Origin of the sequence: Roseateles depolymerans (assembly GCF_003387155.1) — a bacterium.
In the GTDB taxonomy this organism is placed as follows: domain Bacteria; phylum Pseudomonadota; class Gammaproteobacteria; order Burkholderiales; family Burkholderiaceae_C; genus Roseateles; species Roseateles depolymerans.
Genome location: NZ_QUMT01000003.1, coordinates 708,233 through 765,686 on the forward strand (window position 1 = coordinate 708,233; position 57,454 = coordinate 765,686).

Genomic DNA, 57,454 nt, shown 5'->3' on the forward strand with positions numbered 1-57,454 from the left:
GATCGTGATGCCGCGGGCCTTTTCTTCGGGAGCCGCGTCGATCTGGTCGTAGGCCTTGGCTTCGCCGCCAAACTTCGAGGCCAGCACGGTTGCGATCGCAGCCGTCAGGGTGGTCTTGCCGTGGTCAACGTGACCAATGGTGCCCACGTTCACGTGCGGCTTGGTACGTTCAAACTTGCCTTTTGCCATCTTGCGCTCCTGGCGATCAGATCGAGGGAATCAGATTGAGAGGAAAGAGGTGGTGCCCATGACGCGGATCGAACGCGTGACCTCTCCCTTACCAAGGGAGTGCTCTACCACTGAGCCACATGGGCATCGACACAGGACTGGTGACTGATCGGTTCAATCAACAAACCTGTGCCGACATTGTCAACACAACACCTGTACTTCCAACTGTGGAGCGGGAAACGGGAATCGAACCCGTGTCATTAGCTTGGAAGGCTAAGGTTCTACCATTGAACTACTCCCGCCCGGGAGTTTTTCAAGTCTCTCACTATCGCTTCAATCACGAAGCAGATGCATCAAACTTTTGTTCTTTGCATCCACTTCGGGATCTCTGCATTAGTTTGCCTTTGGTGGAGGAGGCTGGATTCGAACCAGCGTAGGCGTAAGCCAACAGATTTACAGTCTGCCCCCTTTAGCCACTCGGGCACCCCTCCGAGGCAAGCCCACGACTATAGCACCACTATTTTTTGGCGCAAACAATTTTTGAGAGAAAGACTGCGGGAGTGCGCATCGCGCCCAGAGAGGAATTTACGCCCTCACGTCACCAGGCGGTCACCATGCTGTCACGCCCGTAGGCGAAAGGCGGATAGAGATAGGCAGATAGAACAAGGCGGATCGCCGTTGACGCCCATCCCCGTCTGCGGCCGTCATGCCCACTCACTCAGGCCACTCAACTCGCGACACGGCCACCTGGAACACATCGTGAGCAGTCTCCCCGACTGCCATTTCCAGGCCACCACCCTCGCTTCCACTAATACCAATTAGCGACCAACTGACCTCACAGAGTGGCGGTGTACAGCAGACCTGCTCCATCCCTGGACAAACCCTGAACAAGGCCCCCTGTGGCGGTCGCGGCTCCGCCACAGCAGGGAAAACACGGCCCTGAAACTGGTAGCAAAGTGGCACTACCGGTCGTTATAGTGGCATGGCATTGGTTGTATCGAAGGTGTATTCGGGGGCGCCAGCTGCATGCCACTCTGCGGATGGGTGTCGTGACTCGGGTGCCAGTGTTCATCCCGGCCGCGCGGATTCACGAAGACGGATCCCAGATCAAGGCCACTCGAGGAGCAGTTCATGAAGGTCATTCAGACCCCCATCGCTGCAGCAGTCACGCTCACTCTGCTGAGCGTGGCCTGTGCAGCCCAGGCCCAAACCACAGAACAGAAGGCCGACAAGAAAGCGGACGCAACGCAGCTGGAACAGGTCGTTGTGACCGGTATCCGGGCCTCCCGCGAGTCCTCGCTCAACACGAAGCGCAATGCCGACTCCCTGGTGGAAGTGGTGACGGCAGAAGACGTGGGCAAGATGCCGGACAAGAACGTCGCGGACGCCATCCAGCGCGTGCCCGGCGTGAACATCGCCTCCAGCGCCGGCGGTGAAGGCGGCTTCTCGGAAAACGACCGGGTCAGCATCCGCGGCACGAGCCCGAGCCTGACCCAGACCCTGATCAACGGCCATGCCGTGTCCACCGGCGACTGGTTCGTGCTGAACCTGTTCGGCACCACCGTCGGCCGTAGCGCCAGCTATTCGCTGCTGCCGTCTGAACTGGTGGGCAAGGTCACGATCAACAAGACCGCCCGCGCCGACCTGGTGGAAGGCGGTGTGGCCGGTGCGGTGGACGTGCAGACGCGTCGTCCGCTGGAGTTCAAGAAGAACCTGACGCTGGAAGCGTCGGTCGGTGCCATGCACAGCACCCTGGCCGACAAGACCGACCCCCAGCTGAGCGCGCTGGCCGCCTGGAAGAACAGCACCAACACCTTCGGCGTTCTGCTGCAGGTGTTTGACCAGAAGCAGCACCTGCGCCGCGATGGCAATGAAGTGCTGGGCTACTTCACCATCGACAAGACCAAGTTTGCACCGGGCACGACGGTCAATCTCAATGGCACCGTGCAATCGATCGACGTGCTGGACGGCGTCAAGGCGCCCAGCCTGATCGGCGCCAGCCTGTTCGAGCAGGAGCGTCATCGTCAGGGCGGCGCCATCGAAGCGCAGATCAAGCCGACGAATGATCTGACGCTGGGCATCAGCGCGTTCACCTCCAAGGTGAAGGCGTCCAACATGAACACCAACTTCATGGCGTCGCCGAAGTGGCTGTTCGATGCTGGCATCGCCCCGCTGACCGCCGCCACGAGCGCTGACGGCAAGACCCTGGTGGGTGCCAGCTTCCCGCAGACGGGCGCGGCCAATTCGATCATCGTGGACAGCGGCATCCGTCCGGGCGCCGAGCAAAAATCCAACTACATCAACCTGGACGGCAAGTGGGTCGCGACCGATCGGCTGACCTTCACAGGCCAGATCGGCCGCACCAAGGGCACGGGCGCGTCGCAGGAGTTCGCCTCCGAGGTGGGCAACGTGGGCAGTGCCGGCAACACGCCGCTGGCCCTGAGCTACATGATGAACGGCACGAGCCGCGGTCCGTCGGTGGGTTTCACCAGCTCCAACGGCGCCAACTTCCGCGACTACACCACCATGTACTGGAACTGGAACTACGGTGCGAAGGTGAAGGTGCCGGACGAGGAAAGCTACGGCACCCTGGATGCTGAGTGGCAGGTGGACGCGGGTCCGCTGGAGTCGGTCAAGGCGGGTGTGCGCTTCACCGATCACAGCCGCACCAACGGGAACTGGATTTCCAGCGGCCCGAACTGGGCCAATGCCAACATCGACAAAACCCTGCCCGCCTGGAGCGGCGACAAGTACCCGAGCAATTTCGGCTCGGCCTTCGGCGCGCCGATCAATGGCATGTGGCGTCTGAGCTACGCTGACATCGCGAAGTGGGCCACCATCTCGACGCAGGCCAAGCCCGATCCAAACGCGGTCTTCAACTACGACCCGGCCCAGCGCCACGAGTGGACGAACGACTTCGACGTGAACGAGAAGACGGACGCCGGCTACGTGATGGGCTTCTTTGCAGGGGACCGCTGGAAGGCCAATGCCGGCGTGCGGGTGGTGCGGACGAAGGGTCACTATTCGACGCTGCGGGCGCCGAATTCGCAGGACCCGGCTGCGGTGATCGACAACACGTCGCTGTTCGGACCGTTTGTGCGTGAGTACACCGACCGCAACTACACGGACGTGCTGCCGAGCGCCAATTTGTCTTACCGTCTGAATTCGGACCTGGTGCTGCGCGGCGCGCTGGCCAAGACCATGGCGCGTGCGGACTACACAGCCCTGAGCTCGACGACGTCGCTGAACGACCAGCTCAATACCGGCAGCAGCGGCAACCCCAATCTGAACCCGGTTCGGGCGGTCAATTACGACCTGTCGCTGGAGTGGTATTTCGCGCCGCGGTCGCTGGTGTCGGCGGGCGTGTTCTATCAGGACTTCAGCTCGTTCGTAGACTACCGTGTGACGCAGGGCCGCTTCTTCAGCGATCTGCACAAGCAGGTGGAAACCTACAACATCACCCAACCGGTGAATGTGGGCGCGAAGAACAAGGGCTTCGAGCTGGGCTACCAGCAACCCCTGTTCGGCAACTTCGGCATCAACGCCAACTACACCTACGCCAGCGGCAAGCTGGACGGGGGCGGCGAGATGTCGGGCAATTCGAAGAACACCTACAACCTGGAAGGCTACTTCGAGAACGACGTGCTGAGCGCACGCGTGGCCTACAGCTACCGTTCGAAGTTCTACGGCAGCTATGACCGCGGCGTGAAAATGCACATGGACGACGTGGGGACGCTGGTGGCGTCGATCAACTACAAGATCAACGACTACCTGTCGCTGAGCCTGGACGGCCTGAACCTGAACAACCCGACGCTCAAGTACTTCGGGGACAACAAGGACCAGCCGCGGGCGTTCTACAGCAACGGCCGTCAGTACTACGTGACGCTGCGCGCGCGCTACTGATCGGAGTTGGCTCAAACAAAAAGCCCCGCGGTGAAAGTCGCGGGGCTTTTTCATGGGTTGCGCGTTCGGGGTTTGGGAGGCAGCACTCATTGCGCAGCTGGGTGGCGCTCGGTGCTTGGCGCTTGGCGCTCGGTGCTTGGCGCTTGGCGCTCGAAACAGGGCGGCGGAGGCTTCTGCTTCATGTCCCCCGCACGCTTCGCGTGCTCCTCCTCTACTTCCGCAGAAGCCTCCGCCGCCCTGTTTCTGGACCGAGCCCCGCCACGAGGAGCGATGCCGCGTTGGCATCGATTCGTCGCACCGCGCTCAACAACGATCCCGGGCGAGCAGGAATTACGTGCTCTCGCGTAAGCACATGGCCAGAGGCCCATGAATCATTGAACCTGGAAACGCCTCGATTCAAAGCTTCAAGTAGATGCGGCGCCGATCCAGCATCAACATGACCAGCCACCACACGGCAACCACCGTCAAGGCAAATCCCAGCGACTGCACCTTCGGTCCCCATCCACCGAGCAAGGCACCAAAGACGTGGCCATACAGCCATGGCATCCATCCCGATGCCGCCAGCAAAATGCTGCCCAGCCACGCCCCCGCATAAGCAGCAATGGCGTTGACACCGAAACGCCGGCCCAGCGGCGGCGCGCCCTTCACATCCACAAGCCAGTGACTGGTCGCCAGCGCGATCGCCGCCAGCCCACCCGTCCACAGCACGAATGACGGCGTCCACAACGCCTTGTTGATCGGCATCGCTCCAACCGCGTCCAGGCCCCAGCCACACAGCGCCAACACGATGCCAGTCCCCAGCACGCGCTTCACCTGCCCGCGGCGAACCGCATCGCCCAGCACAAAGCCAAGCAACGTCGTGGCCAGCGCCCCCAAGGTCGACACCAGTCCCTCCGGGTCGCGTCCCAGGCCGGTCTGCGCATTCCATCGATAGCCATGCGGTCCGAACAACCACGCGTCTACACGACTGGCAATGTCCAGCTCGGGAACCAAGGTGCCTCCGGCCAGCAACAGCGCCGCATAGCCAACCATCAGGACGGACAGCACCGCGACCGCCCGTGACCTCATGACCGGCCACGTGACGATCAAACCCGTCAGCGCAATGCACAAGCCAATGCGCTGCAGCACGCCGGGCCAGCGCAGAGCCGGTCGGTCCAGCAGCCACCAGGCCAGTGCGTTCAGGGCCAGTCCCAGCAGCAACACGCGCATCCCCCGCAGGACCACGCTGCGGCGCATGGCCCGGTGATCCGCAAGGCCGTCCTCCAGGCGAGCACCCAGGCTCAAGGCCAGCGAAGTGCCCACGATGAAAAGGAAGAACGGAAAAATGAGATCGGTCACAGTCCAGCCATGCCAGTCCGCATGCCGCAGCGGCCCGAAGATGTGAGACCAGTCACCCGGGTTGTTGACCAGCAGCATCGCGGCCACCGTGCAGCCACGCAGCGCATCCACCGAGGCCAGACGGGCCGCGACGACAGGCGGCGGCCCTGCATGGACCTTGCCGCTGGCGCTTCCAGCCACGTCCTGGGATGAAGTCCCTTCACTGCGCGATGCCGCATCGACGGCCTCACTGGCGGGTACACGGTCGAGTCCATGAGGGACCTGCATCTCACGCTCCACGGTTGGCGGCGCCGGGGTGGTCGGCGCTAGAAGTCGCAGCGATTCTCCAGCGCGCGGATGGGGGGACTCACCTGGTCCACGTGTCCCACTCCGCGCCGGCGCCACTGCGCCACCTGCGCCTCGACCTGCTCAGGGCTGAGCACCACATTGCGCGCGTGCAGCACCCAGTCCACCGCCTGTTCATAGACCCGCGGCTCGCCGCCCTGCGGCAGCGGCCCGCCCGGCGAAAACCAGAGGTTGAAGTTGATGGACATCTGGACGACCGGATAGTTGCGCCCGCCGTGCTCGGCCACCAGCCGGCCATCGATGAACCAGCGCGTGCGCCCGTCAGCGACCTGCATCATCAGCGTGTGCCAGTCCTGGCCCGGCGCGCCTAGTTCGGCAAATTCCTCGTGCTGCTGGTTGTAGGCCAGCCAGGGATCCAGACGCACCGTCTGCCAGGTGATGCCGTACAGGCGCGTCTTGTCGCTGCCCCAGCCCCCATTGGGCAGGTATTCCCAGTCCAGTTCACTGAACTCAGGATCAAAGTCGAAGCGCAGCGGGCTGACCGCATAGAAGGTCTGGATCACCGGGTCGCCGTCCACCCCAGCCGTCGGCCGGTCGCTGAACCGCACGCGGGCCGCATAGGTGCCTTCCAGGTATTTGCGCTGGTGGCAGACCTGCACCTGCGTCGTGCCCGGCCCCGTGCCGTCAGTCGAGGCCCGCAAACGCAGCAGGCGCTGGCCAGGCTGCGCAGGATCATCGATCAGCCCGACACCCTCAGGCGCCCAGCGTGCGCCGGGAATGCCGGGGTGGCCGGCCGCGCTGCGCAATTGCCATCCCGCTTCCTGCAGGGCCGTCACATCCGCATAGTTGAAATCATCGAAGAACCAGGCGGTGGCGGCGGGCACGCGCGCAGCGTCCTCAGCAGTGCCGGCTGCCGCGGCTCGAGACTCTAAAGCTCGCCCCTGCACGGGCGCCGAAGTCTTTCCCGGCGCCTGCGCCCGGGCCGCGGGAGTCGGCGTCGCCGCCTGCGCCGTAGCACCCGCTGTTGCCAGCACCCCGCACGCCAGCAGGCCGCTCACCGACAGTCGCAGCATCGGGCGATTCATGTCGCCGGCTTCGCAGGCGTTGCGGACTCCAGGCCGGCCGCGCCATCGCCGCCGCCCGCGCCTGGCCCGTTCTCTGGCGTCACGCCAGCGCCAGAATCGGCCGAGGCAGAGGGATCGAGCGCAGACATGCGCACGAACGGCAGCAGCAGCAGCACCGGCAGCCCGCAGAACAGCGTCCACAGGAAGAAGTGCTCATAGCCGAGCGCCACCTGGATGTCCCCACTCATGCTGCGAGACAGGATGAAGCCCAGCTGCATGACGCCCGAGCCCAGCGCATAGTGCGCCGTCTGGAATCGCCCTGGTGCCACTGCCTGCATGATGTACAGAATCATGCCGACAAAGCCGAAGCCGTAGCCAAACATCTCCACCATCACCGCAGCGCCGATGTGCCACATGTCCTGCGGCAAGGTCGAAGCCAGGTAGTAGAAGGTGGCGTTGGGCACCGACATCGCCAGGATCAGCACCGGCATGGCCCGCCGCAGCGTCAGCCAGGCAGTGAAGTAGCCGCCCAGGACACTCCCCGTGAGGAAGGCCACCGTGCCGACCCATCCGTAGACGTCCGCCACCTGGCTGGTGGTCAGGCCCAGCCCGCCCTTGTCGCGGGCCTCGATCAGGAACAGCGGCCCGATGGTCTGCACCTGCCCCTCCGCAAAGCGGAACAGGACAATGAAAAGCACCGCCAAGGCAATGCCCGGCTTGGCCGCGAAATCCTTGACGATCCTGGCTGTCGTTTCTCCGATGGCCGACGCCCGCAGCGCCACGTGGTCAGTGCTGAGCTGTCCCGGCAGCATCAGCGCGTTGTAGCTGGCCAGGCCCGCCAGCAGCACCCCCAGGCCCAGGAACACGACGCTCCAGGCATTGAAGACCCCCATCGGTGCTTCCAGCAGGCCCGCCACCTTGAGCACCACCCCCACCATGAAGAAGCGCGCGCCGTTGAAGAAGGCGCCCTGCCAGCCCGCATACCGCGCCTGCCGCTTCGCATCCAGCGCGCCCATGTAGAGTCCGTCACAGGCGATGTCGTGCGTGGCGGAACCATAGGCGATCAGGAACAGCACGCAGATCGTCCCCGCAAACCACCAGGGGGTCTGCAGGATCAGCGCCATCAGCAGCAGCGCCACCGCGCCCACCGCCTGCATCGCTACCACGATCAGCTTCTTGCTGTGCACCAGCTCCAGGAACGGGCTCCACAGCGGCTTGATGGCCCAGGCCGTGCCCAGCAGGCTGGTCCAGCGGGCAATCTGCTCGTTGCCCACCCCCATGTTCTTGAGCATGAAGCTGGCCAGCGCCATCACCACGAAGAACTGCATGCCCTGCACGAAGTACAGGCTGGGCACCCAGCGCATCGGGGAAGGCCCGGTGTCGGCGGAAGGGAAAGACGGCTGGCGCATGCAGGCCTCCTGTCAGGTCATTCAGTCCAGCGTCACGGGCGACCGGCCCGAGGCGCTCAAGCGGCCACACATCCAGTCGCCCAGCGCGCCCAGTGCCCCGTCGGCATAGCCCCAGCTGATCACCGTGGGCGCCGCCACATCCAGCGCCTGGAACGGATTCCACAGCACCAGGTGCAGATCTGGCGACCATGTCCGCGCCCGCTCTCCATACCGCGCCCGATGGGTGGACGCCAGCACGGTGAAACGACCGTCGCGCGGCAGGGTCTGCCAGTCCAGCGAGGAGATGTCCTGCAGCGAAACGAACTCCACCGCCGTGTGGTCACGGAACAAGGCGCGGACCTGCTCGCCCGTCGGCCCGGCCTCCGAGACGCCATCCGTCGGCACTTCGTCCTGGACCAGCACGCGCAAGGGCAGGTCGCGCGACGGTGCCTGCGCCCCGCGCAAGGCACACAGGCCGCGGGCCCAGGCTTGGCGCATCAACGCGTCATCGGCCTCGCGCTGCGCACCGGCATAGTCGTCCAGCCGCACCGGATAGCGGTCCGCCATGCGGTCCAGACGCGCCTGGGCCTGCAAGGCGCGCTCGGGCGCGATGTCACCACGCGCCAGGCCCTGCCGCAGCGCGTCGATGGCCTGCGCCTGCTCGGCCAGCGAGCCCTGCGCCAGGATCATGTCCGCCCCCGCCTGGATGGCCAGCACCGCCGCACGGGCATAGCCGTAACGGTCGGCGATGGCCTTCATCATCAGCGCATCGGTGATGACCACGCCGTCATACCCCAGTTCCTCGCGCAGGATGCCGCCCAGAATCGTGCGGGACAGGGTCGCCGGGTAATCAGGATCGATGGCCGGGTAGACGATGTGGGCCGTCATCACCGAAGGCGCCGCCTCGCGCAGCGCGCGGAAGGGCCGCAGCTCGAGCGCATCCAGCTCCGCCCGCGACTTCGCCACCGTCGGCAGATCCAGGTGGGAGTCCACATGGGTGTCGCCATGCCCCGGGAAGTGCTTGATGCAGCAGGCCACGCCCTCCGACAGCGAGCCCTGCATCCACGCACCGGCCAGCCGCGTCACCGTCTCGGCGGACTCGCCGAAGCTGCGCTCGGCAATGACCGGGTTGGCCGGGTTGTTGTTGATGTCCACCACCGGCGCGAAGTTCCAGTTGATGCCGATGCCCCGCAGCCCCCGTGCCACCGCCGCGCCCACCTGCGTGGCCAGCGCTTCGTCGCCCGCCGCGCCCAGCGACATGGCGGACGGCGGCTGCGGCAGGAAGGTGGCGCGCACCACCGACCCGCCCTCCTGGTCCAGGCCGATCAAGGCCTGCGGCCCCATCACGGCCCGCAGGTCGCGGGTGAGCTGACGCACTTGGGCCTCGGTGCCCAGGTTCTTTCGGAAGAGGCAGACGGCGCGGATGCGCTGCTGGCGCAGGAAGTCCGCCGTCGCAGCATCCAGCGACGTCCCGGTGATGTCCACCATCACCAGACGGCCAGCGTCGAAGTCCGGGGGCAAGCGTGTACTCATGGCTCTCTCTTCGGCCGGCTCGGGGCCCGGCTCATCAGTCTGCCGACGCTTCAGTGCGTCGATGCGTCCCTGCATCCCTCACGGCGTCCTGCGGGCATCGCCTCAGTGCGCCGCCGTGTCCAGGCGGGTCTGTCCCTCAATGCGTCCTGGTGACCTTGGCCAGATGGCGCGGCTGGTCGGGATTCAGGCCCCGGGCGCTCGCCAGCGCCTCCACCATCGGATAGAAACTCTGCACGGCCGCGATCGGGTCCAGGTCCTCGCTGCCGGTGCAGCTCAGCGGCAGCTCGGCGCCCGGCGTGCCCGCAGGCGCGGCCAGCAGCACCCGGGCGCCACGCCCGCGCATGTCGTCCGCCAAGGCCAGCAGGCCCGCCTGCGCCGGCCCGCGAGGCGCAAACACCAGCAGCGGATACCCCTCCTCCACCAGCGCCATCGGCCCGTGCTTGACCTCGGCACCGGAGAACGCCTCCGCCTGGATGCCGCAGGTTTCCTTGAATTTCAGCGCAGCCTCCAGCGCGATCGGCAGCGACGTGCCGCGGCCAATCACAAACAGTTTGTCCGCGCCCTTGAGCACATCGACCGCCACATCCCAGCGCTGCCGCGCCGCCTGCTCCAGCGCTGCGGGGAGGTCCTGCAGGGCGGCGGCCAGATGCGGATCGTCCTGCCATGCCGCCACCAGGCGCGCGCCGGCCACCAGCTGCGCGATGTAGCTCTTGGTCGCCGCCACGCTCTGCTCGGCACCGGCATGCAGCGGGAACACATGCTCCGCCGCTTCGGCCAGCGGCGAGCCGTCGGCATTCACGAAGGCCACGGTGCGGGCGCCGTTGGCCCGCAGATATTGCGTCGGCGAGACCAGGTCCGGACTCTGGCCGGACTGCGAAAACGCCAGCGACACCAGCCCCCGGCTCTCCAGCCGGCTTTGGTAGAGCGTGATCACCGACATCGGCAGCGAGGTCACCAGCCGCCCCAGCCGCGCCATCACCAGATAGGCCAGGTAATGCGCCGCATGGTCCGAGCTGCCACGCGCCACGGTGAGCAGCGCACTGGGCGGCTGCTCCCGCAGCAGGCGCCCCAGCGCCAGGTAGGACTGCTGATCGGCGGCCAGCTGGCGCGCCACGGCCTGCGGCGCGCTCAGCGCCTCTTCAAGCATTCGCGAGGTCAATTGATTCCCCTTCCACGACCACGCGTTGCAACTGCAAGCCACGGTCCAACTCCACCACATCCGCCCAGGCGCCAGCCACCAGCCGACCCCGGTCCTCCAGGCCGAGAAAGTCCGCCGCATGGGTCGACACCCGTCGCGACGCTTCCTCCACCGCCAATCCCATCTTCAGCACCAGATTGCGCAGGGCCTGGTCCATCGTCAGCGTGGATCCGGCCAGCGTCCCATCGGGCAGGCGCACGCCGCCCAGGCATTTGGTCACCCGATGGCGACCGAGCCGGTACTCACCGTCGGGCATGCCGGCAGCGGCCGTCGAATCGGTGACGCAGAACAGGCCGGGGATGCAGCGCAGCGCGGCACGGATGGCACCGGGGTGCACATGCAGCAGGTCCGGAATGACCTCGGCATAGCGGCCATGGGCCAGCGCCGCCCCGACCATGCCGGGCTCGCGGTGATGCAGGCCGGACATGGCATTGAACAGATGGGTGAAGCCGCCGGCGCCGCGGGCCAGTGCCGCCACGCCGTCCTCATAGGTGCCCAGCGTGTGGCCGATCTGCACCTGGAAACCCGCCGCGCGGAGTTCAGCCACCAGATCCAGGTGGCCCGGCACTTCCGGCGCCAGCGTCACCAGCCGGATCGGCGCGATGGCATGCAGCGCCCGCACCTCGTCCAGAGCGGCGGACCGGGCGAAGTCCGGCTGTGCGCCTAGCTTGCCGGGGTTGATGTAGGGCCCTTCCAGATGCACGCCCAGCACGCGCGCCATGCCGGTGCCGCGATCGGCGCAGACGCCGCTCAGGGCCTGCATGGCGCTGCGGATCTCATCCATCGGCGCCGTCATGGTGGTGGCCAGCAGGGACGTCGTCCCGTGGCGGGCATGCAGCCGCGCCATCTCGGCCACGGCCGCGCCGCCTTCCATCGTGTCGTGCCCGCCGCCGCCGTGCACATGCAGGTCGACAAAGCCAGGCAGGATCAGCGGCAGCCCATCGGCGCCATGGCGCGCCGCGTCCTCGGACACCGGATCGCCGTCGATGCGACTGATCCGGCCCTTTTGATGCTCCAGCACACCGCGGATGAATCCGGCAGGCGTCAGAATGAATCCGTCGATATGCTGTGCGTCCGTCATCCGTCGCGCCTCATCTCCGCGACGAAGTCGTAGTAATCGCTGCGGCAGTACGAATGGGTCAGCTCCACCGCCTGACCCAGATCCAGATAACCCACACGCGTGATGAACAGCACCGCCTGACCCACTGGCACTTCCAGCAGGCCAGCCAGGCGTGAATCCGCATTGATGGCACGAATGTGCTGAAGCGCCCGCACCGGTGCCCGGCCCATGCGGGCCAGATGCTCGTACAGGGAGCTGTCGACCTTTTGCGGCTCCGGCAGCACGGCCTCCGGCAGCACGCTCAATTCATAGGCCATGACCACCTGGTCGGCAAGCCGCAGACGCTCCAGCCGGGCCACCCGCTGCCCGGTGGTCAGGCCCAGCGACAGCTGCTCGTCCGGCGCCGCCATGGCAAAACCGCGGGTGAGCCAGCGGCTGCTGGGCTTGAAGCCACGCTGATGCAGCTCCTCCGAGAAACTGGTCAGGCGCGACAGCGGCTGCTCCAGCTTCGGGGCGATGTAGTTGCCCGAGCCCCGCTTGCGCACGATCAGGCCCTGCTCCACCAGCCGGTCGATCGCCTTGCGGGCCGTCACGCGGGACAGGTCCAGCGACTCCGACAGCACCCGCTCCGACGGCAGGGCCTCATCGGCCTGGTACTGGCCCTCGCGGATGGCCTGCGCCAGCTTGTGGGCCAACTGCATGTACAGCGGCGAAGCGGCGGCGGGATCGGGCTTGAATTGGAAGGGCAGCTTGGTGCTCATCGGGCGGTTCTCAATCAACGTGAGTCAGAGAGCGCGCCGCGGACCAGCCGCAGCGCCCCGTCAGCCGAGTCACCCTGAGGTGACACGCAACGGGCCCGAATGTTGCCTGAGAAACGGCTGCCCAGCCGCTGCGCGATGCTGCCGGCCAGCGAGAGCGGCAGCGTCTGCGTGGGGTCCAGGGCCAGTGCGACGGATTCCAGCTCCGCCACGGCGGCATTGACCAGCGCCTGGGCCGCCGGATCGGCACCCGCCTGTTCGAACACCAGCGGCGCCAGTTGAGCGTAGGCATGCTGGCCGGCCTGGGCCACCCAGGCGGAGACCGCGTCGCGGTCCTGCGGATGCGCGGCGCCCGCGGCGGCCCAGACGGCCTGTGCCAGCGTGCCGGCGGGCAGGCGCCCGTCCATGGCCTTTTGCGCCAGCCGCATGGCCTGCACGCCCAGCCAGGCGCCGCTGCCTTCATCGCCGCCGATCCAGCCCCAGCCACTCACACGCACCAGCGACCCATCCGCACGCAGGGCCTCGCCCACTGTGCCGGTGCCGGCGGCGATCACCGCGCCGGGGTGGCCCGCATGCGCGCCGATGACCGTGGTGGTGCCGTCGTTGACCAGCACCAGATGCGCATATCCCGGCTGACGGGCCTTGAAGGCCTCGACCTGTGCGCCCACGCCAGCGCCGGACAGGCCCAGGCCGATGGCGGTTTCCGCCAACGGCAGCGTCGTCAGTCCGGACTGGAAGGTGGCGGCCTGGACGGCTTCCTGGATGTGACGCCAGGCCTGGTCCACGCCCTGCCCCAGGGCCGACGGTCCCGATTGGCCTTGTCCGAGCAGTCGCCCCTGCAGGTCGCTCAGGCGCACCCGCGTGCCCGTGCCGCCACCATCCACGCCGACCAGATAGCGGACGGTGGCATGGCGCGTGGGCAGAGGAGCCGACCAGACGTCGGCCAAAGCGGGAACTGTCATGATTAATACCAGTTTAGTACCAAAAATCGGAGACCGTCAATTGGTAGCGCACTGGACTTAACCCTGAGTCCGCAGGTCGGCGGGGCCTGCGCCCACCCGGGGGCGACAGAGGCCGCTGCATCACGATGGACACGAGGAGAAACAATGCGGACACCCAGGGACGGGTCGGGGCCGCGGCTGCGTGACCACAACCGTACCAGTTGAGCCAACGACTGCCATGAGGATCAGCCCGTACCGGGGCGATCCTTGAGCCATACAGTGAGCCTTGCAGTGAACCGAGCGGTCAGTGCTCGCTGTCGAGCGACCAATCCAGGTCAGCACCCTGGGTCTTGAGCCAGTCCCGCGCTGCGGAGAAATGGCCGCAGCCAATGAAGGGCGTGGGGCCCCGAGTGGCGGACAGCGGCGACGGATGGTTGGCTTGCAGCACCCGATGACGGGCGCCGCCGGCGGACTCGATCAGTGCCGCCTTGGCCTGGGCATGGGCGCCCCACAGCAGATAGACCTTGGGCGAGGCATCTCGTGCGGTGGCTTCGATCAGCGCATCGGTCAGCGATTCCCAGCCCTTGCGTGCATGGCTGCCGGCCTGCCCGTCCTCGACGGTCAGGCTGGTGTTGAGCAGCAGCACTCCGCGCCGCGCCCAGTCACCCAGATGGCCGCTCATCGCCGGCGCCTGGCCCAGGTCCCGCATCAGCTCCTTGAAGATGTTGCGCAGCGACGGCGGCAGTTTCTGGCCGGCGGGAACGGAGAAGGCCAGCCCCTCCGCCTGACCCGGCCCGTGATAGGGGTCCTGTCCGACGATGACCACCCGCACCGACGTCAGCGGCGTGAGCCGCAACGCCCGCAGCGGATCGGCCGGATAGATGCGGGCCCCTGCGGCCAGCCGCTCCTGCAACAGGGCCTGCACCCGTTGGCCGTCCGCAGTGCGTCGCCATGCGTCGATGCTGGCCTGCCAGCCTCCCTCGACCTGCCAGTCGAGGTCCGCGCTCATCAAGGCCATCAGTGGAACAGCGCTGCCAGCGCGGCGCCCGGATCGTCCGCCCGCATGAACGCCTCGCCCACGAGGAAGGCATTCACATGCGCGTCCCGCATGCGCTGCACATCGGCCGGACCGAGGATGCCGGACTCGGTGACCAGCAAGCGGTCCGCCGGCACCTGCGACAGCAGCCCCAGCGTCGTGTCCAGGGTCACCTCGAAGGTCTTGAGATTGCGGTTGTTGATGCCGACCAGCGGCGTCTTCAGCCGAAGCGCGCGCTCCAGTTCATGCCCGTCATGCACTTCCACCAGCACGTCCAGACCCAGGCCCTGTGCACAGTCTTCCAGTTCGGCCATCTGGCCGTCGTCCAGGCTGGCGGCGATCAGCAGGATGCAGTCCGCACCCATCGCCCGGGCTTCATAGACCTGGTAGGGATCAACCATGAAGTCCTTGCGCAGCACCGGCAGCGCACAAGCGGCGCGGGCTTCCTGAAGATAGGCCACGCCGCCCTGGAAAAACGGGCGATCAGTCAGCACGCTCAGGCAGGCGGCCCCATGCTGCTCGTAGCTGCGGGCGATGGCGGCGGGCTGGAAGTCCTCGCGCAGCACGCCCTTGCTGGGGCTGGCCTTCTTGATCTCGGCGATCACCGCACTGTGGCCGGCCTGCACCTTGCGGCGCAGCGCCTCAGCGAAGCCCCGCGTGGGTTCCTGGCGCGCCTGCGCCTCCTCACGCAGCACGGCCAGCGGCTTCAAGGCCTGGGCGGCGGCGACTTCCTCGCGCTTGACCGCATTGATCCGATCCAGGATGTCAGACACGGGCGGCCTCCTGCGTGGCGGCGACGAACTGGTCCAGCTTGGCGCGGGCCGCGCCGTTGCTGAGCACCTCGCGGGCCTTGGTGATGCCGTCCTCGATGCTGTCCACCACATTGCCGGCATACAGCGTGGCGCCGGCATTGAGCAGCACGATGTCGCGGGCCGGGCCCGGCTCGTCGGCCAGCACGTTCAGCAAAATCCGGCGGCTCTCTTCCGGCCCGCTCACCCGCAGGTTGCGGCTGGAGACCATCTGCAGGCCGAAGTCTTCCGGATGGACCTCGTATTCGCGGATCTCGCCATTGCGCAGTTCCCCCACCAGCGTGGAGGCGCCCAGCGAAATCTCGTCCATGCCGTCCTTCCCGTACACCACCACCGCATGCTCGGCCCCGAGCCGCTGCATGACACGCACCTGGATGCCCACCAAGTCTGGGTGGAACACGCCCATCAGGATGTTGGTGGCGCCGGCCGGGTTGGTCAGCGGGCCCAGGATGTTGAAGAGGGTGCGCACGCCCAGCTCCTTGCGGACCGGGGCGATGGTCTTCATGGCCGGATGATGGTTGGGCGCGAACATGAAACCGATGCCGGTCTTGTGCACGCACTCGGCCACCGCCTGCGGCGACAGCGACAGCGCCACCCCCAGCGCTTCCAGCACATCGGCGCTGCCGGTCTTGCTGGAGACGCTCCGATTGCCGTGCTTGGCGATCTGCGCGCCAGCGGCGGCCGCCACGAACATCGAGCAGGTGGAGATGTTGAAGGTGTGGGCGCCATCGCCTCCGGTGCCCACCACGTCCACCAGGTGCGGTCCGGGCTGCAGCGGCACCTTCACCGAGAACTCGCGCATCACCTGTGCGGCGGCGGTGATCTCGCCGATGGTTTCCTTTTTCACCCGCAGGCCAATGAGGATGGCGGCGGCTGTGACGGGCGACATCTCACCCCCCATGATGCGGCGCATCAGCGACAGCATCTCGTCGTGGAAGATCTCGCGGTGTTCAATGACCCGGGTGAGGGCTTCGTGGTCGGTGATCGGCATGGAATCAGGCTCCCGTGCGCAGGCAGTGCTCGCGGATGACGGCAATGGCGCGGTCCACGCCTGCGGCATCCACATCCAGATGGGTGACGAAGCGCAGGCGGTACAGGCCGGTGGCCAGCACGCCGTGCTGCTTCAGGTGGTCCAGCAGACCGGTGGCGACGGCAGGCGTCGCATCGACGAACACAATGTTCGTCTGCGGCGCCTCGACGGTCAGTCCCGGCAGGCCGGACAGTCCTTCGGCGAGGCGCCGGGCCAGCGCATGGTCGTCGGCCAGACGCCGCACATGATGGGTCAGCGCATGGTGAGCCGCTGCGGCCAGCACCCCGGCCTGCCGCATGCCGCCGCCGACCATCTTGCGCCAGCGGTGCGCCTGGGCAATGAAGGCACGCGAGCCGCACAGCACCGAGCCCACCGGCGCGCCCAGTCCCTTGGAGAAGCAGACCGAGACGCTGTCGAAATGGCTGCAGATGCGGCGCGCCGCGGCATAGGGGTCGCCCGCATCGATCGCGACGGCGGCATTGAAGAGCCGCGCGCCGTCCAGATGCCGCGCCAGACCGCGGCGCTGCGCCAGGGCGGTGGCCTCGGCCAGGTAGTCCATGGGCAGCACCTTGCCGCCGATGGTGTTTTCCAGCGTCAGCAGGCGGGTGCGCGCGAAGTGCGCATCGTCGGGCTTGATGTTGGCTTCGATGTCGGCCAGCGGCAGGGAACCATCGGCCGCATGATTGAGCGGCTGAGGCTGGATGGAGCCCAGCACCGCCGCGCCGCCGCCTTCCCAGCGATAGGTATGGGCCATCTGGCCGACGATGTATTCATCGCCGCGCTGGCAGTGGCTCATCAGCGCGCAGAGGTTGCTCTGCGTGCCGCTGGGCATGAACAGCGCCGCCTCGAATCCCAGCTGCTGCGCCAGCGCGTCCTGGAGGCCGTTGACCGTCGGGTCGTCGCCGAAGACGTCGTCGCCCACGTCTGCCACCCGCATCGCCTCGCGCATGGCGGGCGTCGGCCGGGTGACGGTGTCGCTGCGCAGATCGATCACCGAATGGGCGCGGGTCGGGTCAGAGCTCATGGGGCCAGTTCCAGGAAATTGCGCAGCATGGCATGGCCATGTTGCGACAGGATGGATTCAGGATGGAACTGCACACCTTCCAGCGGCGTGCCGGTGCCGGCCAGGCCGCGGTGGCGCACGCCCATGATTTCGCCGTCTTCGCTGCGGGCGGAGACTTCCAGGTCGTCCGGCAGCGTCGCCTGCTCGATGGCCAGCGAGTGGTAGCGGATGACGCTGAAGGCTTCCGGCAGGCCGGTGAACACGCCGCGGCGGTCGGTGGTGATGGTGCTGGCCTTGCCGTGCATCTGCACCTGCGCGCGGATGATGCGTCCGCCCAGCGCCGCCCCGATGCTCTGGTGACCCAGGCACACGCCCAGGATGGGCAGGCGGCCCTTGAAACGCTCGATGGCGGGCACGCAGACACCGGCTTCCTTCGGTGTGCACGGGCCGGGCGACAGCACCAGGTGGCTGGGCCGCAGGGCTTCGATCTCGTCCAGCGTGATCTGGTCGTTGCGGACCACCTTCACATCGGCGCCGAGTTCGGCGAAATACTGCACCAGGTTGAAGGTGAAGCTGTCGTAGTTGTCGATCATCAGCAGCATGGCTTCGCTCCTTCGTCCGCTCAGAAACCTTCTTCGACCAGTTCGGCAGCACGCAGCAGCGCGCGTGCCTTGGCCTCGGTCTCTTTCCACTCCAGCTCGGGCACCGAATCGGCCACGATGCCGGCAGCGGCCTGCACATACAGCGTCTGGTCCATGATGACGCCGGTGCGGATGGCAATGGCCAGGTCCATGTCGCCGCCAAAGCTCAGGTAGCCGCAGGCGCCGCCGTAGATGCCCCGCTTGACCGGCTCGAGCTGGTCGATGATTTCCATCGCCCGGATCTTGGGTGCGCCGGAGAGCGTGCCGGCGGGGAAGCTGGCGCGGAACACATCCATGTTGCCCACGCCGTCCTGCAGCAGGCCTTCGACGTTGCTGACGATGTGCATCACATGCGAATAACGCTCGACCGCGAAGGCGTCGGTGACCTTCACCGTGCCGGTGCGGGCGATGCGGCCGATGTCGTTGCGCGCCAGGTCGATCAGCATCAGGTGTTCGGCGCGTTCCTTGGGGTCGGCCTTGAGCTCCACTTCCAGGGCCTGGTCCAGCTCCGGCGTGCCGCCGCGCGGACGGGTGCCCGCCAGCGGCCGGATGGTGACCTTGCGTCCGTCGGGCGTCTGCTCCTGGCGAACCAGGATCTCGGGCGAGGCGCCGACGATCTGGAAGTCCCCCATGTCATAGAAGTACATGTAGGGGCTGGGGTTGAGCGAGCGCAGCGCGCGGTACAGGCTCAACGGCGACTCGGTGTAGCGCTTCTTCAGGCGCTGGCCGAAGACGATCTGCATGCAGTCGCCAGCGGCGATGAATTCCTTGGCACGGTCCACCGACCGGAGGAAGTCCGCCTTGGCAAACTCGCGCTCCACCGGATGGGCCTGTCCGCGCAGCACACGCGGTGCGGAGACCGAATAACTGAGCTTGTCGCGCAGTTCAGCCAGCCGTTTCTTGCCCCGGAAATAGGCTTCGGGCTGACCCGGGTCGGCGTAGACGATGAGATAGAGCTTGCCCGAGAGGTTGTCGATGACGGCCAGCTCTTCGCACTGGAGCAGCATGACGTCGGGCGTGGGCAGCCCGCCCTGGGGAGTGGTGTCGGCCAGGCGCGGTTCGATGTAGCGCACGGCGTCGTAGCCGAAGTAGCCGGCCAGTCCGCCGCAAAAGCGCGGCAGGCCGGGCCGCAGGGCGACCTTGAAGCGCTGCTGGTAGGCCTCGATGAAGGCCAGTGGGTCGCCCTCATGGGTTTCCACGACTTCGCCGTCCCTCAGGATGCGGGTGGTGCGACCTTCGCTGCGCAGCACCGTGCGGGCAGGCAGGCCGATGAAGGAGTAGCGGCCGAAACGCTCCCCGCCCACCACCGACTCCAGCAAGAAGCTGTTGCGGCCCTGGCCGTTGCCGGCAGCAAGCTTCAAGTAGAGCGACAAGGGCGTTTCCAGATCGGCGAAGGCTTCGCTGATCAGGGGAATGCGGTTGTAGCCTTCAGCGGCCAGGCTCTGGAATTCGAGTTCAGTGATCACGTCGTCAAACCTCATGTCAGACGCGTGGGGGGCCGCCTCAAGCGGCATCCGGCACACGCGTGCGTCGTCTCAGGTCGCCTGTTGGACCTGCCCCGAGCTTGTGCGGGTGCAGAAGGTGATGACGGTGGCCCGAGGTCCGGGATCGGAGGATCCACGCAGGAGGGACAGCGGGCGGCAAGCAGCAGGCGGCTTCAGGTGAAGTCGTGCGGGCGTCGCCAGGGCCAGGCTCCCCGGTCGTTCGACCCCTTGATGTGCTTGCGCGTGATGAACATAGTGGGAGCACTATAGCAGGATGACTCCCGATGTGTTCGGGCTTGCGCTTCCCGCATACTCTCTTGCAGAGCCGGTCCGCCATGGGTGATGTTGCGTGCGGAGCCGGCCGATCCTCGAGGAGGAAGGAGAGAGACATGACACTTACCAAGCTGGCCGCGTCTGTTCTGGCGGTCTTGTCCCTGCTGTCGATGTCGGCCCATGGCCAGGCGACGGCTGGATCTGGCGCTTCGGGGGCGGTGGCGCCGGCGGCGTCTGGCACGTTGGGGGCTGCGGCTGCGGCTGCGCCGGCACCCGCAGCCGTGCCCCATCCCATTGAAGTGGCCGGTGTGAAGTACGACGGGCAGGCGGAGGTGGCGGGGCAGAAGCTGGTGCTCAATGGCGCCGGCATTCGCTACAAGGCGATCTTCAAGGTCTACACCGCCGGGCTGTATCTGACCACGCGGTCCAATACGCCCGACGGGGTGCTGGCCAACGCAGGACCCAAGCGGCTCTACATCCAGATGCTGCGGGACATCGACGGGGAAGAGCTGGGCAAGCTCTTCACCAAAGGCATGGAGCAGAACGCCACTCCCGCGGAGTTCGCGAGCGCGATCAACGGGGTGCTGAGGATGTCGGAAATCTTCGTGCAGAAGAAGAAGCTCAACACCGGGGAATCGTTCGGGGTCGACTTCATCCCCGGTACTGGCACGGTGGTGTTCGTGAATGGCAAGCCGATGCCGGGTGAAGCGATCAAGGAGCCGGCGTTCTTCAATCTGCTGCTGAAGATCTGGCTGGGGAAGTCGCCAGCAGACAACGGGTTGAAGACGGCGCTGCTGGGCGGGAAGTGAGTTTTTGCCCGGTCTCTCCGGGTGGGACTCTGAGGGGAGCGTAGGAGGGGGTTTTGCTCACAAGCTGCCCCCCGCCGGTGGAGCGCAGGGAGAGGGCCTGGGTGGCCCCTTTCCTCCATGTCCTCCGGCCCCTCCGGGGCCTCCCCCTTTTACTTACGGAAAGGGGCCACCCAGGCCCTCTCCCCACATCACCGCGCGCTGCCACGAACCTCCTGCGAGGGTACGACTACGTGGCGTGAGGCTTCGCGTGCGAAGCGATCAAGGACGGCCTCCCCTCCCTTCGACCGGAGCTCTTCATGTCTACGAAAGAACATCGCGCCCTTGACCCGCTCATCCTGCGCTTGAAAGAAGCCAGCCTACGGAAGCTGATCGCCGCGGCCAATGATGCGTTCCGCAACGGAACGCTGCGCGAGGTCCGGCATGGAGTGGGCCTGCACCCGCAGCCCAACCAAAACTGTCAGGGTCAGACGGGAACCAGCCACTGATCCAGCCGGTCCAGGTAGACATCGGCGCGAACATCCCGGATAGGCTGGCCATGGTTGTAGCCGTAGCTGACCAGCGCCACCGGGCAGCCTGCCGCATTCGCGGCCTTGGCATCATTGCTGGAGTCGCCCACCATCCAGGTCGTCGCCGGGGACGTGCCCAGCGCCTCGCAGGTCTTGAGCAGCGGCAGCGGGTCCGGCTTCTTGCGTTCGAAGTCGTCTCCGCCAAACACGTGGTCGAAGTAGACGTCCAGCGCCTTGCGCCGGAGCAGGTCACGCGCAAATGCGGCCGGTTTGTTGGTCAGGCAGGCCATCGGCAGGCCCAGCGCGCGGATCTGCCGCAGCCCCGCTTCCACGCCAGGAAAGACGTCGGCATGCGTGCCGTTGAGCACCTCGTAGTGACGCTGGTAGAGCGTCCACGCCGGCTCGTACTGGTCCTGCGAGCCGCCGACTTCCCGCAGTACGCTGCGGATCAGGTGCTCGCTGCCCTGGCCGATGGTGTGCTCGACGAACTCGCGGGACACGCGCGGTAGCGCCAGGTCGTCCAGCACCTGCGACAGCACGGCAACGAAGTCGCCCAGCGTGTCCACCATCGTGCCGTCGAGGTCGATCATGAAGCCCGTCGGGGCAGGTTGAAGCATGCTCATGACGTTCACCGATTCAATCCGCCGCTCAGTGCTGCGTCACCACGATCGGGTCGCCCTGCGTGATGATCATCGTGTGCTCGTACTGCGCGGACAGGTTGCCCGGCACGCCCACCAGGGTCCAGCCGTCGTCGGTCTCGTTGACGATGCGGCTCTTGGTGGAGAGGAAAGGCTCGATGGTGATGACCATTCCTTCCGTCAGCAGCCGCTTGTCCTTCGGGTCGAAGTAGCCGGGAATGTGTTCCGGCGCCTCATGCAGCGCGCGGCCCACGCCGTGGCTGCCCAGGTTCTCGATGATCTTGAAGCCGTACGACTTGGCCACGCGCTCGATGGCCGCGCCGATGCCGCTGATGGGCTGGCCGGCACGGGCCTGCTTCATGGCCTGTTCCAGCGCCGTGCGGGTGGCATGGCACAGACGCGTCTTTTGCGGATTGGTCGGAGGGATGACTCGCGTGCCGCCGGTGTCGGCGAAATAACCGCCCAGCTCGGCCGACACGTCCACGTTCAGCACATCGCCAGCACGGATCACGCGGCCGCCAGGAATGCCGTGCGCCGCTTCTTCGTTGATGCTGATGCAGGTGTAGCCCGGGAAGTCGTAGGTCAGCTTCGGGGCGGAACGGGCGCCGTGCTGCTCCAGCAGCTGCCCGCCCAGGCGGTCCAGCTCCAGCGTGGTCATGCCCGGCTCGGCCGTCTCCAGCAGTTCTTGCAGCACCAGCGACACGATGCGACCAATGCGCTTCAGGCCAACGATGTCGTCTTCGGATTCAACGGTCATGGGATCTCCAGTCGGGGCTGTTCGAGCGGTGGAGACCACATCGGAACAAAAAGGGGCACTTGAAGCGTGCGAGTACTGCGTGCGCCCGCCGGAAAACCCGGCGGCCTCGCGCCGCAGGTTACCAAAACACCGGCGGGCCCGCTGTCACGGGGTCACAGAGCGCGGCCACAATCCGCCCCATGCAGCCGCTGCCCCCTTCCGCACCGACACCGACATCGACCTCACCCGCACCGCTTCAGTCCCCCGCCGGCCATTGGGCGGAGGTCCTGAAGGCGTTCCTCCTGCTCGGTCTGACGTCGTTCGGCGGGCCGGTCGCGCACCTGGGGTACTTCCGGGCGGCGTTCGTCGAGCGTCGCCGCTGGCTGACAGAGGCCGACTATGCCGATCTGGTCGCCCTGTGCCAGTGCCTGCCGGGCCCCACCAGCAGCCAGGTCGGCATCGGGCTGGGGCTGCATCGGGCCGGCAGCGCGGGCGCCCTGGCCGCCTGGGTGGGATTCACCGCCCCTTCGGCGGTCCTGATGATGCTGGTGGCGCTGGGGGTACAGCACGGCACGTCGCCACTGGCCGCTGGCGCCCTGCACGGCCTGAAGGTGCTGGCCGTGGCGGTGGTGGCGCAAGCGGTCTGGGCGATGGCACGCAGCCTGTGCCCGGACTGGCCGCGAGCGCTGCTGGCCGTCATGGCCGCCGTGCTGGTGCTGACACTGCCCCCCGCTGTCGGACAAGTCGGGGCGCTTGCGCTGGGTGCTGTCGTCGGCCTTGGGTGGCTCATGTCCGCGCCGGCACCGACGACGGGCAGCCCGGTCGTACCTTCGGATCCGAAGGCGCCGTCACGGCTGGATCCGCAGACGAGCCGGCCCTCGGCGTCCCCGGTGAGTCGCCGCATGGGGTTGATGGCCCTGCTGCTGTTCCTGGCGCTGATGGGCGCGTTGTTCCTGGCGGCTCACGGCACAGGCTCCCGCTTGTGGGGCGCCCTGTGGGTCTGTTACCGCGCCAGCTCGCTGGTGTTCGGCGGGGGCCATGTGGTGCTGCCGATGCTGGAGGCGGGCATGGTCCAGACGGGCTGGATGAGCGCAGAACAGTTCCTAGCCGGATACGGCGCCGCGCAAGCCGTGCCCGGCCCGCTGTTCACCTTTGCCGCGTATCTCGGCGCCACGCTCTCCATGCCCGGCGTGGCCAGTCCGTGGCTGGGCGCCCTGCTCCTGCTGACCGCCATCTTTGCCCCCGCCTGGCTCACCCTGTTCGCCGCCCTGCCGTACTGGCATGGGCTGCGGCAGCAGCCGCGGGTGCGCAACGCGCTGGCCGGGATCAATGCCGCGGTGGTCGGTGTGCTGGCGGCGGCCTTGATCACACCGGTGGGCAGCAGCGCCATTCAACATCCCTTGGATGGCGCGATGGCGGTGGCGGCGATGGTGCTGTTGATGCGACTGCGCTGGTCGCCAGTGATCCTCGTGCTGCTCATGTCAGCCGCTGGTGCCGGGCTTGTCGCGTTGGGCGCGGCCTAAAGTACCCCCACCAGCGACGCCAGCAGCGCCACGTTCGCCACACTCACCGCGCCAAAAATCGTCCACGCCATGCCACGCAGCCACGGCCCGCTGGCAAAGCGCCCCATCAGCGCCGCATCGCTGGTCATGCGAATGAGCGGCCACATGGCAAACGGCAGTTGCAGGCTCAGCACCACCTGACTCGCCACCAGCAGCCGCCCCACGCCCCCTTCTCCCAGCCACCAGACCCCCAGGAACGCAGGCACCAGCGCAATCGCACGTGTCACCAGCCGTCGCTGCCAGCACGGAATCTTGAGCTGCAGGAAACCTTCCATCAGCACCTGCCCGGCAATGGTGCCGGTGAAGGTGGAACTCTGGCCCGCCGCCAGCAGCGCGATACCAAACAGCAGCGATGCCAACGTGCTCCCCACCAGCGGGTCCAGCAGGTGATAGGCGTCCTGGATCTCCGTCACCTCGGTATGCCCCTTGGCATGGAAGGCGGTGGCGGCCAGGGTCAGAATCGCGGCGTTGATCAGTAGCGCCAGCGCCAGGGACACCAGCGTGTCCCAGGTGCACAGCCGCAGCCCGTCCTGCAGCTCCGCAGGATCCCGGCCAATGCGGCGCGTCTGGACGATGGACGAATGCAGGTAGAGGTTGTGCGGCATCACCGTCGCTCCCAGGATGCCGATGGCCAGCAGCAGTGCATGACGGTCATGCACTGCCAGACCGTTGGGCACAAAGCCCTGCGCCACGGCCCGCCAGTCCGGCCCCACCAGCACCAGTTGCACCGCAAAGCACACGCCAATGGTCATCACCAACCCGAGGATGATGGCCTCCACCTGGCGGAACCCGCGCCCTTTGAGGCCCAGCACGATCAGCGTGTCCAGCGCCGCCAGCGCCACCCCGCTCATCAGCGACATGCCGAACAGCAGATGCAGCGCCAGCGCAGTGCCCAGCACCTCCGCCACGTCGCAGGCAATGATGGCCAGCTCGGCCATGAACCACAGGCTCAGGTTGACGGGTCGGCGGTAGCGCGCCCGGCAGGCCTGGGCCAGATCCATCTGGGTGACGATGCCCAGTCGCAGCGACAAGGTCTGCAGCACCATGGCCGCCAGGCTGGAGGCCAGCACCACCCACAGCAGGGCATGGCCGAAACGCGAGCCGGCCTCGATGTCGGTGGCCCAGTTGCCGGGATCCATGTAGCCGACCGAGACCAGCAGACCGGGCCCGGCCACCTTCAGCAGGCGGCGCCACAGCGGCCCCTGTGTCGGCAAGGGAATGGAACCGTGGACCTCGGAGGGACAAAACGGCGCAGTAGCGGTGGTGGGCAGTCCAAACATGGACGTGCATTGTGCGGGGACGCCGGCCCGTCTGCTCCTCCCCAGTGGCAAACCCGTGCCCCCTGCGCCCGGCTGTGGCGACGGAACCGCAAAAAGACGAAGGGCGGACCTCCGCTAGAAGTCCGCCCTATCCCTTGCCCATCACCTCAAGTCGTCCGGCTTTCGCCTCTGCGGTTCAGCCACCATCTCTGTTCCGCATGGGTTGAAGATTACGCCGCTGCCGGCTCGGCAGACAGTCAAGGATGCCGACAGCCCCCCTCGGAGAATCCAGCAAAGCCGTGTCGGTCGATGACTGACAAGGATGACGGACGCGACGCAGCGCAGCCGGCCATGTAGCCAGCGCTGCAGCCGTGATCGCAGCGGTCCATGCAGGGTCTGCGCAGGGTCTGCGCAGAGTCAGCGCAGGGCCAGTGCAGGGTCAGTGCAGGGCCAGTGCATGGCCCGTGCAGGGCCAGCGCAGCGGTCAGAGCGGCAGTCACTGGTGCCATAAAGGCGACCATCAGCGCAGCATGCGATACAGAGTATTCCGCCCTATGCCCAAACGCCGGGCCGCCTCGGAGACATTCCCTGCGCATGCAGTCAACACCTGGCGCGCATGCGCCTGCGCGTGCTGGCGAAGCGCCTCGCCGGCCTCCGGACTGACGTCCAGGGAGGATTGCGTCGCAGGCTGGAGCTTGCGGGGCCGCGGCGCAAGACCGCTGCACGTCGCGGGGCCCTCCACCCCACGCGCACCACCCGCACCGTTCGCACCGTTCGCACCGTTCGCACCGTTCGCACCGTTTGCACCGCTCGCACCGTTCGTACGGCTCACGCCGTTTGCGCCGTTCGCACTTCTTGCACCACCCGCACCACCGGCACCGCCCGCCTCACCCGCTCCGCACACCCCGGCCGCCCCGTGTGCGTCCATCCCGATGCCGGTCAGGTTTTCCAACGCGCCTTGAAGGTCCTCCGGCAGATGTTCAATCCGGATCTCTTGCTCCCAGGGCTCCAACATCGCCATCGCCACCCGCAGCGCCTGCTCCAGCTGCCGAATGTTGCCGGGCCATTCATACCGCAGCAGCGCCGTCATGAGGCTGGGCTCCATCGTCACTGCACGGGGCGTCTGCACGGCCACACGAGGCAACAGCCGCTGCACGAGCGCGGCGAAGTCCGTACGCGCTCGCAGCGGAGGCACCGTCAAGGCCAGCCCATTGATGCGGTAATACAGATCCTCCCGGAAGCGCCCTTGCTCCACCATCTCCCGCAGCGGCCGGTGGCTGGCGCAGATCAGCTGCACATCCACATTCACCGCGGCGCCGCCGCCCAGCGGCTGGACCTGCCGGTCCTGCAACACGCGCAGGAGTCGAGCTTGCATGGGCAGCGGCATGTCGCCGATCTCATCCAGGAACAGGGTGCCACCGTGCGCCTGCCGCAGGCGCCCTGTGGCACCGTCACGCGAGGCCCCGGTGAACGCACCGCCGCGGTAGCCGAACAGTTCTGCTTCGATCAGCCCTTCCGGCAGCGCCGCACAGTTAACCGCCACATAGGGCCCCTTGCAGCGCGATCCGCTGTCGTGCACGGCGCGGGCCAGCACGTCCTTGCCGACACCGGATTCGCCTTGCAGCAGCAGCGCAATCGGCTTGTCCAGCACCTTGTGAAGGCGGCGCAGCAATTGGTGGACGGCCGGGTCGCCCAGATCCAGGGCGGCCAGGGCCGGCGGCAACTCAAGGTCCGGACGCCGGGTGGCGGCTGGGTCTCTTCCAGGCGACCCGGGATTCGGCGCCAGCAGGGAGGAAGCGTCGGCGGTGAGCTCGACAGACGTCTCGGCGCAGGTTCCGTGCTCGATAGACAAAGGGCCAATCGTGTTGACTTCGGCCACCGGGTCGCGCTGGTCGAGTGCAGCACGGGGGGTGTCGTTGACGTTGATCTGGTCGATCTTCACTGCGCTGGAAGTGGCGAGGTTGAGGTAAGGTTGATTGGAGGTGCCAGTGCCAGTGCCAGCGTCAGTGCCTGTGCCGGCTCCAGTGGCACTGCCAGCACCAGCACCAGCACTAGCGTCAGTACCGGTGTCCTTGGCGATGCGGGCGCCAGTGCCAGCACCGGTCGCAGCGTCCGCATCCCTCGCATGCGCCAGCGACGGCGACGGCAGACCCATGCCAACCATCCGCCGACGCCAGCCCACAGGCACGCTCGCCCGCATCCACAGCGCCGGTGCGTCGCCCTCCCGCCGCATCAGCTGCGGCGCCGCGTCGTCCATGCAGGCCCAGCGCAGCACTGCCAGCCAGTCCATCGGCAGCACCGCCTCCAGTCGAAGCGACCGAGCCGCCTCCTCGCCCAGCCAGCCCAGCGCCGTCTCATTGGCCCCAATGATCCACCCCTCTTCACTCACCGCCAGCAGCCCTTCGCCGGCCGTCCCCAGGCCCTCGCGCTCGGGATGCAATTGCAGCCGCAGCGCATCCGCATGGCGCGTCTGGAACAGCCGGTGCTCGACCGACCGGGCCGCCATCCTCACCAGCGCCAGCGTGTGGCGATGAAAACTCCGCTGCTCGCCGGAAATGTCCAGCACCCCCAGCACCCGCCCCTGCGGGTCGCGGATCGGCGCTGCGGTGCAGCTGAGGAAGCCGTTGCGCTCCAGGTAGTGCTCACCGCCCATCACCGCCACCGGCCGCCGCTCCACCAGCGCCGTCCCGATGGCATTGGTCCCGCGCCACCGCTCGTCCCAGATGGCCCCCGGCCTCAGCGCCACGCGCTGGGCACGGTCCACGAACCGGCCGTCTCCCAGCGCCTGCAGCAGCAGCCCCTGGCCGTCAGAGAGGATGACCAGCCCGTCGCTGTCCCGCGTCTGGGCAAACAGGTCCTGCATCACCGGCCGCGCATGGGCCACCAGTTCATGCTGCTGCTCAAGCGCCCGCATCAGCTGCGCCGACGATGCATGCGGCGCCCCGGGCGTGCGTCCCACTGGACTGAGCCCGGCCGCATGGCTGCGCAACCAGCTGCGGCACAGGCCCGCGTCCGGCAGGTTCAGGCGCAGTTCGCCGGTCTCCAGCAGTTCCCGCCGGGCGGCACGCAGCCGGCTCGGCGCCACGGCGGCGATCGAGGTCTTGGACATCGCTTGTCTCCTGGCGGCGGTTGATGCCTGGCGCCGCAGCGTCCAGGCTCCGCACTGTTCCATCGTGGAACACCTGTTCCTGCTGCGTGAAAGCGGAACAGGTGCACCCCGGCATCCTCACCCTTCCCGCGCCGGATGGGAAGAGGCTTTACGCAGCCCTGCCCCCGGCTTGACCCAGGTTCCGGCGGATTCGCGTTGGACCGAGGCCGTTTCCGCGCCAGGGCCGTCGCTGGCACGGTGTCTGCAATGTCCATCCCGCCCATCAACCAACAACGGAGACCGTCCATGATCTATGCCCAGCCTCATCAAGAAGGCGCCTTGGTGCAGTTCAAGCCGCGCTACGACAACTTCATCGGAGGCCGCTGGGTGGCGCCGGTGGAAGGCCAGTATTTCGATGTGATCACGCCGATCAGTGGCAAGGTCTACACCCAGGCGGCCCGCTCCGGCGCCGCGGACATCGAACTGGCGCTGGATGCCGCCCATGCCGCCGCCGCGAGCTGGGGCGCCACCCCGGCCGCCGAGCGGGCCAATGTGCTGCTGCGCATTGCCGACCGGATCGAGCAGAACCTGGAAAAGCTGGCCTACGCCGAGACGGTGGACAACGGCAAGCCGATGCGCGAGACGCTCAATGCCGACGTGCCGCTGGCGGTCGATCATTTCCGGTACTTCGCCGGCTGCCTGAGGGCGCAGGAGGGCGCGCTGAGCGAGATCGACGCCCACACCGTCGCCTATCACTTCCATGAACCGCTGGGCGTGGTCGGCCAGATCATTCCCTGGAACTTCCCGCTGCTGATGGCAGCGTGGAAGCTGGCACCGGCCCTGGGCGCGGGCAACTGCGTGGTGCTCAAGCCGGCCGAATCCACGCCCGTCAGCATCCTGCTGATGGCCGAGCTGATTGCGGACCTGCTGCCGCCCGGCGTGCTCAACATCGTCAATGGCTACGGCAAGGAAGCGGGCATGCCGCTGGCGCAGAGCAAGCGGATCGCCAAGGTGGCCTTCACCGGCTCCACCGCCACCGGGCGCGTCATCGCACAGGCGGCTGCCACCAACCTGATTCCGGCCACGCTGGAGCTCGGCGGCAAGAGCCCCAACATCTTCTTCCCCGACATCGCCGCCCAGGACGACGACCTGCTGGACAAGGCAATCGAGGGCCTGGTGCTGTTCGCCTTCAACCAGGGCGAGGTCTGCACCTGCCCGTCGCGGGCGCTGATTCATGAGTCCATCTACGACACCTTCATCGCCCGCGCCATTGATCGCGTCAAGGCGATCCGCCAGGGCAATCCGCTGGACACCGAGACGATGATGGGCGCCCAGGCCTCCTCCATGCAGCTGGACAAGATCCTGTCCTATCTCGAGATCGGCAAGCAGGAAGGGGCGCAGTGCCTGATCGGCGGGGGGCGTGCGCAACTCGGCGGCGACCTGGCCGGGGGCTATTACATCCAGCCGACCCTCTTCAAGGGCAACAACCAGATGCGCATCTTCCGGGAGGAGATCTTCGGCCCGGTGCTCGCCATCACCACCTTCAAGACCGAGGACGAAGCGCTGGCCATTGCCAACGACACGCCCTACGGGCTCGGGGCCGGCGTGTGGTCGCGGGACATCAACACCGCCTTCCGAATGGGTCGGGCCATCCAGGCGGGCCGGGTCTGGACCAACTGCTATCACGCCTACCCGGCCCATGCCACCTTCGGCGGCTACAAGGAATCCGGCATCGGTCGCGAGACCCACAAGATGATGCTGGACCACTATCAGCAGACCAAGAACCTGCTGGTGAGCTACTCGCCGAAGAAGCTGGGCTTCTTCTGATGGGCTTCGTCTGAGGCCAGGGCCTGCCCCGCCGCACCGCGTGGCCGGGCTCAGCTCAGGCGGAACACGGACACCGCCTGCACCAGCTGCGTGGCCTGCTTCTCCAGGCTGTCGCTGGCGCCGGCGGACTGCTGCACGAGCGCAGCGTTTTGCTGGGTGGTCTTGTCCAGGTCGCTGACGGCCGCGCTGACCTGGGCAATGCCGGACGCCTGCTCCCGGGTCGCATGCCCGATGGAGGAGATCAGCCCGCTCACCCGCTGGATCTGCTGCACGATGTCGTTCATGGCGCGGCTGGCCTCGTGCACCTGACGTCCGCCCGCCTCGACCCGCTCGACGCTGTCGCCGATGAGCGTCTTGATCTCCCGGGCGGCCTCGGCGCTGCGCTGCGCCAGACTGCGCACTTCGCCGGCCACCACCGCAAAACCCCGTCCCTGCTCGCCCGCCCGCGCCGCCTCGACGGCCGCATTGAGCGCCAGGATGTTGGTCTGGAAGGCAATACCGTCGATCACGCCGATGATGTCGCCGATCCGCTTGCTGGAGGCGGTGATGCCTTCCATGGTGGTGTTGACCTCCCGCACCACATCCCCGCCCTGCGCCGCGGCGGCCGTGGCCTGCACCGCGAGTTCCTCGGCCTGCTTGGCCGCGTCGGCATTGCTCTTGACCGTGGCACTCATCTGTTCCATGGAAGCGGCCGTCTGCTCCAGGCTGGCGGCAGCCTGCTCGGTGCGGGCACTGATCTCGTTGTTGCCGGTGACCAGATGACCGCTGGAGGACTTCACCGTGACCACCTGGTCCGCGATGTCGTCGATGACCCAGCGGAACATCAGCCCCAGCTGATTGACCGAGCGCAGGGCCATGCCGATTTCATCGACCCGGTCGAAATCCACTCCGTCGCGCGCATCGCCGCCCGCCACCCGGCGGGCATGCTCGGCCAGCGTCTGCACCGGGCCGATCACCTGCTGCTCCACGAAGGCCATGGCGGCCAGCCCGACCAGCACCAGCGCCGCCGTCCAGCCCAGGGAAGCCGTCAGGCTGGACGCGCTGGCGAGTTGGGCAGCGACGGCCAGCACGAGCAGCACCAGCATCGGCAGCCTCAGCCGCCAGCGCACGGGCAGGGTCTTGCGCCAGTTGCCCAGCCCGGCCAGTCCACTGCGCAGCACGACGCCTTCGTGAAAGCGCACGCCCTGGGCCTTGCCTTCCCGCATGTCCTTGTAGAGCGCCTCGGCGCCGGCCACCTCTTCGGCGGAGGGCTTGGTGCGCACCGACATGAAGGCAATCGGCCGGTCGTTGCGCAGGATGGGCGTGGCATTGGCCCGCACCCAGTAATGGTCGCCATTCTTGCGGCGGTTCTTCACCAGGCCGGTCCAGCTGCGCCCGGCCTGCAGCGTGGCCCACATGTCGCGGAAGGCCTCCGGCGGCATGTCAGGGTGGCGAATCATGTTGTGCGGCTGCCCAGCCAGTTCTTCCGAACTGTAGCCGCTGGCCTCGATGAAGGCGTCGTTGGCATAGCGGATGTAGCTCTGGGTGTCCGTGGTGGACATGAGCGTTGAATCGTCCGGGATGTCATAGGCCTGTTGGGTCACCGGCAGGTTTTGGCGCATCGGGTCCTCCTTCTTTGTGGATGCAGTGGGCCGTCCGGCTCCGGGTTGGCGTGTCGGGGCGTTGCCCGCGGCAGCACTCGAGACAGGGACGCCTACACAAATTTTGCGTCTTTTGTTTCAGCGTCTAACAAGGTTATGCCAACGCCGTGCGCAGCGGAACTCTGCGCGTCCACTGCTTTGAGAATCGACAAACTTGCGCAGTCAGCAATTCACGGTTTCCGGTTTTAAGGACATTTGTCTTTTTGTTCAAACAAATGTCTAGAATCGCCGCATGAACAGTTCCAAGGACCAGTTGCTCGCCCTGGTCGAAGCCAATCCCTTCATCACCCAGCAGGCCCTGGGCGAGGCACTCGGTCTTTCCCGCTCGGCGGTGGCCGGCCATCTGGCGCAGCTGGTGAAGGACGGCCGCATCCTCGGGCGCGCCTATGTCCTGCCCAGCCGGCAGCCGGTGGTCTGCATCGGCGGGACCAATCTGGACCGCAAGCTGCGCTCGCTGGAGGCGCCACGCCTGGGCAGCTCCAACCCCGCCCGGCAGTTCGAATCACCCGGGGGCGTGGCCCGTAACATCGCGGAGAACCTGGCGCGGGTGGGGCTGCCGGTCCACCTGCTCACCGCCGTCGGACGGGATGCCGCCGGGCAGGCCCTGCTGGCGGAGCTGCAGACGCTGGGGGTGGACTGCTCCGGCTGCCTGCAGGCGGCCGACGCGCCCACCGGCAGCTACACCGCCGTCCTGGACGAGCAGGGCGACCTGATGCTGGCCATGGCCGACATGGCCCTGACCGACCGGCTGGACACCGACTTCATCCGGCGCTGCGCGCCCCATCGCGCCGCCGCCCGCTGGCTGGTGGCCGACCTGAACCTGCCAGCGCCCTCGCTCGCGCTGCTGCAGGAAGAAGCGAAGGCCCGCCAGCAGCACCTGGTGGTGGTGGCCGTGTCGGCGCCCAAGATGCAGCGCCTGGGCCCCACGCTGGAAGGCATCGACCTGCTGGTGCTCAATCGCACGGAGCTCTCCGCGCTGCTGGGCCAGCCGCTGGAGACCGACGCCGCGCTGCGGGACGCGTGGTTGACACTGCGCTCGCGCGGCCTTCGGCGACTGGTGATGAGCGACGGCGCCAACGGCGTTCGCTTCAGCGAAGGGGAGGCCCTGGCCTCGCTGGCGGCGCCCAAGGTGCCGCGCAGTCGGATGCGCGAGGTGACCGGCGCCGGAGATGCCCTGTCCGCCGGCATCGTGGCGGCACTGCATGGCCAGCCGGAGGACCTGCGCGCCGCCTGCAGGCTGGGTCTCACGATGGCCGCCCTGACGCTGCAGACGGACGCCACGGTCAGCCGCGAGCTCAGTCCGGCCTTGCTGGCCTGACGCCACTGACGCCACTGACGCCACCCTTCTCTGCCCCCCGACCCTTTGTCGATTGAACGAAAGCCCCTCATGACTGCCTCCACGCCCCTGACCCGCCCCGACGCCCAGTCCCTGGTCGCCTTCTCTCCCGAGGTGGCCGCCGCGCGGGAGGCCGGCCGTCCGATCGTGGCGCTGGAGTCCACCATCATTTCGCATGGCATGCCCTATCCCCAGAACGTGCAGACGGCGCGCGAGGTGGAAGCCATCATCCGCGACCATGGCGCCGTGCCCGCCACCATCGCCGTGCTGGACGGACGCATCCGCATTGGCCTGGACGACGCCCAGCTGGAACTGCTGGGTCGCTCGCCCGAGGCGATGAAGCTCAGCCGCCGGGACCTGCCCTACGCCCTGAGCGCCGGACGCATCGGCGCCACCACCGTGGCCGCCACCATGATCTGTGCCCACCTGGCCGGCATCGAAGTGTTCGTCACCGGCGGCATCGGTGGCGTGCATCGCGGCGCCGAGACGTCCTTCGACATCTCTGCCGACCTGCAGGAACTGGCCCGCACCCCGGTGGCGGTCGTGTGCGCCGGGGCCAAGAGCATCCTGGATCTGCCGCTGACGCTGGAATACCTGGAAACGCATGGCGTGCCGGTGGTGTCGGTCGGGCAGGACAACTTCGCCGCCTTCTACACGCGGGACAGCGGGCTGAAGGCGGACTTCCGCATCGATGCTGCTGTGCAGCAGGCGGCTTTCCTGCGCACCAAGTGGGCCCTGGGTCTGAGCGGTGGCGTGGTGATCAGTAACCCCGTGCCGCACTCGGACGAGATGCCGGCCGTGCGCATCCAGGGTTTCATCGAACAGGCCCTGGCCGAAGCGCAGGCCGGTGGCATCAGTGGCAAGGCGGTGACGCCCTACCTGCTGGCCCGCATCAAGGACCTGAGCGGCGGCGCGAGCCTGGCCACCAACATCGCGCTGGTCAAGCACAACGCCAAGGTCGGCGCGGCACTCGCGGTGGCGCTGGCGCAGCAGCGCTGATCGCCGGCGCGCTCCGCGTCATTCGCCCTCCCCTCGCTGGTCTGCGCATCACTGGCCTGAACATCACGGGCCTGCACGTCGCGGGCCTGCGCGTCACTCGCGCTTCATGACACCTCCGTGACAGGGAGGCGCGCCGCCTGCCCTGGACGGAAAGACCTTCAAGCCCCTTCGGACAAGCCGCAGCATCATGACGTCCGGCACCCCCGCGCCTGCGAAAACTTCCCGCTGGCGGACAGTGCCTCGCTCCAATCGCACAGGTTCGCCGGGACAATCCGGTCATTAACGGACCCGAAACAATGGTCAGCAAACGCTGCCCTAAGCTTTCGCGCCCTGCCAGCCGTCGTTGGAGAAAGTCTAAGCATGCGCCGCAAGCCTGTTGTCCTGTCGCTGATCATCGTTCTGCTGCTCGCCGGCGGCGCGTGGTGGTGGAAATCCCGCGGCTCGCAGACAGCGCAGGCGCAAGCCGGTCAGGGGTCGGCAGCGGCGCCCGGCGCTCGGGCCTCGGGCGCTGGCGGTGTGCAGACGGTGGGCGTGGTGACGGCCCGCCAGCAGGATGTGCCGGTGGTGGTGGAAGCCAGCGGCACGGTGGCCGCGCTGAACCAGGTCGACATCCGGCCCCAGACCACCAGCACCGTGCAGGACGTGCTGGTGAAGGACGGCCAGTCGGTGACCAAGGGCCAGTTGCTGTTCCGCTTTGACGGCCGGGCCGACCGCGCCAATCTGGACAAGGCCCGCGCGCAGCTGGCGCGCGACAAGGCCGCCCTGGCGGACCTGCAGCGCCAATACAACCGCGCCAAGGAATTGGTGGACCAGAAGTTTGTCTCGCAGAGTGCGCTGGACACCGCCCTGGCCAACCTGGAAGGCGGCCGCAGCCTGGTCACCGCCGATGAAGCGGCCGTGCAGTCGGCCCAGGTCGCCCTGAGCTACAACGAGATCCGCGCTCCCTTCAGCGGCCGCGCTGGTGCCGTCAATGTCTGGCCGGGCAGCCTGGTGCAGGCCAGCGCCACCGGCACGCCGCTGGTGAACATCGTGCAGATCGACCCGGTCGGCATCACCTTCAACCTGCCGGAGACCGAGCTTGCCCCGGTGCTGGAAGCCATGCGCCCTGGCGCTGATGGCGCCCGTCCCACACCGCCGGAAGTGCTGGTCATGCAGGCCGGCATCGACGCCGGCAAGACCACTGCCAAGACGGAACCGGTGGCCCGCGGCAAGCTGATCTTCGTGGACAACCTGGTGGACGCCAGCACCGGCACCATCAAGCTCAAGGCGGAGTTCGAGAACAAGCAGCAAAAGCTCTGGCCCGGCCAGTACCTGCGGGTGCGCATGCTGCTGCGCACCATCAAGAACGCGGTGGTGATTCCGCAGGCGGCGGTGATCCTGCGCGGCACCGATCGCCAGGTGTATGTGGTGGGTCCGGACAAGACGGCCCAGCTCAAGACGGTGCGCCTGCGTTATGTCTTCGGCGAGATGGCGGTGGTGGACGGCGTGGAGCCGGGCGCGACCGTGGTGCTGGACGGCAAGCAGAACCTGCGCCCTGGCGTGCAGGTGCGCACCCAGCCGGCGGCGGTCGACCCGGCCGCCGCCGCTCGCCAGCAGGCGCAAGCCTCCGAAGCTGCCGCCACCCGAGTGGCCGCAGCCTCCGGCGCCGGCAAGACCGACGCCAGCGGCGAATGAAAGGTCCGGCATGAACCTCACCGAATTGTTCATCCGGCGGCCCGTCATGACGGTGCTGCTGAACATCGCGCTGGTCATCGGCGGCCTGGCCGCCTGGAGCCGCATTCCGGTGGCCGCGCTGCCCAGCTTCAACACGCCCATCATCAACGTGCAGGCCACACTGGCCGGGGCCAGCCCGGACACGATGGCCTCGTCGGTGGCGCTGCCGCTGGAGAAGCAGTTCTCCACCATCGCCGGCATCACCACCATCTCCTCGACCAACACCCTGGGCAACAGCTCGCTGACGCTGGAGTTCGATCCCTCCCGGGACATCGACGCAGCGGCGGTGGACGTGCAGGCCGCGCTGTTCCGCGCGCTGCGCTCGCTGCCCACCGAGATGACGACACCGCCGTCCTACCGTAAGGTGAATCCCGCGGATGCGCCGGTGCTGCTGGTGGCGCTGACCTCGCCGTCGATCAACCTCTCCGAGCTCAATGACTATGCGGAGAACCTGATCACGCCCAGCCTGTCCACCATCGACGGCGTGGCGCAGGTGTCGATCTACGGCCAGAAGCGTTATGCAGTGCGCATCAAGGCCCGCAACGAGCTGCTGCAGCAGCGCAACATCACCCTGGACGAGCTGCAGGCCGCCATTCGCGGGGCCAATGCCAACACGCCGGTCGGCACGCTGGACGGCTCGCGCCAGACCCTGACCATCCAGGCCAACAAGCAGCTGCGCGACGCGCAGGCCTTCGGCGGCATCGTGGTGGCCACGCGCAATGGCGCGCCGGTCTTCCTGCGGGACGTGGCCGACGTGCAGGACAGCTTCGAGACGGTCAAGTCCTTCTCCAACTTCAACGGCGAGCGCTCCATCGTCCTGGCGGTGCAGCGGCAGCCGGATGCCAACACGGTGAAGGTGGTGGACGCGGTCAAGGACATGCTGCCGCGCTTTGCCGCGCAGCTGCCGGCCTCGGTCAAGATGAGCACGCTCAACGACCGGTCGGTGTCGATCCGCGAGTCGCTGCATGATGTGTATTTCACGCTGGCGCTGACCGTGGTGCTGGTGGTGATGGTCATCTTCCTGTTCCTGCGGCGGATGGTGGCCACGCTCATCCCGACGCTGTCGCTGCCCATCTCGCTGATCGGGGCGCTGACGCTGCTCTACGCGCTGGGCTACAGCCTGGACAACATTTCGCTGCTGGGCATCACGCTGGCGGTGGGGCTGGTGGTGGACGATGCCATCGTGATGCTGGAGAACATCGTGCGGCATGTGGAGGACGGCATGGCGCCGTTCGACGCCGCCATCCGCGGGGCGCGGGAGATGTCCTTCACCATCCTGTCCATCTCGATTTCGCTGGTGGCGGTGTTGATTCCGATCTTCTTTATGCCGGGGGTGATCGGGCTGCTGTTCCATGAGTTCGCGGTGGTGGTGTCGCTGGCCATTCTGGTGTCGGCGGTGGTGTCGCTGACCCTGGTGCCGATGCTGTGCAGCCGCTTTCTGAAGCATCACCATGAGGCGAAGGAAAACGCGCTGGGCCGCGTGTTCGAAGCAGGCTTTACCCGTCTGGTGAACTTCTACACCCGCACGCTGGACTGGGCGCTGGCCCATCGGATAATGGTCGGGGGCGTGGCGGTGTTGAGCTTCATCGCCAGCGCCTGGCTCTACATCGCGATTCCCAAAGGCTTTTTCCCCGAGGAAGACATTGGGCAGATCCAGGCAAGCACCGAAGCGTCGGAAGACATTTCCTTCGCGGCCATGACGGTGATGCAGGAGCGGGTGGCGGAGATCGTCAAGAACAATCCGGCGGTGGCCAGTGTGTCCGCCGCGGTGGGTGGCGGGGGTGGGGGCGGTCAGGTCAACACCGGGCGTCTGTTCATCAACCTCAAGCCGCGCGGGGAACGGCCGGCGATGCCGCAGGTGCTGGAGTCGCTGCGCAAGGACCTGCGGGCCGTGCCCGGCATCGCCGTGTATCTGCGGCCGGTGCAGAACTTGCAGCTGGGGGGGCGGCAGTCCAAGAGCCGCTATCAGTTCACGCTGCAGTCGGTCAGCGCGGGGGAGCTCAACAGTTGGGCGGAGAAGCTGCAGGGCAAGCTCAAGGCGGATCCGATCTTTCGGGATGTGACGAGCGATTCGCAGTTGCGCGGGCTGCAGGCGAATCTGGTCATCGATCGGGAACGCGCGACGCTGCTGGGCGTGCAGATGCAGGATCTGCGCAATGCGCTCTACAGCGCTTTTGGCGAGCGTCAGGTGTCCAGCATTTATGCGGAGAGCAATACCTATCAGGTGATCATGGAAGCGACCGATGGGGATCGGTTGAGTGAAGACGCGTTCAGCAGGATTTATCTGCGCGGCAAGAACGACACGATGGTGCCATTGACGGCCTTCGCGAGCGTGAAGCGGGAGTTGGGGCCGACGGCGGTGAACCATCAGGGGCAGTTGCAGGCGGTGACGCTCAGCTTCAACCTGGCGCCGGACGTGCCGCTGGGGCAGGCGACCGGCAAGGTGGATGGCTATGCGCAGGAGATCGGTCTGCCGCCGACCATCATCACCAGTTATGGCGGGGATGCGGCTGTGTTCAAGGACTCGCAGGGCGGGCAGTTGATGCTGATCGTGCTGGCGGTGGCCGTCATTTATGTGCTGCTGGGCGTGCTGTATGAGAGCTACATCCATCCGATCACCATCCTGGCAGGCCTGCCGTCGGCCGCGGTGGGGGCGCTGATCACGCTGGAGTTGGCCGGCATGGAGCTGACGGTGATCGCCACCATCGGCATCCTGATGCTGGTGGGCATCGTGAAGAAGAACGCGATCATGATGATCGACTTCGCGCTGGATGCGCAGCGTAACGGCGGGATGTCGCCGGCCGAGGCGATCCGAGAGGCCTGCATTCTGCGCTTCCGGCCGATCATGATGACCACGTTGGCCGCGCTGATGGGTGCGTTGCCGATTGCGCTGGGGCTGGGGGCAGGGGCGGAATTGCGTCAGCCGCTGGGCCTGGCAGTGGTCGGCGGGCTGATCCTGTCGCAGGCGGTGACGCTCTACATCACGCCCGTCATCTATCTGGCACTGGACCGCTTCAGCGGGACCGGGCCGGATACGCGGGAAGTGGCGCCGACGCGGTTGACGGAACATCCGGTCGCGCCTGCGCATCCTTTGCCGGGGCAAGCGGACTGACGTTCGGCATCGAGGCCGCAAGGGGATCGAGGCGCGGTGGCTGTCAGCTCACTGCGCCGCTGGGGGGCGTAGGGATCGGGTGACTGTGCTGGAAGGGGCAAGGTTTTGGCTGACTGCGCTGGAAGGCGCAGGGGCAGGCACCTTTTGCTTCATGTCCTCCGCCCCTTTCGGGGCTCCCCCTTTTACTTCCGCAAAAGGCACCCGCCCCTGCCCCTTCCGGCATCCAGCGTGGCCACGAGGCACGGCGCTAATCGTCGCAACATGCCTCTTGAAAAGCCTGGTCGTCTGGGTGCGGCGCACGCCCTCTCGCGCGAGGCCGTCAGCGGCTGGACCTCACAACATCCGAGACGGCGGTGGGCTCTGCGGGACGCAGACGTGGGCCCCTGCTAGTCCGAAGTGAAGTGGCGCATCAGCGCCGCAGGCGCCGGCCAGGCCTGCGTCCGGGCCTCGATCAGGTCCAGTACACGCTCGAAACCCTCGGCCGTGCCAAAGTAAGGATCGGGCACTTCGTCTCGGCCCAGGCCCGTCATGCCCTGCAGAAACAGCGCTAGGTGGGCGGGCGAGCGGGCAGGACGAACCGACTCCAGGCCACGTAGCACCTCACGGTCCATGGCCAGCAGCAGGTCGAATTCGTCGAAGTCTTCGGGGCGCACGCGCCTTGATCTCCAGCGGCGGTCCAGTCCGTAGCTGCGGGCGTGCAGCGCCTGCAGCGCACGCTTGTCCGCCTCCTGTCGGCGCGACGAGGCCCAGACGCCAGCCGATGCCACCTGCGTCAGGCCCAGTCGCGTCGCATGGTCCCGCAGCACAGCCTCGGCCATGGGAGAGCGGCACAGATTGGCTGCGCAGACGATGAGGAGACGGGTCACGTGCGAGTGGCGGGCTGGTGTGCGGGTGGGCCTGGTCGTCGAGTCCGCTCAGCGTGCCAGCTCGGCGCGCATGGCGTCGATGACAGCCTTGTAGTCCGGCTTGCCGAAGATGGCGGAGCCCGCAACGAAGGTGTCCGCGCCCGCGTCAGCGATTTCGCGGATGTTGTCCACCTTCACGCCGCCGTCGATCTCCAGGCGGATGTCGCGGCCGCTGGCCAGAATCATGGCCTTGGCTTGCTGCAGCTTCTTCAGTGCGGAAGGGATGAAGCTTTGGCCGCCGAAGCCAGGGTTGACGCTCATGATCAGCACCAGATCGACCTTGTCGATCACCCACTCCAGCACGTCCAGTGGCGTGCCAGGGTTGAAGACCAGGCCCGCCTTGGCGCCCTCGCCCTTGATCAGTTGCAGGGTGCGGTCCACGTGCTGGCTGGCTTCCGGGTGGAAGCTCACCAGGTCCGCGCCGGCCCGGCAGAAGGCCTGGGCCAGGGCATCCACCGGCTGCACCATCAGGTGCACATCGATCGGGGCAGGCGTGCCGTCCGGCTTGACCGCATGCTTCTTCAGCGCTTCGCAGACCATCGGGCCGAAGGTCAGGTTGGGCACGTAATGGTTGTCCATCACGTCGAAATGAATCCAGTCCGCGCCAGCAGCCAGGACCTGCCGGACTTCCGCGCCCAGGTTGGCGAAATCGGCGGAAAGGATGCTGGGGGCGATGCGATGGGTGGGAGGCGTCATGACGAAGGAGCCGCAGGCGGCGTGGCACGGGAAAGTCCGTGATTGTAGAAAGGCCGGTCCCAGCCGGTGCAGTCCAGGGCCATGGCGCGCGCCCGCTAGCGGTAACGATCCACGATGCGGGCGAGTTCCCCGCTCGTTTGCAGGTGGCGCAACCTCTCGGCCAGTCGGTCCACCACCGCCTGAGGCAGGCGGCGGGACACCGCCACGAGCTGCGGTTGTTCGTCGAAAGCAAACGGGCCGAATTCGACCAAGCGCTCGTCGATGCCAGCAATGCGCAAGGCATGCCGCAAGGCCATGTCCTGTCCGTAGACGGCATCGGCGCGCTCCCGCAGCAGCAGGTTCACCGCGTCCACCTCCGACTTGGCAGCCTCCACATGATTCACATCCGCCTGCTGCAGCGACACCGCCAGCTGGCTGCCCTGCACCAGCAACACCGGCTTGCGCCGGGCAAAGGCTCGCAGCGCGGTCCAGGACATGGGAGCCGGCGTGCCCGCCCGCACCAGCAGCACGTGACGCACGCGGTAGAGCGGCGTGGGCAGGAAGCGCATCATTTCCCGGCGACGCTCCGAAGGCAGCATGCACAGGAAGATGTCCAGTTCGTTCGTGGCCAGCATGAGCTCGAGCCGCCGCAGCGGCACCAGCCGGTCCAGGCCCGAGAGATGCAGCTGCGGATCGGCCTGCTGCAGCGCCATGGCCACCTCGGCACATAAACCTGGATGTTGCGGGTCGCCAGGCGCAAACTTGAGGGGAGACCCGCTCTGGGCCGCCGTGCGCAGGGTCAGCGGCGGCAGGCTGGTCCCGAAGGCCGATGCAGAGGACATTGCTGCAGAGGACGTCGAAACAGGTGTCGCCGACGCAGGTGACGCGGGCTCGGCCGGGGCTGCGGCGAACGCCAGGCCGGCACCGCCCAGCCCAGGGACCCAGGCCAACCAGGACAGCAGCCCACGCCGCGACACACGGTGGGGGAACGTCACATCGGCCGAACCCTGAGGTGTCTCCATAAGATCTGCAGTCTTGTGGGGGCCAGCATAAACCAAGCCCACCCTAGAATCGATCCAATGGCACATCCGCACTTTCACTGCACCGTCGTCGTTGAACCGCTGGCCGAGCAGACCTTCCCTGATCGCGGCCAGTACGCCTTCAGCTACACCATCACCATCGAGAACCGCGGCGATGTCGCCGCCCAGCTGATCGGCCGGCACTGGACCATCACCGATGCCAACGGCCACGAGCAGGAAGTCCACGGCCTGGCAGTCGTCGGCCATCAGCCGCTGCTGCAGCCCGGCGAACGCTTTCAGTACAGCTCCTGGGCGCAGATCGCCACCAAGCAAGGCAGCATGAGCGGCCGCTATCTGTGCGTCACCGACACCGCGGACGTCTTCTATGCCGACGTGCCCGAATTCCTGCTGGCCGAGGCCGGCTCGCTGCACTGATGCTGAAACTGCGCGGTTGGGACCTCACGGCGCTGCTCAATGCAGCCCATCCACAGGCGCCGCTGGCTGAACGCAATCTCTGGCTGGTCCGGCTCGTGGACTGGCTGCGCCGCGCGCCGATCAAGGACGTGCGGGCCGGTGCTCAGCCCGCCGCCGCTTCGGACACCACGCCCCTGCCCGTGCGGCGCCTGCGGCATCTCCTCACCCTGCTGGAACGCCATCCGGACCATGCCCAGGCCTTCGCCGGGGTGATGGCCAGCGTCTGGGCCGAGACCGACGCCATCAGCCTCTTCGCCGAAGTGGGCTTCGCGCCGCGCATGGCGCTGTGGGGCGAGTTCCTGGGTCGCCTGCGCCGCCGCCTGCTGCCGATGACAGCCGACACGCGCGACCTGGCCGAGCTGTTTGAGCTGCTGTTCCATGACGAGCGCGATGCCGACTGGATCAACGCGATCGACGACGAGCTGCTCGAGCGGCTGAGCCTGCTGTTCGCCGGGGCCCCGGAGGGCGACTGGCGCGAGGAGATGCGCAGCGCCATCACCGTGCTGGTGAGCGCGGTGCGGTCGGCGGGCCTGTCGGGTGCGCTGCGAGTGCGCATGGATCCCAAGCGGCTCGTCAGCCGTCCGTTCCGGAACCTGGCCACGGCCTGGGAACGGGTGGAGCATTCACTGGAAGATGGAGACCCGACCCACCTGCCCGCCCAGTTGCAATATCTGCGGGCGCTGATGGATGAGTGCCGCGCGGCGGTCGCCTCGGTGCCGGACCATCTGGAGGAACACGGCGTCTCGGTGGACCTGATGTTCGGCGTGGAGCAGATGCAGGCGCGGCTGCGTCGCATCGAGGAACTGCTGGACTGCCTGCTGGCCGCCCATCCGCGTCGCGAGCTGCTGCGCCTGGTGTCCAACCTGGTGCAGGTGGTGCATGAGCGCCGCAGCATCCGCACGCTGTTCGGTCGCCACTATTCGCTGCTGGCCCGCAAGGTGGCCGAGCGCAGCGCGGAGACCGGGGAGCACTACATCACCCGCAACCGCGAGGAATACGGGGACATGCTGCGCCGCGCCGGCGGCGGCGGCGTGGTGATCGCGGGGACCACCTTTGCCAAGTTCGCCATCATGGCGGTGGGCCTGTCGGCATTCTGGGGCGGCTTCTGGGCGGGGGTGAACTACGCCCTGAGCTTCGTGATCATCCACCTGCTGCACTGGACGGTGGCCACCAAGCAGCCGGCCATGACCGCCCCAGCCCTGGCCGAGAAGCTGCGCCATATCGACAGCGATGCAGGCCTGCAGAGCTTCGTGGATGAGGTGGCCCACCTCTTCCGGTCGCAGACCGCCGGCATCATCGGCAACCTGGCACTGGCCGCGCCGATGGTGCTGAGTGTGCAGCTGCTGGCGCTGCTGGTCTTTGGCCGGCCGCTGGTGGATGCGAAGGAAGCCGACCATGTCCTGCACAGCCTCACCGTGCTGGGGCCGACCCTGGTGTTTGCCGCCTGTACCGGGGTGCTGCTGTTCCTCTCCAGCCTGATCGCGGGCTGGGTGGAGAACTGGTTCGTCTTCTTCCGGCTGGACAGCGCCATCGCCTGGAATCCGCGCATCGTCGCGCTGGTGGGCAGCAACCGGGCCAAGCGCTGGGCGCAGTGGTGGCGGGAGAACATCTCCGGCCTCACCGCCAACATCAGCCTGGGCCTGATGCTGGGGCTGGTGCCGGCGCTGCTGGGATTCTTCGGGGTGCCGCTGGAAGCGCGTCACGTGACCTTGTCCACCGGCCAGCTGGCAGCGGCGGCCGGCGCGCTGGGCACCGACGTGGTCAAGCACTGGCCCTTCTGGTCCTGCGTCATCGGCATCCTGGGCACCGGGCTGCTCAACGTGGGGGTCAGCTTCACGCTCGCCTTCCGGGTGGCGCTGCGGTCACGCGGCATCAAGCTGGCCGATCGCCGACGGGTGCGCGCGGCCATCTGGGCCCGCATCTGGTCCCGGCCGCTCAGCTTCTTCCTGCCGCCCAGGGGTTAGTCCGGCAATGACAGGGCGCTCACCGCTCGGAATCATCCGGGCGTTCGCCCCCTTTGCGGCCGGCGAACATCGTCCACCAGACAATGAAGATCAGCAGCGCCAACGCGCCCATCGCCTCCAGCAGAATCACGCTCATGATGTATTGCGGTCTCCTTCGCCCGGGCTCTGAGGTCCTTCGAAACGTCCAGGTGGGCCCGGGTCGCATCGGCCGCCTGACAGCGGTCGCGGCGATTCTAGGCCTGCTGGCCGCCTGTGGTGCACCGCCGGTCGTGCGGGAACCCGGCGCAAAGCCTTCCGTATCCCCTGCTGCGTCGCCTCCTGTGCCGGCAGCGGGATCTCGGTCAGCGGGCGCGGCCGCGCCGCCGCCCGCTTCCACGGTGCCACCTTCGCCGGCAGCCCGCGTGCCTGTGGACCCTGCACGCCTGCTCAATGGCGATGTGGACGCCACGCCGCGCCGGACCCTCGCCCGTGAGCGATCACGCTGGGTGGAGGCGGCCTGGGATGAACTGCCCGGCTGGGGGCAGGACCGGGCCCTGGAATGGTGGCCGGCGCTGCTGCGCGGTTGCGAGCGTCCGATGCCCGGCTGGACGTCCTTCTGCGCCGAAGCCCTGCGGCTGCGGCCCAGTGATGACTGGGTGATCACCACCTGGCTGATGAGACGCCTGCAGCCTTACCGGGTGGAGTCGCCGGAGGGGGATCCCAACGGACTGGCCACCGGCTACTACGAGCCGCAGCTGGAAGCCCGCCGCCAGACCGGCGGTGATTTCCGGGTACCGCTGCTGGCGCCGCCGCAGGACCTGGCGGCCCGCAAGCCCTACGACACCCGCCAGCAAATCGAAAGCAGCAGCCGGCTCAACCGCTTCAGCCTGGCCTGGGTGCAGGACCCGCTGGATGCGCTGGTGATGCAGATCCAGGGCAGCGGCCGGCTGCGGCTGACCGAGGCCGACGGCAGCAGCCGCTGGGTGCGGCTGTCCTTTGCGGCGCACAACGAGCAGCCCTACCGGTCGGTGGGGCAATGGCTGGTGGCGCAAGGGGAATTGCGACCGGGCGAAGCGTCCTGGCCGCTGATCAAGGACTGGGCGCGCCGCAATCCGCAGCGGGTGAAGGATGCGCTGTGGGCCAATCCGCGATATGTGTTTTTCCGGGAGGAACCGCTGCTGGACCCGGCCGTGGGGCCCAAGGGGGGCCAGGGCGTGCCATTGACGCCAGGCCGATCCATTGCCGTGGACAAGGCCAGCGTGCCCTACGGCACGCCGGTCTGGCTGGATACGACGGAGCCCCTGTCCCCCACACCGCTGCGCCGCCTGGTGATGGCGCAGGACACCGGGGCGGCCATCACCGGTGCGGTGCGGGCCGACTTCTTCTGGGGCTGGGGCGATCAGGCCGAGGCGCAGGCGGGCCGCATGAAGCAGCCGCTGCGCATGTGGGTGCTGTGGCCGCGGGACAGCTGAGCAGCACCGCTGGGCGGTGGGGCTTACTCGACCACCTGCACGCCCTTCCAAAATGCAACGCGGTCCTTGATTTCCGCGGCGGCTTCGCTGGGTTCCGGGTAGTACCAGACGGCGTCCGGATTCATGTCTCCCTTGACCAGCAGGCTAAAGTAGTGCGCCTGGCCCTTCCAGGGGCAAGAGGTGCGGTGATTGCTGAAGGTGGTGAACTCACGCTTCAGGGACGAGGCGGGGAAGTAGTGATTGCCTTCCACCACCACGGTGTCATTGCTCTCGGCGATCACTTCGCCGTTCCAGATTGCCTTCATCAAAGCTCCTCGTGCTCAAACGTTATTACGCCCATCGGGACAAAGACATCTTCATCACCGCCGGCTCGGCCCGCGACCTCGCGCCGGGCAGCTTTGGCGTGTGCGCCATCGGAGGCGGTGCGGAAGGCTGGTCGGTGGTCCATGTGGGCCCGGAAGGCGATGTGGCCGACCTGGGCGGGGAGTACTACTTTGCCACCGCTGAAGAAGCCCTCGCCTTCGCCCGTGAAATCATTGATCTGTTGATCGACGGCGGGGAGCCGGAAGGGCTGCACGGAGACTGAATGCTGCCCAAGGACCTGCCGTGCAGGAGCCCCAGGATGGAGCCGTCTGCATTGGACGCTGGGCATGGATCCCTCGGTCTTGAGTCCTGAGCAATGAGGCCTCCGGCATTGAGTCCCCGGCATTGAGTCCTTACAGCGGCCGCAGATCCTCCCCCACCAGATTGACCAGCAGAGCCCGCCCGTCCGGCATCAGGCGGAACTCGCCGTAGCGTGCCGGTGTCCAGCGGGCCTGAGTGCCTTCCTTGAAATACCAGGCATTGCTGACCAAGGTCCACCCGCCGTCGGCGGGGGTGAGTTCGACCGGCAACATCCCGGGTGGGACCGCTTCGCCGGCGGCAAGAACTTTGGACAACCGCACAATGCCGCGTTCGTCCAACTGCACGGCCACCCGCCGTCGCTCCCCCCACAGCGGAACGCCGGAGCGGCTCCACCGGTCGGTGCCCGGCAGCGCGTAGGCCAGCTGCATGTAATCCCCCTGCATCAAGGACCGGGGGTCCACCGGCGCCAGTTGGACGAACACGGGACGGCCTTCGCGAATCAGCGTTTCCTTCTGAAGAATCAGCAGGTTGACCGTGACCAGCACCAGGACGGCAAAGCTGCCCAGCAGCGGCCGGGCCCAGCGGGAGGCTGGGTGCACCTTGGGTGTCGTCGCTTGGGCACCGGCGTTAATCGCAGCCCCGCCTGAAGGAAGCGGCGTGCTGGCGGAAGCGGGTGACAGCGCGGGTTGCGCGCCCGCTGTCTCCACCAGTGCCTGCCCTTCACGGGCCGCCGGTGCTGCCCATGCGGCCCAGGCCACCAGCACGACACCCGCGCCGACCATCACCAGCGCCTTCTGCTGCAAAGGCAGCGCCCAGCTGTAATAGAAGCTGCCCAGCACCCACACCGCGGCAATGGCCGCCAGCAAGGCCAATCGCCAGCGACGGGTGATGAGCATCAAGGCCAGCACGGCCAGGCAGGCGCCGAGCGATGGCAGATAAAGGGCCACGAATGCCAGGACGACGGCAGGCGGCACCAGCCGCCAGGCTTGCGTCGGACGCCAGGCGCGCATCAGTGCCCCTGCGCCGGCAAGCACCAGCCCCCCGGACACCAGGCGCACGACCAGGTCCATGCCGTGCCACGGCAGGATTTGCGCCGACCGTCCGCTGCCCCAGTGGCTCCAGAACGCCCCTCCCAGCGCGCCGCTCACAAGAAAACTCGCGCCTGCGCTCAGCATCAAGGCCCCCAGCACCATCACCCACCAGCCGCCCAGCGCGGGCTCCGTCACGGCCGCCCAGCGAGCGCCCGGTGCCTGACGGCCGAGCCGCTGTTGCAGCGCCATCAGCACCGCCCCCACCAATGCCGCGGCATGCGCCTCCAGCCACACAGGCCAGATACCCACGTCGGCAGGACGCCCCGGGCCGATCAGCACCATGGTGAGAACCGCCGCTGCCGCGCCCAGCAACTGCCGCAGCCAGCTGACCGGCAGCAGCAGCATCAACACGACATCCAGCGCCAGGAGCACCGCCTCCAGCTCGCGTGGGCTCAGGTGCCGGTCCAGCGCATGCCCGAGGCTCACCAGACCCGTCAGCAGCAGCGGCAGGCCCATTTGCTCCAGGAAGACCGCCCTTCCCCGGCCTCGCAACAGCACCAGCCCCAGCGCGGTCAACGCCAGGCCCACAAACCAGTCACTCGGCCCTTTCCACCAGGACGATCCGAAGAGCGCCACAAACGCCGCCATCAGTGGCAGCACCGTGATCCAGGCGGCCACCGCAGACAGGACCACCACCGGCCACGGCCGCGCGGGGGGCAGTGGGGGCAACGATGGCAATACGCCTTCGGCCTGGGCCTGCGCCAGCCATGCCGTGGACTGCGTCATACGGCCTCCGGACGGCGCGTGCGGCGCATGATCAGTTGCACACTGCCTGCCAGCAACAGGGCGGCCAGCCCGGCCACCAGGAACAGTTCTTCAAAACTGCGCAGCGACTGGCCATGCACCCATCCGCCGATCAGCAGCACATTCAGCCCCAGGGCGGCCACGCTCATCACAAGGACCTGGCGGCGCCACCAGCCCAGCGCCAGCGCCAGGGCAAACAGGCCCACGACCAGCCCGTACTGCGGCGCGATGTTGCTGCGAAACAGGCTCATGACGCCCAGGGTCAGCGCCAGGGTATTGGCGGTGAGCACCGACAACCGCCATGCCCACCACTGCCCGCTGCGCTGTCCATGCAGCGACAGCGCAGCGATGAGCAACAGGCTCAGCCCCAGGGCGATGGCGTGGACCGGGAGCGTGCCGGGCCCCACGGACCAGTCATGCCCGCCGTAGGTGTAGCTCCACAGGCTGATGGCCAGGCTGGTGACGATCTGCCACGGCGCCCAGAGCAGGTCCGAAGAGACCGCCGCCAACAGCGGCAGGGACAGCGCGGCCCACAGCGCAAACAGGGTCCAGGCATCCGCGCCCGTCTGGTAGGTCTGGCCGAAGTAGGCCAGCAGCCCGCCCAGCGTCAGGAAGGCCAGCAGGCTCAGGGCGGGGCGGACATCCGTCCGGGCAGGCGGGACCTGACTGAACCAGGCCCCCAGAACCGGCAGCACCACCCAGCCCTGCAACAGGGCAAATCGCTCAAAGCGGGTGAAGGTGTCCCAGTTGGCGGCGACCCACAGCATCACGCCGAAGCCCATCAGACCGGCCGCCAGCATCATCGCCCCGAGCCGCAGCAGCGTCCACAGCCGGCTTGGGACTTGCTCCTGACCACTGAGCTGCCACAAGCGCCGTGCGCTGCTCGCATCGAGACCACCCTGCGACGTGTATTGGTACAACTGCTCGTGCAGACTCACCGCTTCCTCCTCCAGGATAGGGCCCCTGCGGGCGCCCGTTGTGGAGAGGAATGATACGGACACAGGTCCGCCTCACCGATAACAGCTCGATGGAGATCCCATGGGACAGATGATTGATTTCAGCCGCCCGGATGGCGGAACAAGTCAGGCCTGGCTGGCCTCGGCCGGCGCGGGTGCACCGGGCCTGGTGCTGATCCAGGAATGGTGGGGCCTGAAGCCTCACATCAAGGACATTGCCGACCGTCTCGCAGCGGCAGGCATCACGACGCTGGCACCGGACCTTTACCGCGGGCGCATTGCCGCGGATGCCGACGAAGCCAGCCACATGATGAACAACCTGGACTTTGCCGACGCCACCCACCAAGACGTGCGCGGCGCAGCGGAACACCTGCGCCAGCTGGGCGCGGCCAAGGTCGGCGTGATGGGCTACTGCATGGGCGGTGCGCTCACCATCGCCGCTGCCGTGCATGTGCCGACGGTGTCGGCTGCGGTCTGCTACTACGGCATTCCGCCCGCCGAATTCGCGGACCCGGCCAAGATCCACACGCCCTTCCTCGGCCACTTCGCGTCCCGCGACGACTGGTGCACGCCGGAGAAGGTGCAGGACCTGAAGCAGCGCATGACCGCCGCCGGCCTGCATCCGGAGATCCACGTGTATGAGGCCGACCACGCCTTCTCCAACGTCACACGGCCCGAGGTCTATGACGAAAAGGCCGCTACGCAGGCCTGGGAGCGCACGCTGGCCTTCCTGAAACAGCATCTGGCCTGACCACCGGCAAGCCAGCGGGCCCAGTGAACCACTGGCCTGCTGACTGGCTCGCGCCCCCGACGCTCCCCCTTTTCTCCAACGCCCCTTGTCCATGCGAACTCATGTCCTGGCTTCGGCCGCTGCCCTGACCGTGGCCCTGCTCTCCAGCGGGGTCCAAGCCCAGAACGCCACCGGCTTCAAGCCCAACGGACCGGACCCGCTGGATCCGCGCGTGGCGCCGATGATGGCGGAGATCTCTCCCGCCCGCATCGAGAAGACCATCCGCACGCTCGCCGCCTTCGGCACCCGCCACACCGCGTCGGAAACGCAGAGCGACACCCGCGGCATCGGCGCGGCCCGTCGCTGGATCGAGCGGCAATTGCGGGACTGCAGTGCCCGCACCGGCGGACGTCTGCAGGTGACGATGGAGGCCTTCATCGAGCCGGCCGGTCGTCGCCTCAGCCAGCCGACCGAGCTGGTCAATGTGGTGGCCACCCTGCCCGGCGCCTCGGCCGGCACGCCGCGCGAGCGGGTGCTGGTGGTCAGCGGCCATTACGACTCGCGCAACAGCGATGTGATGGATGCCAAGGGTGAAGCGCCGGGCGCCAATGACGACGCCTCCGGCACCGCCGCCGTGATGGAGATGGCCTGCGCCATGGCCCGCCAGAAGTTCGATGCCACGCTGGTGTTCATGGCCGTGCCCGGAGAAGAGCAAGGTCTGCTGGGCGCGCAGGAATGGGCCCGGCGCGCGCGGGCACGCAACCTGAACGTCGAGGGCATGATCACCAACGACATCATTGGCAGCTCGCATGGCGACAGTGGTCAGCATGACCCCAAGCGCCTGCGTCTGTTTGCCGATGGCTTTGATCCCGTGCTGCGCCAGCTGCTCAACACCACCAGCAACCGCACGCCCGGCGACGACGAAACCAACACCAATGCCGCCATCCGCGCGCAGCTGCAGCCGCTGGCCGTGGCCGGCGGTGGGGACGATCTACCGACCCAGCAGTTCGCCCGCCATCTGAAGGCCCAGGGTGAACGCTACCTGCCCGGCTTCAGCATCGACCTGATCGAGCGACGCGACCGCTACCTGCGCGGCGGCGACCACCTGCCCTTCCTGGAGCGCGGCTATGCCGCCGTGCGTTTCAGCGAGCCTTTCGAGGACTTCCGCCACCAGCACCAGGACCTGCGCACCGACGGCGGCGTGGTCTACGGCGACCTGCCCGAGTTCGTGGACTTCGCTTATGTGGCCGACGTGGCCCGCGTGAACCTGGCCGGTCTGGCGACGCTGGCCTGGGCCCCGTCCCCGGTGAAGGACGCCCGCATCGATGCACGCGAGCTGACCAACGACACCACGCTGCAGTGGGCCGCCAGCCAGGACCCGGAACTGGCCGGCTACCGCGTGGTGTGGCGCCGCAGCGGCATCCAGCAGTGGGAAGGCGCGAAGGATGTCGGCACGGCGACGCGGGTCACCCTGCCGCTGTCCAAGGACAACCTGATCTTCGGCGTGCAGGCGCTGTCCAAGGCGGGACATGCGAGCCTGCCCACCTATCCGCTGCCGCTGTCGCGCTGAGCGACGGCTGGGCGGGAGGCCCTGGCGGGCGTGCTTCAGCCCGTCAGAGCATCAGAGCGTCAGACCGTCAGCCCGCGCAGCAGCAGCCGGGCGCTGGACACGTTGGTCGCGCAAGGCACGTCATGCACGTCGCAAGCGCGCACCAGCGCATTGATGTCGGGTTCATGCGGCTGCGGCGTCATCGGGTCGCGCAGGAACACCACGGCGTCGATGCCGCCGACGGCCAGCCGCGCACCGATCTGCAAGTCGCCGCCATGCGGCCCGGACAACATGCGCTCCACCTCCAGCCCCACTTCCGCTTGAAGGCGTGAGCCGGTGGTGCCGGTGGCCACCAGTTCGCACTGCTTGAGCAGGCCGGCGAATTCGGTGGCCAGCAGCACCATCTCGTCCTTCTTGCCGTCGTGGGCGATCAGCGCGATGCGCAGCCGACGGCGGGCGATGGACGGCGCTGCGGGGTCGGTCCCCGGCTGGGAGGCCACGGCAGTGGCGGAGGCGATGGCGGATGCGGACGAAGATGCAGTCATGGCGTGATGGTAGGGCCCGGCGGGCCAGACGGAGTTACCGGCTGGATTCTTTCTGTGTCGACGCCGCCGGGGACGCAGAGCGGTCCGAGGAGGCCGACGGCCGCTGCCGAGCAGGCCACGTGCCCGGTTGGCGGCCCAGGCCCAGGTTCATGGCGTTCAGCAAGTCTCCATTGTCCTGGCTGAGCTCCCAGGCAAAGACCCCGGCCAGGCCCTGCGACTGTGCGTACTGCGCCTTGGCCCAGACGGCGCGGGGGTCGTCATAACCCATCCATTGGTGGCGACCGGCGTGGAACAGCGACCACGACCGCGTCACCGGATCCCACACGGCCTGGTAGCCGCCACGCCCTCGCCCGCGCCGGTCCAGCAACTGGGCCGCGATGTCGCGATAGGGCATGGCGCCTTCCTCGCCGGGGTAGATGCCGGTTTTGGCCGCACCGGTGCGGGGCTGCTGCACGCCAGTGAAGCCTCGCCCATACATTGCAACGCCGGCCACCATCTTTGCCGGCGGTACGCCTGCCTCGCTGAGGTTGCGGATGGACCGGATCAGGCTGTCGTCCGCCTCGGGCGAGGAACTGGCCAGCGTGCTGTGGTGCCCCGCCGCAGGTGACCAGCCGCCGTAGAAGTCGTAAGTCATCATGAACACCAGGTCCAGGGCGCCGGCCGCCTGCCGGAAGTTGATGCGATCGACGATGGGCGACATGGTGTTGACCGCCATGGTGACGAGGTAACGGCGACCGGTCTCCTTCCCGAGCGCGTCCAGCGACTGACGCAGGTCGGTGAGCAGGTCGGCATAGGCCTGGCCGTCCTGGGGACTGCCCAGCTTCACGCCATTGACGGCACTGTTGTCGCCGGGGTGCTCCCAGTCGATGTCGATGCCGTCGAAGGCCGGATGCTCACGCAGGAAGCGCTGCGCGGAGGCGACAAACACCTCGCGGCGGGCCGGGTCCTGCGCCAGATGGAAGAAGGGATCGGAGCCGCCCCAGCCGCCGACCGACGCCAGCACCTGCAACTGCGGGGCGCGTTGCTTGTAGCGGGCGAAGACCTGATTGAAGCGGTTTTCGACGGCGCTGGTGGCCAGCTCGAAGTGGGCACGTCCTTCGCAGGCGGCGGCGTCCTTGGGCAACTGGCCGGGGCCGCAGATCCGGAGGAAGGCGTACAGCACGTGGGTGACGTTGCCGGGCGGCACTTGGTCGAGGAGCGCCTCCGGCTGCCAGTTGGGGACGTAGACGCCGACGACGCCTTTGGAAGGGCCGGTGAATGGGCGCTGGCGCCCGGTAAAGAGATCGCGCAGCGGGGGCGTGGCTGGCATCGCGGGCGAGGATGCGCTCGCTGATGAGCGCTTGTCTGCGTCATCCATGCGGTGCGCCTCTGCGCCAGGGGCCGGCAGTCCCCCCACCGCCAGCGTGAAGAGGACCATCAAGACGGACAGGCGGTGGCGCGGCATGCGAAGGGCTCCGAATCAAAGGAGCCCGCAGCCTATCGCAAATAAGCTACCAGTCAAATACCAGTTAGCCAGGAGGACGGCAAAGTGGTCCGCATCACCCGCCCTCAGGGCGCCAGATCCACCCTCACCTGCAACTCCCGCATCCGCTGAACCTCGGCGTCCCGCGTGCTGTACTGGTTGGGCGGACTGCCAGCGTAGTAGCTCCCTGAGCGGGCCACCGTCACCCACTGCCCCAGCGGCACCTGCACCGTGCTGAGCACGCTGGCGTCCTCGGTCGGCGCACCGTAGCCGGACGGATCCAAGGGCGGTGCCCCACCGGGCCGATTGCTCTGCTCCTGGGTGCGGATCTCCACGGTCACCGGCTGCCGGCCGCCGGCCCACGACGGCTTGACCATCACCCCGCGGCTGCGCTCCGCCACACCCTGGCGAGGTGCCACGTAGTAGCGGTCCTCGCGTCCCTGCTGACGCTGCACGCCGACATCCACCCATTGGATGGGCGTGACTTCATTGAGCGTCACCGAGGCCTGTTGGCCATTGAGCACCATGAGCCGGGGGAGCGACTGCTGCTGACTGCGCCGCTCCGTGCTGAGCGTGACGCCTCCGCGCGCCGACACCGACCCGCCGGTGCTCACCACCACGCTGCCGTCCCGCACCCCGGCCACGGCGGCACCGCTGAGTTCCTGGTCCACCCAGCGCAACTCCACCCAGAGATTCTGGCGCGGCAACTGCGCCGAGGCCGGTACGGCCGCCAGGCCCAGGGTCGCGATCATCGAGGCACCCAGCAGGCGCCCCAGCCATCGACGGTGTGTGTTCATGCGGCCAGCATACGACGGGAGCGCGTGCGGGTCATCTTTCACGCGGGCGGTCTGCACTTTTGTGTCTACCGCTGTGTGCCTGAACAGGGCTCGCGCTGTTAATTCCCCGAGCCGTTCAACGCACGGCACCGCGCCAGATCGCAGGCGGTGGGCAGCATGGACCGGTACTCCACCACGCTGCCCCAGGCGGACGCGTCCCGCAGGGTGCAGCGCTGGCCTTTGCCGTTGTCGTAGTAGGACATCACGTCCACGCAGCGCCGGGAGTGGGCCATCAGGCCGTAGAAGTGGCCCATCTCGTGGGACAGCACCATCTGCAGGGTTTGCTCGGCCGGATAAGCGGGGTTGCGCTCCCTGAGCAGCCGAAACAGCCCCGGCCCCAGCGACAGCGTGCGCGCCGGCACGTTGGCCAGACCGAACTGGCCGCGGCTGCCGGTGTCGGTCCAGACGATCTGGATGTCGCCCTCGGCCGGCGATTGGCGCGGCGGCAAGGCTTGCACCGACGCCGTCACCCCGCACGGGGACCACGCCTGCACCGATCGCTGCGCCAGAGCCAGCACCTGGGCCGCATCGAACCAGGGCGGCGCCGCGTCGTGGCGGTAGACGAAACGCAGCGGACGGGACACGGCACTGCGGTCCCGGCCGTCGCCCCAGGTGGTGGATTCGCCGGGGCGGCAGGAGGCGATTTCCTGGTCTCGCAGGGTCTGGGCTTTTGCAGCGGATGGCGACGAGGCGGAGAGGGCTGGCCGATCGGGCAGGCGCTGGGCGGCAGCGGGCAGGGACATCAGGGCGGCTGCCGCTGCGACCAGCGCGACTTGGGCGGCTAGGGTGGCCAGGGCGGCTGGGGAGGCCGGTGCGACCAGCGTCGCCGGTGCGGGGCTGAGGCCGCCCCCACGGGTGGAGCGCCTGCCCCGGCTCATGCCGACCGCAGCCGCCATGCCTGCCGCACCCGAGGCCAGAGCAGATTGATGGCTAGGCCGCTCATCACCAGCGCCGCCGCGGTGAGCTTCCAAAGGGGCAGGCCCTCGCCCAGCAACAGGGCCGAGCAACTCATGCCGAAGATGGGCACCAGCAGGGCCATGGGGACCACAGTGGCGGCGGGATGGCGGGAAAGCAGCCAGCTCCAGGCCCCGTAGCCGAACAGCGTGTTGGCGCCGGCCTGCCAGACCACCGCGCCCCAGGCGCCGTAGCTGGCGTGACTCAGCGCGCTGGACATGCGCTGCGGCCCTTCGATGAGGAAGGACAGCGCGAAAAGCGCCGGCGCGGCGAAGGCGCTGCTCCACACCACATAGGCGAGCATGTTCACGCCCACCGCCTTCTTGCCGATCACATTGCCGCTGGCCCAGGACAGGGCGGCCAGCAGCACCATGGCCAGGCCCAGCACGGTGGTGGTGCCGTCGGTGTGCGACGCGATGATGCCGATGCCGCCAGCCGCCAGCACCAAGGCCAGCCACTGGAAGGGCTGTACCCGTTCACCGCTGGTGTGCATGGCCAGGAAGAGCGTGAAGAACACTTGGGTCTGGATGACCAGCGAGGCCAGGCCAGGGGAGATCTGGGAGCCCATGGCGAGGTACAGCAGGCTGAACTGCGCGACGCCGACCAAGGCGCCATAGGCGGCCAGGTTGTAGAGGCTGACCTTGGGGCGGGGCAGGAAGAAGATGGCGGGCACCGTGGCCAGCGTGAAGCGCAAGGCCGCGAAGAGCAGCGGTGGGAAGGCGTTCAAGCCCCAGCGGATCACCACGAAATTGCTGCCCCAGATGGCGACAACGGCAAGGGCGAGCAGGAAGTGGCGGAAGGAGAGCGTCATGGGGCGCTGGGAAGTTGGGGAGTGGCGTGCTCACTATGCCAGCAAGGCTTGGGTGGGGGCCGGTACAGATGGTGGGGTGATGCGCCAGTACAGGGGAGCGGTGCGTCTCACCCGATTGCTTCAGTGTGGCTGTGCTCGTGGGGCGATCTTGCCAATTGCTGAGCAGCAGACGCGACGCCTTGTTGCGCTCATCGAATCGACACTAGGGCATTATTCTGGTCATTCCTGGGAGAGTGCTACTGTCATGCTGTCCTTGCCTGTGCGGGCGGATTCAGCATCGCCCGAGCCAGTTGCTCCTAACCCCTTGCGCATGGATTTAATTTGACAGGTCCTGTCATGGCTCGATTCAAGGAAAACGCAGTTCGGTCCCGAGCTGAAACCGGCGTAGGCCGGTGCGTGGATGATTCGCCGCAGAAGCGGACGTCGATGTCGAGGGTTCGTGCACACTTCTGCCTCAGTTCAGTCCGCTTTCGCACCCACATGAGCATTCGAATCGCGATCCTCACAGTCTCTTCACTGATCTGCTCCGCCGCGGTTGCTGGGCCAGTAGCAAATGAGGCTTTCGCTCAAGCCGCATTGCTAGGCATGCAACTGTCAGTGAAGAAAGCTGCGCAAGAAGGCGGCGCTTCTCATGAGACATACGCGTGCGTCCAGCGCCTGACTCCGGAGGTTTTTGTTGCTGCTGTTGACGCCGTGATGTCAGCGGCGTTGACTCAGCAACAGCGGGATGACGCTGATCGCTTCTTTTCGAGCGACGTCGGAAGGAAGTATCTCAAGCACGGCTTGCTTCAAACCTACAACGCCGTGGGACAGAAGCCACCCGAAGCACTGCCGTCCTTTTCGGACGTCGAATACAGCGCACTTTCATCCTTCGCGTCCACATCGACAGGACAGTTACTGATCACACGCCAGGTGATGCAGTCCCCCGCCGCTCGGCAGGTGTATGGCAGACGGATCAGCGAGCTAGTTGCTGAATGCAAGCAGTGACGCACCAGCAGCGCCGTCCCCATTCAGCTTGAACTTGACGTCAATCGGCGACTGGCCACCTCGCAGCGATTGCGGCCGGCAGTGCTCCCAGCCTCGAGCGGCTTCTATCGGCCAGGAGCAGGCAGTCGTCAATGCCAGCATTCAGGAACCGTAGGTAGCCTGTGTCCATGAGCACAAATGAAGATCCCCTGGTCGCTGAAATCCGAACGTTCTTGGGTTCCTATGCGGAGCATGACCCGGACTGTCCAGCGTTCGATGCTGCTGGCCCCGCAGTAAGCGATCCAGCCAACTGCATATGCGGGCTGACGCTCCGCGAGCATGAGCTGCTCTCGGAGCTCCAGCGTCGACTGGTATCGTCTGATCGCTAGGCCGGCCCTCGGCCCAGAAGCGGACGGCGGCGAAAGACTGGTGCGGAATAGTTCAGCGCAGCGGGATCAGGATGAAAGTTCAACGCGTGTGGGCCGCGGACATCTGTCGGGATGGCGGCTCGTACTCCGTGTGCTTCGATTCAGATGACGGACATTGGTACGAGCTCTTCCT

General features: G+C 67.3%; 48 protein-coding genes and 3 tRNA genes (1 of these 51 only partly in view). 17 read left to right on the forward strand and 34 right to left on the reverse strand.

All coding sequences use genetic code 11. The features are described from left to right. From DES44_RS17055 to DES44_RS17070, 4 genes are all read right to left on the reverse strand, one after another. Positions 1–189 (reverse strand): GTP-binding protein (locus DES44_RS17055; protein WP_233441656.1); only part of this gene is annotated, 189 nt, incomplete at its 3' end. 50 nt (positions 190–239) lie between these two features. Beyond that, positions 240–314: transfer RNA gene (locus DES44_RS17060), tRNA-Thr, on the reverse strand. Between the two features lie 82 nt (positions 315–396). After that, positions 397–470 (reverse strand) — tRNA-Gly (locus DES44_RS17065). 103 nt (positions 471–573) lie between these two features. Continuing rightward, a tRNA-Tyr gene (locus DES44_RS17070) sits at positions 574–659 on the reverse strand. A 640-nt stretch (positions 660–1,299) separates the two neighbouring features. Here DES44_RS17070 and DES44_RS17075 point away from each other — a divergent pair. Further along, positions 1,300–4,071, forward strand: a complete 2,772-nt coding sequence (locus DES44_RS17075; RefSeq protein WP_058933580.1) for a TonB-dependent receptor — start codon at positions 1,300–1,302, stop codon at positions 4,069–4,071. A gap of 396 nt (positions 4,072–4,467) precedes the next feature. On the opposite strand, the gene DES44_RS17085 is transcribed toward DES44_RS17075, so the two are convergent. The 14 genes from DES44_RS17085 to trpE form a co-directional block, all read right to left on the reverse strand. Continuing rightward, entirely contained in the window at positions 4,468–5,676 is a 1,209-nt protein-coding gene (locus DES44_RS17085) for an acyltransferase family protein (protein ID WP_083525269.1), read from the reverse strand. Positions 5,677–5,714: 38 nt separating this feature from the next. Beyond that, entirely contained in the window at positions 5,715–6,578 is an 864-nt protein-coding gene (locus DES44_RS17090; protein ID WP_058933579.1) for a glycoside hydrolase family 16 protein, read from the reverse strand. Between the two features lie 197 nt (positions 6,579–6,775). Then, positions 6,776–8,167 carry an MFS transporter gene (locus DES44_RS17095; RefSeq protein WP_116001680.1) on the reverse strand — a complete coding sequence of 464 codons (1,392 nt, stop codon included), beginning with the start codon at positions 8,165–8,167 and terminating at the stop codon, positions 6,776–6,778. 21 nt (positions 8,168–8,188) lie between these two features. Further along, complete coding sequence (gene nagZ, locus DES44_RS17100) at positions 8,189–9,679, reverse strand: beta-N-acetylhexosaminidase (RefSeq protein WP_058937142.1); 1,491 nt, start codon at positions 9,677–9,679, stop codon at positions 8,189–8,191. 136 nt (positions 9,680–9,815) lie between these two features. Next, a complete protein-coding gene (locus DES44_RS17105; RefSeq protein WP_058933578.1) occupies positions 9,816–10,826 on the reverse strand; it encodes an SIS domain-containing protein in 1,011 nt (336 codons plus the stop codon). Next, a complete protein-coding gene (gene nagA, locus DES44_RS17110) occupies positions 10,819–11,958 on the reverse strand; it encodes an N-acetylglucosamine-6-phosphate deacetylase (protein WP_058933577.1) in 1,140 nt (379 codons plus the stop codon). Before nagA ends, DES44_RS17105 begins: the two co-directional genes overlap by 8 nt. Beyond that, the gene (locus tag DES44_RS17115; RefSeq protein WP_058933576.1) at positions 11,955–12,698 is read right to left on the reverse strand and encodes a GntR family transcriptional regulator; all 744 of its coding nucleotides are present in this window, start codon (positions 12,696–12,698) and stop codon (positions 11,955–11,957) included. The genes nagA and DES44_RS17115 overlap by 4 nt, the downstream gene beginning before the upstream one ends. Positions 12,699–12,712: 14 nt before the next feature. Then, on the reverse strand, positions 12,713–13,657 hold the full coding sequence (locus DES44_RS17120) for a glucosamine kinase nucleotide-binding domain-containing protein (RefSeq protein WP_083525268.1): 945 nt from the start codon (positions 13,655–13,657) through the stop codon (positions 12,713–12,715). 283 nt (positions 13,658–13,940) lie between these two features. After that, positions 13,941–14,654, reverse strand: coding sequence for a uracil-DNA glycosylase (locus DES44_RS17125; protein ID WP_058933574.1), 714 nt, complete (start codon positions 14,652–14,654; stop codon positions 13,941–13,943). Beyond that, positions 14,654–15,445: an indole-3-glycerol phosphate synthase TrpC gene (gene trpC / locus DES44_RS17130; protein ID WP_058933573.1), complete on the reverse strand. Its 792-nt coding sequence runs from the start codon at positions 15,443–15,445 to the stop codon at positions 14,654–14,656. The genes DES44_RS17125 and trpC overlap by 1 nt, the downstream gene beginning before the upstream one ends. Continuing rightward, positions 15,438–16,472 (reverse strand): anthranilate phosphoribosyltransferase, encoded by a 1,035-nt coding sequence (trpD, locus tag DES44_RS17135; protein WP_058933572.1) that lies wholly within the window; start codon positions 16,470–16,472, stop codon positions 15,438–15,440. Before trpD ends, trpC begins: the two co-directional genes overlap by 8 nt. 4 nt (positions 16,473–16,476) lie before the next feature. Next, complete coding sequence (gene ltaE, locus DES44_RS17140) at positions 16,477–17,535, reverse strand: low-specificity L-threonine aldolase (protein ID WP_058933571.1); 1,059 nt, start codon at positions 17,533–17,535, stop codon at positions 16,477–16,479. Next, positions 17,532–18,116, reverse strand: a complete 585-nt coding sequence (locus DES44_RS17145) for an anthranilate synthase component II (protein WP_058933570.1) — start codon at positions 18,114–18,116, stop codon at positions 17,532–17,534. The genes ltaE and DES44_RS17145 overlap by 4 nt, the downstream gene beginning before the upstream one ends. Before the next feature lie 20 nt (positions 18,117–18,136). Beyond that, complete coding sequence (gene trpE / locus DES44_RS17150; protein WP_058937141.1) at positions 18,137–19,621, reverse strand: anthranilate synthase component I; 1,485 nt, start codon at positions 19,619–19,621, stop codon at positions 18,137–18,139. A gap of 407 nt (positions 19,622–20,028) precedes the next feature. Here trpE and DES44_RS17155 point away from each other — a divergent pair, with 407 nt between their 5' ends. Further along, complete coding sequence (locus DES44_RS17155; protein WP_232309909.1) at positions 20,029–20,721, forward strand: chalcone isomerase family protein; 693 nt, start codon at positions 20,029–20,031, stop codon at positions 20,719–20,721. Between the two features lie 296 nt (positions 20,722–21,017). After that, complete coding sequence (locus DES44_RS24720) at positions 21,018–21,206, forward strand: hypothetical protein (RefSeq protein ID WP_147307117.1); 189 nt, start codon at positions 21,018–21,020, stop codon at positions 21,204–21,206. Here DES44_RS24720 and gph read toward each other — a convergent pair. Next, the gene (gene gph, locus DES44_RS17160) at positions 21,185–21,850 is read right to left on the reverse strand and encodes a phosphoglycolate phosphatase (RefSeq protein WP_058933569.1); all 666 of its coding nucleotides are present in this window, start codon (positions 21,848–21,850) and stop codon (positions 21,185–21,187) included. The genes DES44_RS24720 and gph overlap by 22 nt on opposite strands. 25 nt (positions 21,851–21,875) lie before the next feature. Further along, complete coding sequence (map, locus tag DES44_RS17165) at positions 21,876–22,622, reverse strand: type I methionyl aminopeptidase (protein WP_058933568.1); 747 nt, start codon at positions 22,620–22,622, stop codon at positions 21,876–21,878. 179 nt (positions 22,623–22,801) lie between these two features. Between map and chrA the strand changes: the two genes are divergently transcribed. Then, a complete protein-coding gene (chrA, locus tag DES44_RS17170) occupies positions 22,802–24,124 on the forward strand; it encodes a chromate efflux transporter (RefSeq protein ID WP_083525267.1) in 1,323 nt (440 codons plus the stop codon). Here the strand turns inward: chrA and DES44_RS17175 are convergent. Together DES44_RS17175 and DES44_RS25670 are read right to left on the reverse strand one after the other, a co-directional pair. Then, on the reverse strand, positions 24,121–25,443 hold the full coding sequence (locus DES44_RS17175) for an Nramp family divalent metal transporter (protein ID WP_058933567.1): 1,323 nt from the start codon (positions 25,441–25,443) through the stop codon (positions 24,121–24,123). The genes chrA and DES44_RS17175 overlap by 4 nt on opposite strands. A gap of 499 nt (positions 25,444–25,942) precedes the next feature. After that, complete coding sequence (locus DES44_RS25670) at positions 25,943–28,531, reverse strand: sigma-54-dependent Fis family transcriptional regulator (RefSeq protein ID WP_058933566.1); 2,589 nt, start codon at positions 28,529–28,531, stop codon at positions 25,943–25,945. A gap of 285 nt (positions 28,532–28,816) precedes the next feature. Between DES44_RS25670 and exaC the strand changes: the two genes are divergently transcribed. Next, on the forward strand, positions 28,817–30,337 hold the full coding sequence (gene exaC / locus DES44_RS17195) for an acetaldehyde dehydrogenase ExaC (protein ID WP_058933565.1): 1,521 nt from the start codon (positions 28,817–28,819) through the stop codon (positions 30,335–30,337). A gap of 50 nt (positions 30,338–30,387) precedes the next feature. On the opposite strand, the gene DES44_RS17200 is transcribed toward exaC, so the two are convergent. Further along, positions 30,388–31,938, reverse strand: coding sequence for a methyl-accepting chemotaxis protein (locus DES44_RS17200; RefSeq protein WP_058933564.1), 1,551 nt, complete (start codon positions 31,936–31,938; stop codon positions 30,388–30,390). 271 nt (positions 31,939–32,209) lie between these two features. On the opposite strand from DES44_RS17200, the gene DES44_RS17205 reads away from it, so the two are divergent. The 4 genes from DES44_RS17205 to DES44_RS17220 all read left to right on the forward strand — a co-directional run bounded on the left by DES44_RS17205 (position 32,210) and on the right by DES44_RS17220 (position 39,137). Further along, positions 32,210–33,295, forward strand: a complete 1,086-nt coding sequence (locus DES44_RS17205) for a carbohydrate kinase (protein WP_058933563.1) — start codon at positions 32,210–32,212, stop codon at positions 33,293–33,295. Between the two features lie 69 nt (positions 33,296–33,364). Beyond that, complete coding sequence (locus tag DES44_RS17210; protein ID WP_058933562.1) at positions 33,365–34,312, forward strand: pseudouridine-5'-phosphate glycosidase; 948 nt, start codon at positions 33,365–33,367, stop codon at positions 34,310–34,312. 360 nt (positions 34,313–34,672) lie between these two features. Then, the gene (locus tag DES44_RS17215) at positions 34,673–35,986 is read left to right on the forward strand and encodes an efflux RND transporter periplasmic adaptor subunit (protein WP_058933561.1); all 1,314 of its coding nucleotides are present in this window, start codon (positions 34,673–34,675) and stop codon (positions 35,984–35,986) included. A 10-nt stretch (positions 35,987–35,996) separates the two neighbouring features. Then, complete coding sequence (locus tag DES44_RS17220; RefSeq protein ID WP_083525266.1) at positions 35,997–39,137, forward strand: efflux RND transporter permease subunit; 3,141 nt, start codon at positions 35,997–35,999, stop codon at positions 39,135–39,137. Positions 39,138–39,523: 386 nt separating this feature from the next. On the opposite strand, the gene DES44_RS17225 is transcribed toward DES44_RS17220, so the two are convergent. The 3 genes from DES44_RS17225 to DES44_RS17235 all read right to left on the reverse strand — a co-directional run bounded on the left by DES44_RS17225 (position 39,524) and on the right by DES44_RS17235 (position 41,739). Continuing rightward, positions 39,524–40,003 carry an arsenate reductase/protein-tyrosine-phosphatase family protein gene (locus DES44_RS17225; protein WP_198164886.1) on the reverse strand — a complete coding sequence of 160 codons (480 nt, stop codon included), beginning with the start codon at positions 40,001–40,003 and terminating at the stop codon, positions 39,524–39,526. 48 nt (positions 40,004–40,051) lie between these two features. Then, positions 40,052–40,738, reverse strand: coding sequence for a ribulose-phosphate 3-epimerase (gene rpe / locus DES44_RS17230; RefSeq protein WP_058933559.1), 687 nt, complete (start codon positions 40,736–40,738; stop codon positions 40,052–40,054). Between the two features lie 95 nt (positions 40,739–40,833). After that, on the reverse strand, positions 40,834–41,739 hold the full coding sequence (locus tag DES44_RS17235) for a substrate-binding periplasmic protein (protein ID WP_170156689.1): 906 nt from the start codon (positions 41,737–41,739) through the stop codon (positions 40,834–40,836). Between the two features lie 57 nt (positions 41,740–41,796). Here DES44_RS17235 and apaG point away from each other — a divergent pair, with 57 nt between their 5' ends. The 3 genes from apaG (at position 41,797) to mltA (ending at position 45,625) form a co-directional block, all read left to right on the forward strand. Beyond that, positions 41,797–42,171, forward strand: coding sequence for a Co2+/Mg2+ efflux facilitator ApaG/CorD (gene apaG, locus DES44_RS17240; RefSeq protein ID WP_058933557.1), 375 nt, complete (start codon positions 41,797–41,799; stop codon positions 42,169–42,171). Beyond that, positions 42,171–44,174 carry a transporter-like protein TlpB gene (gene tlpB, locus DES44_RS17245; RefSeq protein ID WP_058933556.1) on the forward strand — a complete coding sequence of 668 codons (2,004 nt, stop codon included), beginning with the start codon at positions 42,171–42,173 and terminating at the stop codon, positions 44,172–44,174. The genes apaG and tlpB overlap by 1 nt, the downstream gene beginning before the upstream one ends. A gap of 401 nt (positions 44,175–44,575) precedes the next feature. Then, entirely contained in the window at positions 44,576–45,625 is a 1,050-nt protein-coding gene (gene mltA, locus DES44_RS17250; protein ID WP_310732372.1) for a murein transglycosylase A, read from the forward strand. 23 nt (positions 45,626–45,648) lie between these two features. On the opposite strand, the gene DES44_RS17255 is transcribed toward mltA, so the two are convergent. Then, positions 45,649–45,930, reverse strand: coding sequence for a DUF427 domain-containing protein (locus DES44_RS17255; RefSeq protein WP_058933554.1), 282 nt, complete (start codon positions 45,928–45,930; stop codon positions 45,649–45,651). A gap of 11 nt (positions 45,931–45,941) precedes the next feature. Between DES44_RS17255 and DES44_RS17260 the strand changes: the two genes are divergently transcribed. Continuing rightward, entirely contained in the window at positions 45,942–46,211 is a 270-nt protein-coding gene (locus tag DES44_RS17260; RefSeq protein WP_058933553.1) for a hypothetical protein, read from the forward strand. A gap of 130 nt (positions 46,212–46,341) precedes the next feature. Here the strand turns inward: DES44_RS17260 and DES44_RS17265 are convergent, their stop codons facing one another. Then, positions 46,342–48,066, reverse strand: coding sequence for a GDYXXLXY domain-containing protein (locus DES44_RS17265; RefSeq protein WP_058933552.1), 1,725 nt, complete (start codon positions 48,064–48,066; stop codon positions 46,342–46,344). Then, positions 48,063–49,022: a DUF2157 domain-containing protein gene (locus tag DES44_RS17270; RefSeq protein WP_058933551.1), complete on the reverse strand. Its 960-nt coding sequence runs from the start codon at positions 49,020–49,022 to the stop codon at positions 48,063–48,065. The genes DES44_RS17265 and DES44_RS17270 overlap by 4 nt, the downstream gene beginning before the upstream one ends. A 100-nt stretch (positions 49,023–49,122) precedes the next feature. Between DES44_RS17270 and DES44_RS17275 the strand changes: the two genes are divergently transcribed. Together DES44_RS17275 and DES44_RS17280 are read left to right on the forward strand one after the other, a co-directional pair. Then, a complete protein-coding gene (locus DES44_RS17275; RefSeq protein WP_058933550.1) occupies positions 49,123–49,791 on the forward strand; it encodes a dienelactone hydrolase family protein in 669 nt (222 codons plus the stop codon). A gap of 91 nt (positions 49,792–49,882) precedes the next feature. Continuing rightward, complete coding sequence (locus DES44_RS17280) at positions 49,883–51,340, forward strand: M28 family metallopeptidase (protein WP_083525263.1); 1,458 nt, start codon at positions 49,883–49,885, stop codon at positions 51,338–51,340. Between the two features lie 59 nt (positions 51,341–51,399). Here DES44_RS17280 and DES44_RS17285 read toward each other — a convergent pair whose 3' ends face one another. The 5 genes from DES44_RS17285 to DES44_RS17305 all read right to left on the reverse strand — a co-directional run bounded on the left by DES44_RS17285 (position 51,400) and on the right by DES44_RS17305 (position 55,927). After that, on the reverse strand, positions 51,400–51,723 hold the full coding sequence (locus DES44_RS17285) for a methylglyoxal synthase (protein ID WP_058937138.1): 324 nt from the start codon (positions 51,721–51,723) through the stop codon (positions 51,400–51,402). Positions 51,724–51,898: 175 nt separating this feature from the next. Next, entirely contained in the window at positions 51,899–53,308 is a 1,410-nt protein-coding gene (locus tag DES44_RS17290; RefSeq protein ID WP_058933548.1) for a glycoside hydrolase family 18 protein, read from the reverse strand. 104 nt (positions 53,309–53,412) lie between these two features. Beyond that, a complete protein-coding gene (locus tag DES44_RS17295; protein ID WP_058933547.1) occupies positions 53,413–54,123 on the reverse strand; it encodes a hypothetical protein in 711 nt (236 codons plus the stop codon). A gap of 98 nt (positions 54,124–54,221) precedes the next feature. Then, the gene (locus DES44_RS17300; protein WP_058933546.1) at positions 54,222–55,058 is read right to left on the reverse strand and encodes a zinc metalloprotease; all 837 of its coding nucleotides are present in this window, start codon (positions 55,056–55,058) and stop codon (positions 54,222–54,224) included. Beyond that, the gene (locus DES44_RS17305; RefSeq protein WP_058933545.1) at positions 55,037–55,927 is read right to left on the reverse strand and encodes an EamA family transporter; all 891 of its coding nucleotides are present in this window, start codon (positions 55,925–55,927) and stop codon (positions 55,037–55,039) included. The genes DES44_RS17300 and DES44_RS17305 overlap by 22 nt, the downstream gene beginning before the upstream one ends. 480 nt (positions 55,928–56,407) lie before the next feature. On the opposite strand from DES44_RS17305, the gene DES44_RS17310 reads away from it, so the two are divergent. Further along, positions 56,408–56,914 (forward strand): hypothetical protein, encoded by a 507-nt coding sequence (locus DES44_RS17310; protein ID WP_147307118.1) that lies wholly within the window; start codon positions 56,408–56,410, stop codon positions 56,912–56,914. 439 nt (positions 56,915–57,353) lie between these two features. Next, positions 57,354–57,454 carry the 5' portion of a hypothetical protein gene (locus DES44_RS17315; protein WP_147307119.1) on the forward strand. The gene runs 214 nt beyond the window's last position, so 101 of the gene's 315 nt are visible here — the first part of the coding sequence; its start codon is at positions 57,354–57,356; its stop codon lies off the right edge, out of view.

What these genes read in the sequence shown, in the direction of transcription:
- DES44_RS17310 (WP_147307118.1), top strand. Translation starts at nt 56,408, where the DNA reads ATGAGCATTCGAATCGCGATCCTCACAGTCTCTTCACTGATCTGCTCC.
- apaG (WP_058933557.1), top strand. Translation starts at nt 41,797, where the DNA reads ATGGCACATCCGCACTTTCACTGCACCGTCGTCGTTGAACCGCTGGCC.
- rpe (WP_058933559.1), bottom strand. Translation starts at nt 40,738, where the DNA reads ATGACGCCTCCCACCCATCGCATCGCCCCCAGCATCCTTTCCGCCGAT.
- DES44_RS17210 (WP_058933562.1), top strand. Translation starts at nt 33,365, where the DNA reads ATGACTGCCTCCACGCCCCTGACCCGCCCCGACGCCCAGTCCCTGGTC.
- DES44_RS17300 (WP_058933546.1), bottom strand. Translation starts at nt 55,058, where the DNA reads ATGGCGGCTGCGGTCGGCATGAGCCGGGGCAGGCGCTCCACCCGTGGG.
- DES44_RS17175 (WP_058933567.1), bottom strand. Translation starts at nt 25,443, where the DNA reads ATGTTTGGACTGCCCACCACCGCTACTGCGCCGTTTTGTCCCTCCGAG.
- DES44_RS17205 (WP_058933563.1), top strand. Translation starts at nt 32,210, where the DNA reads ATGAACAGTTCCAAGGACCAGTTGCTCGCCCTGGTCGAAGCCAATCCC.
- DES44_RS17155 (WP_232309909.1), top strand. Translation starts at nt 20,029, where the DNA reads ATGACACTTACCAAGCTGGCCGCGTCTGTTCTGGCGGTCTTGTCCCTG.
- map (WP_058933568.1), bottom strand. Translation starts at nt 22,622, where the DNA reads ATGACCGTTGAATCCGAAGACGACATCGTTGGCCTGAAGCGCATTGGT.
- DES44_RS17265 (WP_058933552.1), bottom strand. Translation starts at nt 48,066, where the DNA reads ATGACGCAGTCCACGGCATGGCTGGCGCAGGCCCAGGCCGAAGGCGTA.
- DES44_RS17305 (WP_058933545.1), bottom strand. Translation starts at nt 55,927, where the DNA reads ATGACGCTCTCCTTCCGCCACTTCCTGCTCGCCCTTGCCGTTGTCGCC.
- DES44_RS17275 (WP_058933550.1), top strand. Translation starts at nt 49,123, where the DNA reads ATGGGACAGATGATTGATTTCAGCCGCCCGGATGGCGGAACAAGTCAG.
- DES44_RS17285 (WP_058937138.1), bottom strand. Translation starts at nt 51,723, where the DNA reads ATGGTGCTGCTGGCCACCGAATTCGCCGGCCTGCTCAAGCAGTGCGAA.
- DES44_RS25670 (WP_058933566.1), bottom strand. Translation starts at nt 28,531, where the DNA reads ATGTCCAAGACCTCGATCGCCGCCGTGGCGCCGAGCCGGCTGCGTGCC.
- DES44_RS17125 (WP_058933574.1), bottom strand. Translation starts at nt 14,654, where the DNA reads ATGGCCTTGATGAGCGCGGACCTCGACTGGCAGGTCGAGGGAGGCTGG.
- trpD (WP_058933572.1), bottom strand. Translation starts at nt 16,472, where the DNA reads ATGCCGATCACCGACCACGAAGCCCTCACCCGGGTCATTGAACACCGC.
- exaC (WP_058933565.1), top strand. Translation starts at nt 28,817, where the DNA reads ATGATCTATGCCCAGCCTCATCAAGAAGGCGCCTTGGTGCAGTTCAAG.
- tlpB (WP_058933556.1), top strand. Translation starts at nt 42,171, where the DNA reads ATGCTGAAACTGCGCGGTTGGGACCTCACGGCGCTGCTCAATGCAGCC.
- DES44_RS17220 (WP_083525266.1), top strand. Translation starts at nt 35,997, where the DNA reads ATGAACCTCACCGAATTGTTCATCCGGCGGCCCGTCATGACGGTGCTG.
- DES44_RS17280 (WP_083525263.1), top strand. Translation starts at nt 49,883, where the DNA reads ATGCGAACTCATGTCCTGGCTTCGGCCGCTGCCCTGACCGTGGCCCTG.
- DES44_RS17255 (WP_058933554.1), bottom strand. Translation starts at nt 45,930, where the DNA reads ATGAAGGCAATCTGGAACGGCGAAGTGATCGCCGAGAGCAATGACACC.
- DES44_RS17120 (WP_083525268.1), bottom strand. Translation starts at nt 13,657, where the DNA reads ATGACAGTTCCCGCTTTGGCCGACGTCTGGTCGGCTCCTCTGCCCACG.
- DES44_RS17095 (WP_116001680.1), bottom strand. Translation starts at nt 8,167, where the DNA reads ATGCGCCAGCCGTCTTTCCCTTCCGCCGACACCGGGCCTTCCCCGATG.
- nagZ (WP_058937142.1), bottom strand. Translation starts at nt 9,679, where the DNA reads ATGAGTACACGCTTGCCCCCGGACTTCGACGCTGGCCGTCTGGTGATG.
- DES44_RS17075 (WP_058933580.1), top strand. Translation starts at nt 1,300, where the DNA reads ATGAAGGTCATTCAGACCCCCATCGCTGCAGCAGTCACGCTCACTCTG.
- gph (WP_058933569.1), bottom strand. Translation starts at nt 21,850, where the DNA reads ATGAGCATGCTTCAACCTGCCCCGACGGGCTTCATGATCGACCTCGAC.
- DES44_RS17215 (WP_058933561.1), top strand. Translation starts at nt 34,673, where the DNA reads ATGCGCCGCAAGCCTGTTGTCCTGTCGCTGATCATCGTTCTGCTGCTC.
- DES44_RS17290 (WP_058933548.1), bottom strand. Translation starts at nt 53,308, where the DNA reads ATGCCGCGCCACCGCCTGTCCGTCTTGATGGTCCTCTTCACGCTGGCG.
- DES44_RS17085 (WP_083525269.1), bottom strand. Translation starts at nt 5,676, where the DNA reads ATGCAGGTCCCTCATGGACTCGACCGTGTACCCGCCAGTGAGGCCGTC.
- DES44_RS17295 (WP_058933547.1), bottom strand. Translation starts at nt 54,123, where the DNA reads ATGAACACACACCGTCGATGGCTGGGGCGCCTGCTGGGTGCCTCGATG.
- DES44_RS17235 (WP_170156689.1), bottom strand. Translation starts at nt 41,739, where the DNA reads ATGGAGACACCTCAGGGTTCGGCCGATGTGACGTTCCCCCACCGTGTG.
- DES44_RS24720 (WP_147307117.1), top strand. Translation starts at nt 21,018, where the DNA reads ATGTCTACGAAAGAACATCGCGCCCTTGACCCGCTCATCCTGCGCTTG.
- chrA (WP_083525267.1), top strand. Translation starts at nt 22,802, where the DNA reads ATGCAGCCGCTGCCCCCTTCCGCACCGACACCGACATCGACCTCACCC.
- DES44_RS17105 (WP_058933578.1), bottom strand. Translation starts at nt 10,826, where the DNA reads ATGCTTGAAGAGGCGCTGAGCGCGCCGCAGGCCGTGGCGCGCCAGCTG.
- DES44_RS17145 (WP_058933570.1), bottom strand. Translation starts at nt 18,116, where the DNA reads ATGCTGCTGATGATCGACAACTACGACAGCTTCACCTTCAACCTGGTG.
- DES44_RS17115 (WP_058933576.1), bottom strand. Translation starts at nt 12,698, where the DNA reads ATGAGCACCAAGCTGCCCTTCCAATTCAAGCCCGATCCCGCCGCCGCT.
- nagA (WP_058933577.1), bottom strand. Translation starts at nt 11,958, where the DNA reads ATGACGGACGCACAGCATATCGACGGATTCATTCTGACGCCTGCCGGA.
- DES44_RS17200 (WP_058933564.1), bottom strand. Translation starts at nt 31,938, where the DNA reads ATGCGCCAAAACCTGCCGGTGACCCAACAGGCCTATGACATCCCGGAC.
- ltaE (WP_058933571.1), bottom strand. Translation starts at nt 17,535, where the DNA reads ATGAGCTCTGACCCGACCCGCGCCCATTCGGTGATCGATCTGCGCAGC.